At 37.1% G+C, this 57,671-nt stretch carries 60 protein-coding genes, 2 pseudogenes and 1 other annotated feature (1 of these 63 running past the window's edge); of the genes and pseudogenes, 27 read left to right on the top strand and 35 right to left on the bottom strand.

The window, feature by feature from the left end; genetic code table 11:
* Positions 1 to 171 carry the start of an arsenic transporter gene (locus ACI3K6_RS20420; RefSeq protein WP_435556277.1) on the bottom strand. It extends 1,188 nt beyond the left edge of the window, so only the first 171 of its 1,359 coding nucleotides appear in the window; the start codon lies at positions 169 to 171; the stop codon falls past the left edge of the window.
* Between the two features lie 261 nt (positions 172 to 432).
* Positions 433 to 1,587, bottom strand: a complete 1,155-nt coding sequence (locus ACI3K6_RS20415) for a hypothetical protein (RefSeq protein WP_435556276.1) — start codon at positions 1,585 to 1,587, stop codon at positions 433 to 435.
* A 177-nt stretch (positions 1,588 to 1,764) separates the two neighbouring features.
* On the opposite strand from ACI3K6_RS20415, the gene ACI3K6_RS20410 reads away from it, so the two are divergent.
* The 4 genes from ACI3K6_RS20410 to ACI3K6_RS20395 all read left to right on the top strand — a co-directional run bounded on the left by ACI3K6_RS20410 (position 1,765) and on the right by ACI3K6_RS20395 (position 5,427).
* On the top strand, positions 1,765 to 2,844 hold the full coding sequence (locus ACI3K6_RS20410; protein ID WP_435556275.1) for a CotH kinase family protein: 1,080 nt from the start codon (positions 1,765 to 1,767) through the stop codon (positions 2,842 to 2,844).
* A gap of 145 nt (positions 2,845 to 2,989) precedes the next feature.
* Positions 2,990 to 3,523 carry a hypothetical protein gene (locus ACI3K6_RS20405; RefSeq protein WP_335482543.1) on the top strand — a complete coding sequence of 178 codons (534 nt, stop codon included), beginning with the start codon at positions 2,990 to 2,992 and terminating at the stop codon, positions 3,521 to 3,523.
* Between the two features lie 70 nt (positions 3,524 to 3,593).
* Positions 3,594 to 4,613 carry a hypothetical protein gene (locus tag ACI3K6_RS20400; protein ID WP_435556274.1) on the top strand — a complete coding sequence of 340 codons (1,020 nt, stop codon included), beginning with the start codon at positions 3,594 to 3,596 and terminating at the stop codon, positions 4,611 to 4,613.
* A 145-nt stretch (positions 4,614 to 4,758) separates the two neighbouring features.
* Complete coding sequence (locus ACI3K6_RS20395) at positions 4,759 to 5,427, top strand: DUF2642 domain-containing protein (protein WP_435556273.1); 669 nt, start codon at positions 4,759 to 4,761, stop codon at positions 5,425 to 5,427.
* Positions 5,428 to 5,506: 79 nt separating this feature from the next.
* Here ACI3K6_RS20395 and ACI3K6_RS20390 read toward each other — a convergent pair whose 3' ends face one another.
* The gene (locus ACI3K6_RS20390) at positions 5,507 to 6,151 is read right to left on the bottom strand and encodes a phosphatase PAP2 family protein (RefSeq protein ID WP_435556272.1); all 645 of its coding nucleotides are present in this window, start codon (positions 6,149 to 6,151) and stop codon (positions 5,507 to 5,509) included.
* Positions 6,152 to 6,256: 105 nt separating this feature from the next.
* Complete coding sequence (locus ACI3K6_RS20385; RefSeq protein ID WP_435556271.1) at positions 6,257 to 7,330, bottom strand: NAD(P)H-dependent flavin oxidoreductase; 1,074 nt, start codon at positions 7,328 to 7,330, stop codon at positions 6,257 to 6,259.
* Positions 7,331 to 7,436: 106 nt separating this feature from the next.
* Here ACI3K6_RS20385 and ACI3K6_RS20380 point away from each other — a divergent pair, with 106 nt between their 5' ends.
* The gene (locus ACI3K6_RS20380) at positions 7,437 to 7,829 is read left to right on the top strand and encodes a thiol-disulfide oxidoreductase DCC family protein (RefSeq protein ID WP_435556270.1); all 393 of its coding nucleotides are present in this window, start codon (positions 7,437 to 7,439) and stop codon (positions 7,827 to 7,829) included.
* A 46-nt stretch (positions 7,830 to 7,875) separates the two neighbouring features.
* On the opposite strand, the gene ACI3K6_RS20375 is transcribed toward ACI3K6_RS20380, so the two are convergent.
* A complete protein-coding gene (locus ACI3K6_RS20375) occupies positions 7,876 to 8,286 on the bottom strand; it encodes a VOC family protein (protein WP_435556269.1) in 411 nt (136 codons plus the stop codon).
* Between the two features lie 80 nt (positions 8,287 to 8,366).
* Positions 8,367 to 8,915 carry a GNAT family N-acetyltransferase gene (locus tag ACI3K6_RS20370; protein WP_435556268.1) on the bottom strand — a complete coding sequence of 183 codons (549 nt, stop codon included), beginning with the start codon at positions 8,913 to 8,915 and terminating at the stop codon, positions 8,367 to 8,369.
* A gap of 653 nt (positions 8,916 to 9,568) precedes the next feature.
* Between ACI3K6_RS20370 and treP the strand changes: the two genes are divergently transcribed.
* The 3 genes from treP (at position 9,569) to treR (ending at position 13,463) form a co-directional block, all read left to right on the top strand.
* A complete protein-coding gene (gene treP, locus ACI3K6_RS20365; protein WP_435556267.1) occupies positions 9,569 to 10,993 on the top strand; it encodes a PTS system trehalose-specific EIIBC component in 1,425 nt (474 codons plus the stop codon).
* Positions 10,994 to 11,066: 73 nt separating this feature from the next.
* A complete protein-coding gene (treC, locus tag ACI3K6_RS20360; RefSeq protein WP_435556266.1) occupies positions 11,067 to 12,731 on the top strand; it encodes an alpha,alpha-phosphotrehalase in 1,665 nt (554 codons plus the stop codon).
* Between the two features lie 18 nt (positions 12,732 to 12,749).
* The gene (gene treR / locus ACI3K6_RS20355) at positions 12,750 to 13,463 is read left to right on the top strand and encodes a trehalose operon repressor (RefSeq protein WP_335478252.1); all 714 of its coding nucleotides are present in this window, start codon (positions 12,750 to 12,752) and stop codon (positions 13,461 to 13,463) included.
* 30 nt (positions 13,464 to 13,493) lie between these two features.
* On the opposite strand, the gene ACI3K6_RS20350 is transcribed toward treR, so the two are convergent.
* Positions 13,494 to 14,273 (bottom strand): arylamine N-acetyltransferase family protein, encoded by a 780-nt coding sequence (locus ACI3K6_RS20350; protein ID WP_435556265.1) that lies wholly within the window; start codon positions 14,271 to 14,273, stop codon positions 13,494 to 13,496.
* 67 nt (positions 14,274 to 14,340) lie between these two features.
* On the opposite strand from ACI3K6_RS20350, the gene ACI3K6_RS20345 reads away from it, so the two are divergent.
* From ACI3K6_RS20345 to ACI3K6_RS20330, 4 genes are all read left to right on the top strand, one after another.
* Positions 14,341 to 15,018 carry an SOS response-associated peptidase gene (locus ACI3K6_RS20345; RefSeq protein ID WP_435556264.1) on the top strand — a complete coding sequence of 226 codons (678 nt, stop codon included), beginning with the start codon at positions 14,341 to 14,343 and terminating at the stop codon, positions 15,016 to 15,018.
* A gap of 194 nt (positions 15,019 to 15,212) precedes the next feature.
* A complete protein-coding gene (locus ACI3K6_RS20340; RefSeq protein ID WP_435556263.1) occupies positions 15,213 to 15,449 on the top strand; it encodes a hypothetical protein in 237 nt (78 codons plus the stop codon).
* Positions 15,450 to 15,482: 33 nt separating this feature from the next.
* Positions 15,483 to 15,701, top strand: coding sequence for a hypothetical protein (locus tag ACI3K6_RS20335; RefSeq protein WP_435556352.1), 219 nt, complete (start codon positions 15,483 to 15,485; stop codon positions 15,699 to 15,701).
* Positions 15,702 to 15,715: 14 nt separating this feature from the next.
* A complete protein-coding gene (locus ACI3K6_RS20330) occupies positions 15,716 to 15,949 on the top strand; it encodes a hypothetical protein (protein WP_335478244.1) in 234 nt (77 codons plus the stop codon).
* Between the two features lie 31 nt (positions 15,950 to 15,980).
* Here the strand turns inward: ACI3K6_RS20330 and ACI3K6_RS20325 are convergent, their stop codons facing one another.
* On the bottom strand, positions 15,981 to 16,517 hold the full coding sequence (locus tag ACI3K6_RS20325) for a histidine phosphatase family protein (protein ID WP_435556262.1): 537 nt from the start codon (positions 16,515 to 16,517) through the stop codon (positions 15,981 to 15,983).
* Positions 16,518 to 16,604: 87 nt separating this feature from the next.
* Between ACI3K6_RS20325 and ACI3K6_RS20320 the strand changes: the two genes are divergently transcribed.
* Positions 16,605 to 17,222, top strand: coding sequence for an RraA family protein (locus ACI3K6_RS20320; RefSeq protein ID WP_335478240.1), 618 nt, complete (start codon positions 16,605 to 16,607; stop codon positions 17,220 to 17,222).
* 42 nt (positions 17,223 to 17,264) lie between these two features.
* Here the strand turns inward: ACI3K6_RS20320 and ACI3K6_RS20315 are convergent, their stop codons facing one another.
* The 3 genes from ACI3K6_RS20315 to ACI3K6_RS20305 form a co-directional block, all read right to left on the bottom strand.
* Positions 17,265 to 17,759, bottom strand: a complete 495-nt coding sequence (locus tag ACI3K6_RS20315; protein ID WP_435556261.1) for a GNAT family N-acetyltransferase — start codon at positions 17,757 to 17,759, stop codon at positions 17,265 to 17,267.
* Between the two features lie 63 nt (positions 17,760 to 17,822).
* Entirely contained in the window at positions 17,823 to 18,047 is a 225-nt protein-coding gene (locus ACI3K6_RS20310) for a hypothetical protein (protein ID WP_435556260.1), read from the bottom strand.
* A 224-nt stretch (positions 18,048 to 18,271) separates the two neighbouring features.
* Positions 18,272 to 19,519 carry an MFS transporter gene (locus tag ACI3K6_RS20305; RefSeq protein ID WP_435556259.1) on the bottom strand — a complete coding sequence of 416 codons (1,248 nt, stop codon included), beginning with the start codon at positions 19,517 to 19,519 and terminating at the stop codon, positions 18,272 to 18,274.
* Positions 19,520 to 19,712: 193 nt separating this feature from the next.
* Here ACI3K6_RS20305 and ACI3K6_RS20300 point away from each other — a divergent pair, with 193 nt between their 5' ends.
* The gene (locus ACI3K6_RS20300; RefSeq protein ID WP_335478232.1) at positions 19,713 to 20,135 is read left to right on the top strand and encodes a MarR family winged helix-turn-helix transcriptional regulator; all 423 of its coding nucleotides are present in this window, start codon (positions 19,713 to 19,715) and stop codon (positions 20,133 to 20,135) included.
* Between the two features lie 201 nt (positions 20,136 to 20,336).
* Here the strand turns inward: ACI3K6_RS20300 and ACI3K6_RS20295 are convergent, their stop codons facing one another.
* Positions 20,337 to 20,624, bottom strand: coding sequence for a hypothetical protein (locus ACI3K6_RS20295; RefSeq protein ID WP_435556258.1), 288 nt, complete (start codon positions 20,622 to 20,624; stop codon positions 20,337 to 20,339).
* A 159-nt stretch (positions 20,625 to 20,783) separates the two neighbouring features.
* On the opposite strand from ACI3K6_RS20295, the gene ACI3K6_RS20290 reads away from it, so the two are divergent.
* Positions 20,784 to 21,278 (top strand): hypothetical protein, encoded by a 495-nt coding sequence (locus ACI3K6_RS20290; RefSeq protein WP_435556257.1) that lies wholly within the window; start codon positions 20,784 to 20,786, stop codon positions 21,276 to 21,278.
* A 22-nt stretch (positions 21,279 to 21,300) separates the two neighbouring features.
* Here ACI3K6_RS20290 and ACI3K6_RS20285 read toward each other — a convergent pair whose 3' ends face one another.
* A complete protein-coding gene (locus ACI3K6_RS20285) occupies positions 21,301 to 22,893 on the bottom strand; it encodes a long-chain-fatty-acid--CoA ligase (RefSeq protein ID WP_435556256.1) in 1,593 nt (530 codons plus the stop codon).
* 170 nt (positions 22,894 to 23,063) lie between these two features.
* Here ACI3K6_RS20285 and ACI3K6_RS20280 point away from each other — a divergent pair, with 170 nt between their 5' ends.
* The 3 genes from ACI3K6_RS20280 (at position 23,064) to ACI3K6_RS20270 (ending at position 24,991) form a co-directional block, all read left to right on the top strand.
* Positions 23,064 to 23,447 (top strand): hypothetical protein, encoded by a 384-nt coding sequence (locus tag ACI3K6_RS20280; protein WP_435556255.1) that lies wholly within the window; start codon positions 23,064 to 23,066, stop codon positions 23,445 to 23,447.
* 112 nt (positions 23,448 to 23,559) lie between these two features.
* On the top strand, positions 23,560 to 24,462 hold the full coding sequence (locus ACI3K6_RS20275; protein ID WP_435556254.1) for an alpha/beta hydrolase: 903 nt from the start codon (positions 23,560 to 23,562) through the stop codon (positions 24,460 to 24,462).
* Positions 24,463 to 24,553: 91 nt separating this feature from the next.
* Positions 24,554 to 24,991, top strand: a complete 438-nt coding sequence (locus tag ACI3K6_RS20270; RefSeq protein WP_435556253.1) for a GNAT family N-acetyltransferase — start codon at positions 24,554 to 24,556, stop codon at positions 24,989 to 24,991.
* A gap of 704 nt (positions 24,992 to 25,695) precedes the next feature.
* On the opposite strand, the gene ACI3K6_RS20265 is transcribed toward ACI3K6_RS20270, so the two are convergent.
* Positions 25,696 to 26,208, bottom strand: a complete 513-nt coding sequence (locus ACI3K6_RS20265) for a YbaK/EbsC family protein (protein ID WP_435556252.1) — start codon at positions 26,206 to 26,208, stop codon at positions 25,696 to 25,698.
* Between the two features lie 185 nt (positions 26,209 to 26,393).
* Between ACI3K6_RS20265 and ACI3K6_RS20260 the strand changes: the two genes are divergently transcribed.
* A complete protein-coding gene (locus tag ACI3K6_RS20260; RefSeq protein WP_435556251.1) occupies positions 26,394 to 28,079 on the top strand; it encodes a methyl-accepting chemotaxis protein in 1,686 nt (561 codons plus the stop codon).
* A gap of 135 nt (positions 28,080 to 28,214) precedes the next feature.
* Here the strand turns inward: ACI3K6_RS20260 and ACI3K6_RS20255 are convergent, their stop codons facing one another.
* Positions 28,215 to 28,571 (bottom strand): DUF2200 domain-containing protein, encoded by a 357-nt coding sequence (locus ACI3K6_RS20255; protein WP_435556250.1) that lies wholly within the window; start codon positions 28,569 to 28,571, stop codon positions 28,215 to 28,217.
* A gap of 286 nt (positions 28,572 to 28,857) precedes the next feature.
* Between ACI3K6_RS20255 and ACI3K6_RS20250 the strand changes: the two genes are divergently transcribed.
* A complete protein-coding gene (locus ACI3K6_RS20250; RefSeq protein ID WP_435556249.1) occupies positions 28,858 to 29,481 on the top strand; it encodes a 50S ribosomal protein L25/general stress protein Ctc in 624 nt (207 codons plus the stop codon).
* A gap of 426 nt (positions 29,482 to 29,907) precedes the next feature.
* On the opposite strand, the gene ACI3K6_RS20245 is transcribed toward ACI3K6_RS20250, so the two are convergent.
* Complete coding sequence (locus ACI3K6_RS20245; protein WP_435556248.1) at positions 29,908 to 30,630, bottom strand: YebC/PmpR family DNA-binding transcriptional regulator; 723 nt, start codon at positions 30,628 to 30,630, stop codon at positions 29,908 to 29,910.
* 227 nt (positions 30,631 to 30,857) lie between these two features.
* Positions 30,858 to 32,123, bottom strand: coding sequence for a threonine ammonia-lyase IlvA (gene ilvA, locus ACI3K6_RS20240; RefSeq protein ID WP_435556247.1), 1,266 nt, complete (start codon positions 32,121 to 32,123; stop codon positions 30,858 to 30,860).
* A 94-nt stretch (positions 32,124 to 32,217) separates the two neighbouring features.
* Positions 32,218 to 32,470, bottom strand: a binding site (T-box leader).
* 176 nt (positions 32,471 to 32,646) lie between these two features.
* Between ilvA and ACI3K6_RS20235 the strand changes: the two are divergent.
* Positions 32,647 to 33,164, top strand: a pseudogene (locus ACI3K6_RS20235) (gamma carbonic anhydrase family protein).
* A 56-nt stretch (positions 33,165 to 33,220) separates the two neighbouring features.
* Here the strand turns inward: ACI3K6_RS20235 and ACI3K6_RS20230 are convergent.
* The 7 genes from ACI3K6_RS20230 to ACI3K6_RS20200 all read right to left on the bottom strand — a co-directional run bounded on the left by ACI3K6_RS20230 (position 33,221) and on the right by ACI3K6_RS20200 (position 40,722).
* Complete coding sequence (locus ACI3K6_RS20230; protein ID WP_435556246.1) at positions 33,221 to 34,546, bottom strand: MDR family MFS transporter; 1,326 nt, start codon at positions 34,544 to 34,546, stop codon at positions 33,221 to 33,223.
* A 154-nt stretch (positions 34,547 to 34,700) separates the two neighbouring features.
* Entirely contained in the window at positions 34,701 to 35,942 is a 1,242-nt protein-coding gene (locus tag ACI3K6_RS20225) for an ATP-binding protein (protein WP_435556245.1), read from the bottom strand.
* A gap of 136 nt (positions 35,943 to 36,078) precedes the next feature.
* Positions 36,079 to 37,038, bottom strand: coding sequence for a transglutaminase domain-containing protein (locus ACI3K6_RS20220; RefSeq protein ID WP_435556244.1), 960 nt, complete (start codon positions 37,036 to 37,038; stop codon positions 36,079 to 36,081).
* A 7-nt stretch (positions 37,039 to 37,045) separates the two neighbouring features.
* A complete protein-coding gene (locus ACI3K6_RS20215) occupies positions 37,046 to 37,639 on the bottom strand; it encodes a GNAT family N-acetyltransferase (protein ID WP_435556243.1) in 594 nt (197 codons plus the stop codon).
* Positions 37,640 to 38,641: 1,002 nt separating this feature from the next.
* Positions 38,642 to 39,307, bottom strand: a complete 666-nt coding sequence (locus tag ACI3K6_RS20210) for an NAD(P)H-dependent oxidoreductase (protein ID WP_435556242.1) — start codon at positions 39,305 to 39,307, stop codon at positions 38,642 to 38,644.
* Positions 39,308 to 39,407: 100 nt separating this feature from the next.
* Positions 39,408 to 40,301 carry a proline iminopeptidase-family hydrolase gene (locus ACI3K6_RS20205; RefSeq protein WP_435556241.1) on the bottom strand — a complete coding sequence of 298 codons (894 nt, stop codon included), beginning with the start codon at positions 40,299 to 40,301 and terminating at the stop codon, positions 39,408 to 39,410.
* Between the two features lie 124 nt (positions 40,302 to 40,425).
* A complete protein-coding gene (locus ACI3K6_RS20200) occupies positions 40,426 to 40,722 on the bottom strand; it encodes an antibiotic biosynthesis monooxygenase family protein (protein ID WP_435556240.1) in 297 nt (98 codons plus the stop codon).
* A gap of 137 nt (positions 40,723 to 40,859) precedes the next feature.
* On the opposite strand from ACI3K6_RS20200, the gene ACI3K6_RS20195 reads away from it, so the two are divergent.
* The gene (locus tag ACI3K6_RS20195; protein WP_435556239.1) at positions 40,860 to 41,402 is read left to right on the top strand and encodes a flavodoxin family protein; all 543 of its coding nucleotides are present in this window, start codon (positions 40,860 to 40,862) and stop codon (positions 41,400 to 41,402) included.
* A gap of 105 nt (positions 41,403 to 41,507) precedes the next feature.
* On the opposite strand, the gene ACI3K6_RS20190 is transcribed toward ACI3K6_RS20195, so the two are convergent.
* Positions 41,508 to 41,666 carry a hypothetical protein gene (locus ACI3K6_RS20190; RefSeq protein WP_435556238.1) on the bottom strand — a complete coding sequence of 53 codons (159 nt, stop codon included), beginning with the start codon at positions 41,664 to 41,666 and terminating at the stop codon, positions 41,508 to 41,510.
* A 489-nt stretch (positions 41,667 to 42,155) separates the two neighbouring features.
* Positions 42,156 to 42,713 carry a class I SAM-dependent methyltransferase gene (locus tag ACI3K6_RS20185; RefSeq protein ID WP_435556237.1) on the bottom strand — a complete coding sequence of 186 codons (558 nt, stop codon included), beginning with the start codon at positions 42,711 to 42,713 and terminating at the stop codon, positions 42,156 to 42,158.
* Positions 42,714 to 42,775: 62 nt separating this feature from the next.
* Here ACI3K6_RS20185 and uvsE point away from each other — a divergent pair, with 62 nt between their 5' ends.
* A complete protein-coding gene (uvsE, locus tag ACI3K6_RS20180) occupies positions 42,776 to 43,738 on the top strand; it encodes a UV DNA damage repair endonuclease UvsE (RefSeq protein ID WP_435556236.1) in 963 nt (320 codons plus the stop codon).
* 416 nt (positions 43,739 to 44,154) lie between these two features.
* Positions 44,155 to 44,982 (top strand): GNAT family N-acetyltransferase, encoded by an 828-nt coding sequence (locus tag ACI3K6_RS20175; protein WP_435556235.1) that lies wholly within the window; start codon positions 44,155 to 44,157, stop codon positions 44,980 to 44,982.
* A 39-nt stretch (positions 44,983 to 45,021) separates the two neighbouring features.
* On the opposite strand, the gene ACI3K6_RS20170 is transcribed toward ACI3K6_RS20175, so the two are convergent.
* From ACI3K6_RS20170 to ACI3K6_RS20150, 5 genes are all read right to left on the bottom strand, one after another.
* A complete protein-coding gene (locus ACI3K6_RS20170; protein ID WP_435556234.1) occupies positions 45,022 to 45,972 on the bottom strand; it encodes a ribose-phosphate diphosphokinase in 951 nt (316 codons plus the stop codon).
* A 287-nt stretch (positions 45,973 to 46,259) separates the two neighbouring features.
* Positions 46,260 to 47,117: a Cof-type HAD-IIB family hydrolase gene (locus ACI3K6_RS20165; RefSeq protein ID WP_435556233.1), complete on the bottom strand. Its 858-nt coding sequence runs from the start codon at positions 47,115 to 47,117 to the stop codon at positions 46,260 to 46,262.
* 212 nt (positions 47,118 to 47,329) lie between these two features.
* Positions 47,330 to 47,491 (bottom strand): hypothetical protein, encoded by a 162-nt coding sequence (locus ACI3K6_RS20160; protein ID WP_435556232.1) that lies wholly within the window; start codon positions 47,489 to 47,491, stop codon positions 47,330 to 47,332.
* 326 nt (positions 47,492 to 47,817) lie between these two features.
* On the bottom strand, positions 47,818 to 48,099 hold the full coding sequence (locus tag ACI3K6_RS20155) for a VanZ family protein (RefSeq protein ID WP_435556351.1): 282 nt from the start codon (positions 48,097 to 48,099) through the stop codon (positions 47,818 to 47,820).
* Positions 48,100 to 48,380: 281 nt separating this feature from the next.
* The gene (locus ACI3K6_RS20150; RefSeq protein ID WP_435556231.1) at positions 48,381 to 48,710 is read right to left on the bottom strand and encodes a tetratricopeptide repeat protein; all 330 of its coding nucleotides are present in this window, start codon (positions 48,708 to 48,710) and stop codon (positions 48,381 to 48,383) included.
* 918 nt (positions 48,711 to 49,628) lie between these two features.
* Here ACI3K6_RS20150 and ACI3K6_RS20145 point away from each other — a divergent pair.
* A complete protein-coding gene (locus tag ACI3K6_RS20145) occupies positions 49,629 to 50,075 on the top strand; it encodes a PaaI family thioesterase (protein WP_435556230.1) in 447 nt (148 codons plus the stop codon).
* 128 nt (positions 50,076 to 50,203) lie between these two features.
* Entirely contained in the window at positions 50,204 to 51,574 is a 1,371-nt protein-coding gene (locus ACI3K6_RS20140; protein WP_435556229.1) for an MFS transporter, read from the top strand.
* Between the two features lie 237 nt (positions 51,575 to 51,811).
* On the opposite strand, the gene ACI3K6_RS20135 is transcribed toward ACI3K6_RS20140, so the two are convergent.
* The 4 genes from ACI3K6_RS20135 to ACI3K6_RS20120 all read right to left on the bottom strand — a co-directional run bounded on the left by ACI3K6_RS20135 (position 51,812) and on the right by ACI3K6_RS20120 (position 55,945).
* The gene (locus tag ACI3K6_RS20135; protein WP_435556350.1) at positions 51,812 to 52,810 is read right to left on the bottom strand and encodes an NADP-dependent oxidoreductase; all 999 of its coding nucleotides are present in this window, start codon (positions 52,808 to 52,810) and stop codon (positions 51,812 to 51,814) included.
* A 306-nt stretch (positions 52,811 to 53,116) separates the two neighbouring features.
* On the bottom strand, positions 53,117 to 54,199 hold the full coding sequence (locus ACI3K6_RS20130) for an alkene reductase (RefSeq protein WP_435556228.1): 1,083 nt from the start codon (positions 54,197 to 54,199) through the stop codon (positions 53,117 to 53,119).
* A 100-nt stretch (positions 54,200 to 54,299) separates the two neighbouring features.
* Positions 54,300 to 54,998 carry an SDR family oxidoreductase gene (locus ACI3K6_RS20125; RefSeq protein WP_435556227.1) on the bottom strand — a complete coding sequence of 233 codons (699 nt, stop codon included), beginning with the start codon at positions 54,996 to 54,998 and terminating at the stop codon, positions 54,300 to 54,302.
* A 368-nt stretch (positions 54,999 to 55,366) separates the two neighbouring features.
* Positions 55,367 to 55,945, bottom strand: a complete 579-nt coding sequence (locus ACI3K6_RS20120; RefSeq protein WP_435556226.1) for a TetR/AcrR family transcriptional regulator — start codon at positions 55,943 to 55,945, stop codon at positions 55,367 to 55,369.
* A gap of 725 nt (positions 55,946 to 56,670) precedes the next feature.
* On the opposite strand from ACI3K6_RS20120, the pseudogene ACI3K6_RS20115 reads away from it, so the two are divergent.
* Positions 56,671 to 57,671: pseudogene (locus ACI3K6_RS20115) on the top strand (IS110 family RNA-guided transposase); the annotation flags it as partial.

The raw sequence follows: 57,671 nt of genomic DNA, 5'->3' as shown, positions 1-57,671 counted from the left end.
TGAACTTATATCAAATAAATCAATTAGAGAGACACTTCCACTTAAAAAAACGATGATCGCCCCAATTGTTGCTGGTATGGCCTCATTCATATTTTTAGGACGGATAAAGATCATGGCCATTGTTAAGAGAAAGGCAAATATAGTGATAATTACCGTCGAAAGATGATACATAAAATAAATTTACTCCTTTCACATAGGTCACATATAGTTTTTTCCCTAATGTCTTGTCCTTTACAATATAGTACGAGAAGCTAATAAGTTTTGAACTAAACGAGTATCTCGTTAAAAGATAAATCAACAAAAGACCAGAAAAGTTTTTTAATCATGAAATAGACAATCCCCTATTATTTTTTAACTAGGCATCCTCCTAGTATCAAAATACTAGGTATATGTATAAAAAAACCGATACAAATGTACCGGTTTTAAGAAACATCATTTGTGACGTTTTCCTTTTGAGTGATGATGTGGTTTTGGATGCTTGTGGTGCGGAGGATGTGGATGTTTATGATGCTTTTTGCCTTTTGATCCATGACTTCCTTTTGAACCTTTAGTTCCCTTTGAACCCGAACTTCCTTTTGAACCTTTAGTTCCCTTTGAACCCGAACTTCCTTTTGAGCCTTTACTTCCCTTTGAACCTGAACTTCCTTGTGAACCTCTACTTCCTTTTGAACCTGAACTGCCTTGTGAACCCTGCGTATTTCCTACGCTGCCTGAACTTCCTTGCGAACCTTGCGTTCTTCCTACACTGCCTGAACTTCCTTGCGAACCTTGCGTTCTTCCTACACTACCTGAACTTCCTTGCGAACCTTGCGTTCCGCCTACACTGCCTGAACTTCCTTGTGAACCTTGCGTTCCGCCTACACTGCCTGAACTTCCTTGTGAACCTTGCGTTCCGCCTACACTGCCTGAACTTCCTTGCGAACCGGAACTTCCTGCTGATCCACAGCTTCCCATTGATCCTTGCGTTCCGCCTACGCTGCCTGAGCTTCCTTGGGTTCCAGCACTTCCAGAAGTACCATTACTACCTTGACCTGAGCTGCCCATACTTCCTTGAGTACCACCTACACTTCCAGCACTACCAGGGGAACCGTTTCTTAATCCAGCTCTGGGATTATTGCCTTGAGATCCACGATCTCCTTTTGACTTTTTCTTCCCATTGCCTTTCGAGCCTTGGGATGACCCTACACTTCCTTTATTACCTTGGGAGCCTTTCCTTTTCCCCCCTTTTGATCCCTTATTTCCTTTAGAACCCTCTTTCTTTTTACCACCTTGGGAGCCTCTATTCCCTTTGGAATTGCCCTTTTTCTTACCGCCTTGGGAACCTTGCGATGACCCTACACTTCCTTTATTTCCTTTAGAACCGCTTTTCTTTTTGTCTCCCTTGGATCCTCTTTTTCCTTTCGATCCACTATTCCCTTTACTTCCATTAGAACCATGTTTCTTATTGGAAGAACCATTTCCGCTTTGATCCCTATCGGTTTTTTGCCGGCTTTTCCTTATTTTTCGTTCCACTGGATTGTTGTCTAAAAAGGCATCTACTCCGTTTACCTGTGCTTCTAATAATAAAACATCCATCGCTAATCTCATTTTTATTCATTCACCACTTTCCATATAATTAACTCTCATTGCTAATTTATGGGAGGTTGGTAATGTTTGATATAGACTAACATTGATTTTTTCATGGAACCACAAAACAGTTACCGCACATTACCCAAATCATTCGCATACAATTCTAGAAAAAATGTCAGTTTAGGAGTTTTTCCATTGCAAAAATATGAAATTATAATCAATCCCAAATTGCTTAAACAACTTGAAAAAGATATTTGGATGAATGAACATGTCCCAGCCGTATTAAAACTGGAAGGCAAGCAATATACTATTGGTCTTGCTTACCGGGGGAATGTCCTTAGAAAAAAAATCAAAAAATCCTACAATATTGTTTTCCAAAAACCATTCACCATGAATGGCGCACATGAAATTCATCTAAATGCCGAGTTTAGTGATATTTCCCTATCGCGTAATAAACTCTCACTAGACTTCTTTGATCAAATAGGGGTCATTACCCCCCATTCCAAACATGTCTTACTCTATATAAATGGAATCTGCCAAGGGATCTACCTGAATCTTGAGTCGTTTGACCGTTTTCTTTTACGAAAAAGAAAATTGCCACTTGGGCCCATTATTTATGCCACAAATTATCATGCGAACTTCTCATTATTAACTCCTGAGAACAAATTGAAAACGAGCCTTATCGAGGGATACACGATAAAATATGGTCAAAAAAAAGATATCCGTGTTCTAGAAAATATGATTGCCATGACAAATACCCTCAGTAACGAACGGTTTGAAGAGGAAATCCCTCTTGTGATGGATATTGAGAAATACTTTAAATGGTTATCCGGAGTAGTCTGCACGCAAAATTACGATGGCTTTATTCACAACTATGCTTTGTATCAAAATGGAGATACAGGGAAATTTGAAATGACACCCTGGGATTACGATGGTACTTGGGGACGAGATCTTCATGGAAAGAAAATTGCTTATGATTATGTTCCAATTACTGGTTACAATACCCTGACCGGCAGACTATTACATTTGCCTAAGTTTAGTTCACTATATCGAGAAATATTGTCCTCCATTCTGGAAAAGGAATTTACTACAGAGTGTCAAATGGAAAGAGTAGAACAAGTTCTAAACGATCTTAAGCCTTATATTAGCCTAGATCTTTATTTGACAACCAGTTTAGAAGAATTTGAAAAGGAAAAGGATGTTTTCCACCGCTTTATTACAAATAGAAATAGTTATTTGAGACAGGAACTAAAACAATTACAGTCCAAAATTTAGGTATATGGTTATAACCATATCTTTTTTTTGCCTATTTTTCCCTAAAATCTATGAAAAAAGGCGCCTTTATTAGTACAACATCACCCCATGATACATATTAATGCAGTGTAAAAGCTTATTTAATTCAAAGGAGGAAAAAGATTTTATGAATAGAGATATGATGGAGACTTTAGTGGGGAAAATCATTAAAGTGGACCGAGGTGGTCCGGAATCAAGAATAGGAAAATTATTAGATGTTTATGACGATCATTTTGTGCTGTTAACGGAAAAGGATGGAGTGGTTTATTACAACACCCGCCACATCAAAAGTTTGACAGAAAATGCAAAGGAACAACTTGAATTTAAAATTGAAGTTCCAGAAGGCTTTGAATACAAAAAAGCAGAATCCTTCGAAGATTTATTAGATTGTCTAAAACTACAATGGGTAAAAATTAATCGTGGAGGCCCAGAAAAATTAGAAGGGGTTTTAAGCGATATAAATAAAGACTTTTTAACATTAATCAGCACGGAAGAAGTTGTTAGACTTTCCATGTACCATATTCGGAATATTAGCTATGGCTTAAAAATTGAACAAGAAAAAGAAGAAAAATCGGATAGCAATGAGAACCACATGTCTGATTCTGAAGTACAAGAGTTACGTCAGCGTGTAGTGAATACGGAATCCCAATATTCAAAATAAAGAAAAATAAAAATTCGTATCGCTTCTCACTTTGAGAAGCGATACCTTATCTAAAGGGAGGAAAACGAAAATGGTGATGATTGACAAGTTTTCTTCAACCTTGGATTCCTTAATGGGTTATAAAGTGAATCTGTATATAGGTGAAGAAGTCGTAAAAGGAAAGCTTGTTGGCGTTGAAGAAGATCATGTTATTATTGAAAACGAAAATAATTACATCTTTTATTATAACTTGAGTCATATTCAGGCAATTACAAAAAATACGAAGCAATTCCAAGCTCAAGAATTTACTGGTGAACTAATTGCCACGCCAAGTTTGCAGCAAGTATTGGACTCCTTAAAGCTTCAATGGGTTACGATCCTATGTATGAATAAACAAAAATTCACTGGTATTCTAAGTGAAATTAATAGTGAATTTACAACCTTAATTAATGGGGAAGAGCGGATTGTTATTAAGTTAAGTCACATTTCACATATTCTCAAAGGCTACATTAAAGAAGAGAATAGTTCAAATACCGAGAATAATCAATCAAACAATTCAAATCAAAATCAAAATCATTCCCAATCACAATCAAAAGAAAATAACAATCAAGCAGTTACTTCCAATTCCAAGGACAAAGTGGAGTATAAACAAAGGAAAGAAGAGGAAGAAAAAAATAATAAACAAGAAAAAAACAATAAAGAGGAAAAAAGTCATAAAGCAAAATCTTCCTCAAAAAATGAAAAGAATGACAAGAAAAAAGAAAAGAAGTATAGCGGAAACAATATGGTTATTAAAAGAGAAGAATCCGCCAAGGTAGTCAAGTTAAAACTCTCTAAACCTGTTCCATCAACACCTCCCGGAGCTCCTCATCACACACACGGACTTAAAAATGAATCAGTTGCAACAACAGTGAACGGCCAAGATGAAAAAGAAATAAAAAATAATAAAGAAACAAATGAAAAAAATACAGCAAAGAAAAACAATATGGAGTCCCAAACATCGAAAAAAACTAAGAATTTCGCAGGTGATCTCTATTCAGAAGAGAATATTGTTGGAACTTCATCATACACCGGTTGGCCGATGACAAATTCAAAGAAATTTGTTAATTAATTTTAATCATGGTTCTCAGAAAATTTAAAACCAACATTTACTGGTGAGTTAGGGTATTCAATGAAAAAATAAGCTATTAAACAATTAGTTTGGTAAAGGCCCTTCCCACTTTGTACTTGACATCCGCAGGAAAGGATGTGAATAAATGCAGATGAAGGAAAATATCGGAAAGTATGTAAAACTTGAGTTATCTGGAAAGAAAATTCTTAGCGGTATGTTAGTGGATGTAGGAAGTGATTTATGGGTTCTTTTTAACGGTCAGGATTATTTGTATATTCCCTCCATCCATTGTCAGAATTGGCAATATTTAAAGCAAGATGAAATTGAAGAAATTACTTTTTCTAATGAACCAAATCCCCTTGATCACCATAACGAGGAAATTTCCTTAAGGAAAACACTTACTGCCGCAAAAGGAATTTTCACAGAAATTTATATAACCAGTAAACAAACATTGCACGGCTATATTTTAAGTATCATGAATAATTACTTTGTATTTTACTCTCCCATTTATAAGACGATGTTCATTTCTTTGAACCACTTAAAATGGTTAATCCCATACACTAATAATATAAGACCCTATGGATTAAATAATTCAAGTTTACCGGTGAACCCCAACAATATTACTTTTGCTCGATCTTTTGAAGTCCAAATTGATAAATTAACTGGAGAATTGGTTATTTTTAATATTGGAGAAAATGATAATGTCATTGGCAAAATTCAAACGATAAAAAATAATTTTGTGGAGTTAATTACAGCTAAAGAGGAACCCGTTTTTCTCAATCTTCAACATATCAAAACAGTTCATATGGCTTAAAAAAGCGGATTTTTGAAGGGTGAGTGAACAAACTTTTTGTGAATCTAAACAAAAACAGAGTGTCCATGTAGACACTCTTTTATTTGTCCTTTGCGTAGACAGTTTCTGATTTTTGATGAATCCACAATTGATCAAATGTGACACCGTAAAGAAATGTTACAAGGAACAATGATCCAATCATATCGAATATAACATGCTGTTTTACAAATAGAGTGGAAATGATGATGAATGACCCTATGACATGGATCATTATTGTATTTAGAAAATGTTTGTTTTTTATATGTAGTGATGCCAAAATGATCACAAAAGTCGTTAATACATGGATGCTTGGAAAACAATTGAATGGCTGATCATTCTCATAGATATACCTAACAAGGTTCTCAAGAGCATGGTGACCTACCACCTCAGGCCTTGGCACGGTGGTTTGGAAAAAGTAATAAACTATGAAACAAATACATTCTGCTGTCACGATCAATATGATGGTTTTAATATAAACCTTGGTATCTTTGAAACAAAAATAAACCAAATATATGAAAATATACCCATACCATAAGATATACGGAATAATAAATACTGGCATAAAGGGGATATATTGATCCATTGTGGTGGAAATATCAACCGCCCGATGTGGTCGATTGTTTAGCCATTCATACATCTTGCCCAACACAGGCAACACCAACAAAAGCAGTAAGAAGGGAGCCTTTTTAATAATATGAAATTTCACTTTTGTCCTCCTCCCTTTCTTTCCCAATCTAATCGCAGAAAATGTCGAACTGATACCAGTTTACCATATTTATTTCAAATTACATAAATTTTCCTTTATTTTAGATTAAAATTTAAATTGTTGCACTTCTTTACAGAGTGTATCGAATAACTCTTGAACAGTTCGTACTTGCGCTAATCTTGGGCTCTGTCCTGACCACAAGGACATAAATTCTGTATTGCCACATTGTACCGCTGCCTTTCTTATAGCTTTGGTGAGTTCATTTTGTAGTGGATAATCAGGGAGGTTCGCCTCATAGTGCTGAATTTTTTCAATAAATTGATTTTTTACCCCTCTAGCTAGCTTACCTGAGAAAGCCTTCGTCAACACAACTTGATCTTCGTTGGCATGGAGGATTGCTTCTTTATGCTGTAGGTTTGCACCACTTTCTTCACAGACCAAAAACGCTGTTCCCATTTGAACCGCTGAAGCACCAAGGCACCTTGCCGCCACAAACCCTCTTCCGTCCATGATTCCTCCAGCAGCGATAATGGGAATGGCAATATGATCTGCAGCTTGTGGTATAAGTGACATCAGACCAATTAGACTGTTTTGATCCTCAATAAGGAATGTTCCACGATGGCCTCCAGCCTCCATTCCCTGCATTACCACAGCATCCATCCCTGCTTCTTCATTCAGTATGGCCTCGTTAACAGTTGTGGCTGTTCCTATCAATATTGACGAATGATCTTTTAATTTGGTTCCCAAATCTTTAGGAGGTATTCCAAACGTAAACGAACAAATTGGAATATTTTCTTCTATTAAAATATCAACTTGCTCAATAAAAATTTGTAGTTCCTCTTCGTATGTTGGTAAATGGAATGGGGGTTGTTCAACATCCAATTCAGCTATGAGCTGAGATAACAGCTGCTTCGTTTCATTTAATTTTTCTGGATTCTGTTTATACGACGATGGCACAAACAAATTTACACCGAAATTCTTATCGGTTCGTGCTTTTATTTCCTTAATCTGCATCCGCAATTGAGGAGAACTCAAATATCCGGCCCCAAGCATCCCAAGTCCCCCGGCATTCGAAACAGCCGCCACTAACTCAGGCGTTGTAACCCCTCCTGCCATTGGTGCCTGAATCAGTGGAAATTCTATTCCCAGCAACTTTGTAAAATTATTCTTCCACATCATGTTCCTATCACCTTTCATTAAGACGTATTTGGTTTATAATGAGTATTTATAAAATATGTTAAAATTAAGTAGATAAATACAGTGAAAAAGTAAAGCTGGTGAGATTTTGAAACAAATTATCTTGTTCGATGGTGTCTGTAATCTTTGTAACAGCAGTGTTCAATTCATCATAAAACGAGACCCAAAAGGACACTTTCAATTTGCTTCCATCCAAGGCAAAATGGGTCAAAACCTCTTAAAAAAATATCATGTAAATACAGATATAAATAGTTTCATATTAATTGACCATGACAAGGTTTTCTTTAAATCAAATGCTGCTCTACGAGTTTGCCGGAATTTGGCTGGCTACTGGAAATGGCTTGCTATCTTTTTTATTATCCCAAGCACCATTCGTAATGGTATATATGATTTTATCGCAAACAACCGTTACAAATGGTTTGGTAAAAAAGAAAGCTGTATGATTCCTTCTCAAAAATGGAAGAATAGGTTTTTAGATTAGGATCGTAAATGCAAAAAAGCACCGCGAAGTGCTTTTTGTTTATTTATTAAGATTTTTGATAATTTAAATCCCATGCTATTCCATATTGATCTACTACTTTTGCGTAACAGGCTCCCCAAAATGTATCTTGCAGTTCCATATGAACCTTCCCATTTTCCTTAAGAGCATCATAGATCTTTTGAATTTCATCGTCACTCTCCAAATTAATGACTAAAGAAATGTTGTTTCCCGCAATAATAGTTGAACCTGGGGAAGAATCAGAAACCATAAAAAATAAATCTCCACTATTAAAACGTCCATGGATCAAACGGTCAGCTGCTTCAGGAGAATGTTGATATCCGGCCTGCGCATATGTTTGAAGTTCAGAAATCTCTCCACCAAACACACTTTTATAGAAATCCAACGCTTCCTTTGCATTACCATTAAACATAAAATACGGTGTAGTTTGTCCCTTCATCCCATACACTCCTTTTCAAAATGAACCTCCGTATTATATACAACATTCCTTAAAATAAAACCTGCAATTTTTGAAGATTTTTAAGCTCCTTGAAACGAAAATTTGTGAAATTGACCAATATACTGGAACAGTTCTTTTCCGGATTGCAGAAAGGTGCCTGGCACCAAGTCAAGATACATAGCCTTATATGGTTCCGGCACCCATATGTAGTGGTGAACGTAATCGGATAAAGAAAAGCCGCAGTTTTCCCAAAAGTGAATTCTGGAGAGGTTTTCTGCAGTTGATTCCGCTTCGACCTCTATCATCATTCTTTCAATTTCATTCTTTGAAATGGCCCAATCCTTAATACGATCGACCATTTCACGGCCAATACCCAGATGCTGCCAATCCTCACGAACAGCCATATAATCGATTACCAAACCATGATTACCAGGTAATTTCCCTGTTAAAGCCATCGCTACGGCCTTTTCATCAATAAAACCAATTTGTAAAAAACAAATCTGCTTTTTGAACATGTTACGGATCACTTTTTCCGGCTTAGCCCCTTTACCGGCAAATGCCTTTTCATAGATGGGGCCTGCTTCAGCCCATATTTTATCATCCCAATAATCATACGTCCTAAATTCCATAAAGTTGCCTCCAAGAGGTATTGTTTTATGTAAAAATTACACTTATTTATTCAAAAAATTTTTTCAAAAATCAAATGGAATTGCATTTAACATCGTAGCGAATGCCACCCCATCATCAATCCTCCAATTTTTTATTCTAACTTTGAATACCAAAAAGTATTCACATAAAAAGAACCCTTGTCATTTCAACAAAGGTTAAAAGGAACCCGGTAAGCCCAAGATCCAAATTTAGGAGGTCTAAATTCAGAAGAATTTAAACAATTTTATTTTAGCATTCTTCTATATATATTTCAATGATTTAAAGTAGTAAAGCATGTTAGTGAGTTCATGACTTTCACTTATAATTTTCATGGCACAGTATAAAGATTTCTTTAAAGATCGTTCACTTTTTCCCCTCGTGTAGTGATAAGCCTTTCCAAAACACCATTTCCCTTCTTACTAATAAAAACGTCGTTTTTAGAAAAACACACCCATTAAAAAAATGAAATTCTTCGTTGACAAACCTGTATATACAAGTTAAAATGAAAACGTAATCAAAACTTGTATATACAGGTTGTTAAAAGTACATCAAATGAATCCTGTATAAAAGTTGGGATTTGAAACATTAATAAATAAAGTGGAATAAAAATCCATTTCCACAGGGGGAGAAACATATGTCAAAGTTTACAGAACCAGCAAAAGAACTGCTGGAACACATTGGTGGTAAGACTAACATTGCAGCCGTTACCCATTGTGCAACACGCATGCGATTCGTTCTTAATGATCCAAGCATTGCGGATATTCAAAAAATCGAATCCATTAAACTCGTAAAAGGTACATTTACTCAGGCAGGTCAATTCCAGGTAATCATTGGGAATGAAGTTGCTTCATTCTATAATGATTTTACGAAACTTGCCGGTGTTGATGGCACTTCCAAGGAAGATGCTAAAATTGCAGCTAAGCAAAATATGAACTGGTTGCAAAGAATGATTGCCCACCTTGCAGATATCTTCACCCCTTTAATTCCTGCTTTGGTTGTTGGTGGTTTAATTCTTGGTTTTCGGAATGTTATAGGTGACATTAAATTATTAGACAATGGTACAAAAACAATAATTGAAGTTTCCCAATTTTGGGCCGGGGTCCACTCATTCTTATGGCTGATCGGTGAAGCTGTCTTCCACTTCCTTCCGGTCGGAATTACCTGGTCGATTGCTAAAAAAATGGGTGCGTCCCAAATTCTTGGTATTGTTCTTGGTATTACACTAGTTTCACCTCAACTATTAAATGCTTATGGCGTAGCTGGCGCAAAAGAAATTCCATATTGGGATTTTGGTTTTGCCAAAGTTAAAATGATTGGTTATCAGGCACAAGTTATTCCGGCTATCCTAGCAGGTTTCACATTAGCATTCTTAGAAACTAGACTTCGAAAAATTGTTCCAAACTCTATCTCGATGATTGTAGTTCCGTTTTTCGCATTAATTCCCACTGTTTTGATCGCTCATACAATCTTAGGACCATTAGGCTGGAGTATCGGTTCAGGAATTTCCAAAGTCGTGTACTCAAGCTTAACCTCATCATTTGGTTGGTTATTTGCTGCAATCTTTGGATTTGCTTATGCCCCACTTGTTATCACAGGCCTGCATCATATGACCAATGCTATTGACCTACAATTAATGAGTGAGCTTGGTGGAACTAACCTATGGCCAATGATCGCCCTATCTAACATTGCTCAAGGTTCTGCCGTACTGGCCATGATTTACATTAACCGTAAAGACGAAGAAGAAAAACAAGTTTCCATTCCAGCAGCGATTTCCTGTTACTTAGGTGTAACGGAGCCGGCCATGTTCGGTATTAACTTGAAATATGGCTTCCCATTTTTAGCTGCGATGCTTGGCTCCATGTGCGCCGCTGTCGTATCCGTAGGAAGTAATGTCATGGCTAACTCTATTGGTGTTGGCGGTTTACCTGGTATTTTATCTATTCAACCTAAGCATATGGTGATGTTTGCGATTGCTATGGCTGTTGCGATTGTAATCCCATTTACGCTAACGCTTATTTTTTCAAAAACACGCATGAAAAAATTTGCCTTTAAAAAATAACTCCATCTAGGAGGGGGATCTACTCCCTCCTTTTCTACATTGAAGAACTAAAAGAATTAGGCAGGTGTTTATAATGTCAACAGCATGGTGGAAAAAAGCGGTCGTCTATCAAATCTACCCAAAAAGCTTTAATGACACGACCGGAAATGGAACCGGAGATTTACAGGGAATTATTGAAAAACTTGATTATTTAAAACAATTAGGTGTGGACGTTTTGTGGCTCACTCCTATCTATAAATCGCCACAACGCGATAATGGCTATGATATCAGTGATTATTACAGTATTCATGAAGATTACGGAACAATGAAAGACTTTGAACAGCTTTTAGCTGAAGCACATAATCGTGATATAAAAATAATCATGGATATCGTGATCAACCATACTTCTACGGAACATGAATGGTTTCAACAGGCAAAGTCCTCCAAAGAAAATCCATATCGCGACTATTACATTTGGAAAGATAGCGTAAATGGCCAGGCACCAAATAACTGGCAGTCAAAATTTGGTGGTTCTGCATGGGAATATGATGAGAAGACTGATCAATACTACCTGCATTTATTCGATGTGACTCAAGCAGATTTGAACTGGGAAAATAAAAATGTGAGAGAAGCACTATATGAGATGATGCATTTCTGGTTGAAAAAAGGCGTCGATGGGTTCCGTTTAGATGTCATTAATTTAATATCAAAAAACCAGCAATTTCCTCAGGATGATACCGATGGACGTAAATTTTACACCGATGGGCCGCGAATTCATGAGTTTTTACATGAAATGAATCAGAAGGTTTTCTCGAAATATAACATAATGACAGTTGGTGAAATGTCCTCTACTTCGATTGATCAATGCATCAACTATACAAATCCTGATCGTGAAGAATTAAATATGGTGTTTAGTTTCCACCACCTGAAGGTTGATTATCCAAACGGCGACAAATGGACTAGAGCTCCCTTTGACTTTTATGCCTTAAAAGATATCCTATCTAAATGGCAAGTGGAAATGAATAAAGGTGGTGGCTGGAACGCCCTATTTTGGTGCAATCATGATCAACCACGGGCTGTTTCTAGATTTGGAAGTGATGGAACTTATCATAAGGAATCAGCAAAAATGCTTGCAACCGCCCTTCATTTGATGCAAGGCACCCCCTATATTTATCAGGGCGAGGAGTTCGGCATGACCAATCCAAACTTCCATTCCATTGACCAATATCGCGACGTAGAATCTTTAAATATGTTTAACATCAAAAAACAAGAAGGGTTGTCCGATAGTGAAATTCTTGAGATTCTCAAACAAAAATCACGTGATAATTCCCGTACTCCTGTGCAATGGAATGTGAGTAACCATGCTGGATTCACCTCAGGAACACCTTGGATAGAGGTTGCTAACAATTATCCTGAAATTAATGCAGAAAAAGCGGTTCAACAACAGGATTCAATCTTTTATCATTACCAAAAACTAATTCAATTGCGGAAACAATATGATGTCATTACCGAGGGAGATTTCCAACTACTTTTCGAGCATGATGATGACGTTTTTGCCTATACAAGAACATATGAAAATGAAACATTATTGGTCATCAATCATTTTTATAATAAAGAAAAAACAATCACCCTTCCCACCCAATTAAATCTTGATGATTGTCATGATGAAATGTTACTCTCTAATTATGAAGATTCCGCTCGGATTGGCAGCAGGATGGTGTTGCGTCCATATGAGTCGGTCGTTTATTTGCTAAAATAATAACTGGAGATGCCATTTATGACAAACAAATATCTAACAATTTATAATCACATTGTTGAGCAAATCAAGAATGGAGAAATACCGCCACAGACGCTTCTCCCTTCAGAGAATGAATTATCCGAACAATTCAGTACATCAAGGGAAACGATACGAAAAGCACTGAATTTGCTCTCCCAAAATGGTTATATTCAAAAAGTTAGAGGCAAAGGCTCCATTGTCATTGATGTGTCTAAATTTGATTTTCCGGTATCCGGCCTCGTCAGCTTTAAAGAACTGGCCAATAAAATGGGCAGAAAACCGGTAACAATCGTGAATCAACTTGAGTTAATAAAGCCTGACTCCTATATTCGAAATGAACTACAGCTTTCCGGGAAAGATCAAGTCTGGAAAGTAATTCGTACTAGGGAAATGGGGGGCGAAAAAATCATTTTAGATAAAGATTATATTAACAAAAGATATGTCCCTTTCCTTTCAGAAGAAATCTGTGCCAATTCAATCTATGAATATCTCGAAAATGAATTGAATCTGACCATTAGTTTTGCAAAAAAGGAAATCGTTGTTGTAGAGCCTACCTCAGAGGACCGGGCCCTGCTAGATTTGGAAGGGTTTCATAATATTGTAGTGATTAAAAACCATGTTTACTTAGACGATGCCAGTTTATTTCAATATACTGAATCAAGGCACCGCCCAGATAAATTTCGCTTTGTTGATTTTGCAAGACGGTCCAAATAGAGGAATCCAATTATGGATTCCTCCTTCTTTTTATTTCACTATATTAAAATAGCTTTTTAAGAATAATTCAAATTGGTCTGCTTGAATATTTTCTTTAAGTTCTTTGCCATCAATCCTATTTGTAAAAGAAGAATCAGTTAAAATCATGTTCCCTTTTTCAGTTATTCTTGTCACAAGGTAGTTTTTATTAAATGGAGATTGATCACTTTCCACGATAATTTGCTGGACCCTTGATAATTCATTAAGATCCTTGACTGGACGAGTTGTATCAAAGGTATAGCCCGTAACCCAATCCTGATGTTTGTGTCTAAGTTTCATCTCAAGTACATAATTCCCATATTCAGTCCTTTCCTCTTTTATTCTGAATTCTCCGTTACGAGAGGAAACGCACTCTCCCGTTAACGGCACAGGAACTAGAGGTAGATTCCCGCCAAAGCCTGTGTCAACCGCATACTTATTTCCTTTATATGTCAATATGTTAATGACATGTGTCCGGCCGGTTGGGCTCCACGTCAGCCGTTCAGCATTATAGGTAGACCCTAGAACAAGGGTAACTTCAAAACCATTTTCCATTAAAAACTGGTACAGAATCGTATTTAATTCATAGCAAAGCCCCCCTTGGTTTCTTATTAATATTTTTTCAGCCACATTGTTTAAAGTCAGTGGGTGTATTTCATTTCGAATAATTGATAAATTCTCAAAGGGTATAGCAAGCGCTGTTTTCTCTAATATCACCGGCAAAGTTTCAAAGGTAATGGTTTCATCTATTGGGAAGCCAATTCGGGAGCGGAACTGTTTATTAATTTGCACTAATCTATTTCCTCCGTCCTATTTAAGTTTGTTACAATATATTTAATCAAATCATGAGGTGATGTCAATGTGCGGCCGTTTTACTCTGACAGCAAGCATCGAACAAATAATCGACCGTTTTGAGATTCAGGCATTTCTTGATGAAGAAAATTTTGAACCAAGCTATAATATCGCCCCTTCCCAATCCGTGTTGGCCGTCATAAATGATGGCAGGAAAAACCGTATGGGATACCTAAGATGGGGACTAATTCCGCCATGGGCAAAGGATCTATCTATTGGCAGTAAAATGATTAATGCCCGGGCAGAAACGTTAATGGAGAAACCAAGCTTCCGCAACGCATTTCAAAGAAAACGCTGCTTAATCATAGCTGACAGTTTTTATGAATGGAAACGGAATGATGACAAATCGAAAACGCCAATGCGCATTCAACTGAAATCCAATGAATTATTTGGTATGGCTGGGATTTGGGAGCAGTGGAAGTCTCACGATGGACAAGCTATTTTTTCCTGTTCGGTGATCACCACAGTTCCGAACGAATTAATGAATTCGATCCATGACCGGATGCCCGTCATTTTTAAACCTGAAGATGAGAAAAAATGGTTGAACCCCGCCATTAAAGACCCAAATACGTTACATCCCATGCTGGTTCCTCTCGATCAGACGTTAATGGAGGCATATGAAGTATCCTCCTTGGTGAACTCACCGAAAAATAACGCAATAGAGCTCATTCAAAAAATATGCTAACACACATTTTTTTAAAACTGGACAAGAATACTACATGCCAGTCCATCTTGTTACATATACTTTACTAACCCATTAAGTTTTTCCTTCTTTTTGTGGAGTGGCGAATGCCGCTCCTTTTTTTTTGGGTATGATTCCCTCAAATGGCGAATATATTTTAAAAATTAGTTTCGCGATTGATTGAAAGGAGTCACAAAATGTTTTTTTTACCTACGAGACTCACTATTGGCGAAATGAAAGTTGGCAGCCCCGATCATAAGAGCGGAATTTTTTTTGGAGAAAATTTCTTTAAAGGAACTAATGTTGGAGGTAAAAAGAATCAAGGTTTTGGCCAGCAGTTTGGGGATTGCTCGATCACAGGCTTTCCAATTAACATTGTTTATGATGATGAATTCATAGATGCCCCCGTAATCAAAATCAACAAAAATCTTTAATTTTCGGGAGTGATTAATGTGAATATTGCACCGATGCAAATAAATTTTCTAGGCTTTAAAATAAATACGATAGATAACACGGCATTTGTCAATTTTGGACCGAATCAATTTATCGATCAATTAACATCTTATAAAAGAAATCAAGGATTTGGCGAACAAAACGGTGACATTTCCCCTGTCAATATTCCGATTTCGTATGTCGTTGACCCTGATGTGACAGACAGTAATACGGCTAAAAACAGTGTAATATAAAGGAGGTAAAGTCATTGATATTTGCTCCAATGGTTGTCAATCTTGGTAATATCAAGGTGAATGTTTTTGACCATGCCTCAGTCATGAACATGGGCCCAAACCAATATATTGATCAATTCGTTTCTTACAAACGGAACCAAGGCTATGGTGAACAGAATGGCGACATTGCACCGTTTATTATTCCAATTAACTTCGTATTTGACGCAGATATAAGTGACAGCTGGACCGGCAAAAGCAGCATCATTTAAGGAGCTTGAAAAAATTTTCAAGTTCCTTTTTTTAATTCCTCAATCGCTCAAAACTAGCCTTACTTCCCTCGATTTTTAATAGAAAAACATCAGGATTCGAAAGTTTTTTCCATTCTTCAAAACTAAAGCTCCTATCAAAATAGTTGATTAGTAAGGACATGATATTACCATGGGTAACTATAATGGCTGTTTTATTATCTTGCACTTCCTCTACCACCTTTAAGATTCGTTTCTGTGCTTCCCTGCTTGATTCCCCACCTTCTAATTTCTTCTCAAAATCTACAAAGGTTTCCTTTAGTTGTTCCAACCAATCCACCAAATTTTGGGTACTTAATACGCGTTCAGCTAATCGAGGATCTTTCTCGATATTTAGCTGTAATTTCTCCGCAAGTGGTCGGATGGACTGAATAGCACGTATATATGGGCTGGAAATAATTTGGTCAACCTTCTTGTTTGATAAATAGTTAGCCAAATCGTTTGCTTGACTGAGGCCCTTTTCGGTTAGAGATGATTCAGCCGGCTGCCCCTCCGCCTCACAATGTCTAATGACGTATATGTTTTTCAACATTTTCACCCCAGAGATTTATATTTTCCTAATTTTCCAATTTATTATAAACTATGATTAGTAGAAAAAATAGGAAAAGAGGAAAATTTTATGGACAATCTAGTTTCGCAATTCGAAGTCTTGCCCACCACCTGTATTTCTGATGCCATGGAGGGGTTAAATAACCTTCATCCTTCTATTAAACCTTTAAAGGAGGAGTACAAATTAGCAGGCAGGGCCTTTACTGTTAAAATTCCTGTTGGTGATAATCTCGCTGTCTTACGAGCGATCCGTGAAGCAAAACCGGGTGATATTTTGGTTATCGATGCGAAGGGTGACCAATATCGGGCAATAGCTGGAGATTTTGTTGTAGGAATGGCTCAAACTTTAGGGATTGGCGGCATTGTAGTTGACGGTGTGATAAGGGATATCGTAGGGATTAAAGCTCTTGATTTCCCTGTATTCTGTAAAGGTACAGCGGTGGCAGCGAGTGGCAAAGCTGGCATTGGAGAAATCAATGTGCCCATTTCATGTGGCGGTATGCCGATTCAGCCAGGAGATCTCATCGTTGGAGACGCTGATGGGGTTGTGGTGATTCCACAGGCGATTGAACAAACAGTATTAGAAAAAGCATTAAATAAATGGCATAAGGACCAAGTGAGGGAAGAAAAAATTTCGGGAAACCGAGAAGCTATCCGTAAGCATTTGGATGAACTGCTTGCTAAATAATTAGTAAAGGGTTGTATAGAACAAGACTATACAACCCTTTTTTCACAAATCTAAATGTAGTATGAACATTTCCCCGTTTCGTCCCCAGGCACGGACACCCTTATCAATGAACCCCGTTTTTTTGTAAACGTGCTGTGCTGCAACATTTTTACAATTAACCGCTAATATGACCTCATTCACACCCGAAAAATGCTCTTTCACAAACTCAGGCAATTGCATCATCGACTTTTGGGCAATCCCTTTTCCTTGATATTTTGGATTAACAGAAAATGCCCGAAGAAGAAGCGCCTGATCATTTTCCCAGTATTCCTTCACCCCCTCCTGTCCATGCAGTACAAAAAAGCCCGCGGGTTCGTCATTAAACAAAATCACAACAGGATAACGTCCCGGGTCCTCGTCACAAATTTTCAGTGCATCCAGTGGTTCACTAGTAAACTTTAGTTGATCCCCCTCTAATACATAATCTTCAAAAAAGGTTTTATAATCAGGGGTGTAAAACGCTAGACGCGTTAGTCCCCCAAGTGATGTTCTCTCCATTTTCCCTATCCCCTTTAACCAAAAATAGGGCCATTCCGCCCTCATATGAGTTATAACTATGTATTATTTTTCCTGAGCTGCTAGCCATTCCTTAACATCATAAATACCATAAATGTCACTCTTAGATTTTTCAAAAACATCATTAGAACCTTCTGTTGAATACGAAAATATGAAATGCGTTGGTGTTTCAGTTAAAACACGGAAGGAATGAAGATCACCATCTGCCAATTCCACCATATACACTTGCCCAGATACGACAGCATTGGTATTCAATAAATTATTTGCCATTACGTACACCACTCCTTATTCATGATTCAAAAATCTCGTATGGGAAACCTTTTATAAGTAAAGGTTGAAAAGAACCAACATCCTGACGATCATTTGGATCCCATTCGTTATATTACAAAAACCCTTATTCATAAACTATAATATATTATTCTAATATTCGACCTGATTTTCCTTTTTTTTATCATGAAAAAAAGGCCCTGCATCGCAGAACCTTTTCCCAAAAGTTAATGACCAATTGTCGCTTCGTCAACATGCTTAACATACTTATGATTAAAGACTATAAAGATTACAGAAATAAGGACAAATGCACCACCTACATAAAATGGAACACTTGAGTTGTACCATTCAGCTAATTTACCGGCAAAATATGGTGCAATGGCCCCCCCTATAAATCGTAAAAAGCTGTATGCGGCAGATGCTGTTGATCTTTCAACTGGCGCTGAATTCATCACGGCTGTGGTGATAAGCGTGTTGTTGTTTCCTAGTAATGCACCTGCTACAACGACTGATGAAATGATTAACCATTGAGTGGAAGTCCAGATCCCCATCGCAATTAAAACAAGAGCAAACAATGTTAACATTGCAGCCATTGACTTAACCGTTCCAAATCGTTTTTGAAGAATCGGTGCTGTAAATACTGAAGTGATAGCAAGCAAAATTCCCCATCCTAAAAAGACAAAACCAATTCCATGTTCATCAAGTCCCATTACAAATGGTGCATAGGCTAATAAAGTGAAGAATCCAAAATTGTAAAGAGCGGCACCAATTCCAAAAATTAATAAGGAACGGTGTTTCAATGCACGGAAAGGATCTTTAATGGAAGTTTTCACTTGTGAAACCTGGGCAGAGCCAGCTTTATTTGGCATTAGAATGATTAAACCGAAAAATGCCACTACCATTAAAACTGCCACACCTAAAAATGGGCCTCTCCAAGACATTCCACCAAGCCAGCCTCCAAGCAGAGGTCCTACTGAAATCCCTAAACCAATTGCGGCTTCATATAAGATAATTGCTTTGGCTGTACCACTTGTGGACAGCGAAACAATTGCCGCTAAGGCTGTTGCTACGAATAAAGCATTACCAAGTCCCCATCCCCCACGAAAACCAACTAGTGCCCAAATGTTGTTTGAAAAACCTCCTAGCGCGGAAAATACAGCAATTAAAATGATTCCAACAATTAGTGTCCATTTTATACCAAGTCGTGATGAAATCATTCCAGTTATAAGCATAGCTACTGCCATAACAGCATTATAACTCGTGAAAAGCAACGTAACTTGACTAGGAGTCGCTTGAAGTTGTTTTGCAATCGCAACCAATATCGGATCAACAAGCCCCAGACCCATAAAGGCAATAATACACGCAAAAAAAACTGCCCATACTGCCCTTGGCTGATTTAAAAAATGACTTTTTGTATCAGTTTCCGACGCAACCTTTGCCGATGACGCAGTTACTGATTGTGATGTTGATGACATTCTAAATTTCCCCTTTGTTTGTTGATAGTTGTATAATGAAAGTATATATTTGTATTATACAACTAGTTTTGAATATGTCAATACTCTTATTTATTGAATTTTTTGAAATATTAAACACGCAAACGCTTTTATTAAAGCATGGATTTTATGATAGGATAAACATAGAAATGTGTGCAAAAGTGAGGACAAAAAAATGAGAGAAAAATCCTTGGAAATGATTGATCTGGAGCTGGCCATCCTTCTCAGGCGTATTACATCATCAAATCGAAAATTGGGTCATTTGGACCGCTCAGCCTATTTATTACTTCACCGTTTCATCACCAGAGGACCAGCAGGAGTTAAAGTATTGTCGGATGAATTCCATTTAGATATCTCAACAATAAGCAGACAAACCGCTGCATTGGAGCAAAAGGGATATGTATATAGAATTCCTGATCCAACAGATGGTCGAGCCTATACTCTTCATATTACCGAATTAGGAAAAAATGAGTTTTATGAACATCAGCAAACGAGATTATCAGCAATTGGGGAAAATGTTAAAGACTGGCCGGAATATGACTTACAGCATTTTGGTGAACTTTTAAGGAAATATAATCATTCTTCAACGAATAAATAAGTTATGGTGAGTTTTATATTCCGAAGGGTTGCATAAGCGACCCTTTTTTGATGCATTCAGCTTCTTTGGGCTGCAAGTGGCTTTATTGGCGACCTCTTCTTACGCATTTTAAATTTTCCGGGCTTCAAGAGACTCTATTGGCGACCTTCTTTTAAGGAAATAATTTATTCAGGAATCAACCACTTAAAACTAATAGCAAGTTTAAGCTCTAAATACATACTCACTCATCCATGATCCTCCCCTTTCCTTTTTATCATAAATCAACTGCCTCGTATCTCCCGAAGTTTCCTCCGACAAAGCAAATATTTCAGAAATTAAAGGAGGATAAGGGCTATTCCGAATATGTTGGACCAAACCTATCCAAACATGATCAAAATCCATTGCCGCACAAAATTGAAACCAAAACTGCACTGTTTCACTCTTAGTAATAATATAGGGATAAATCGATTCAATTACATGAATAATTTTTAAAGCCTCTTCCTTCGTCATCATATCCCACCTCATATTTATTTTTTACAAGTTTCGATCATCTAAAAACTGTTTAAAGGAATTTATTACATGAACTTATGTTAGGTTCCATAAAAAGAGTTAATTAAGAAACTCTTACAAGGGGAATGTTATAAAAAAACGAGAAAGGGTTTGTTTATAATGAAGAAGAAGAAAGTATTTTCCCTTGCAATGATCATCCTTCCTTGGCTTACTATTCTGTTTATGGATAAAAAGTCATTCTTGCGGTATTTACCTGTGGCAAGTTTTGTTAATTTATTTATTAGTGTCTTTAGTGTCATCAGCAATAAGAGAAGTTGGTGGGTAAATAAAAATCCATTTTCACCAGGTAATGTAGATTTTTCATACATTTTAGGACCATATTTTGTTGCAACGCTATGGATTTTTAAACTAACTTTTGGTAATTTCCCAAAATATTTGATTACCAATGTTGTCCTTAATACCCTTAACGCTTTCCCAATGGCTTATGCTTGGGAAAAGGTTGGTGCATTTAAATTTAAAAAAATTAATCATATTGGTTGGTACTTTATTTGTATCATACTTTCGATAATAATTTACGGTTATCAATATTTAGTGGAAAAGACCATTGTGAATCAAAATAAGATGAATTCAGAAAAAAACCACTTAGACCAGTAGTCTAAGTGGTTTATCAAACCATTTAATTCACAAACCGTTCAATCTTCCCTTTTGCACTCCAATATTCATTACGCAGATGGACTTTTTGAATTTTTCCTGAAGCAGTTTTTGGAAGTTCATCGACAAATGTAACTCCAGTTACTGCTTTAAAATGGGCTAATTTTTCTCTGGAAAAGGCAATAATTTCTGCTTCGGTTACATGATGATTGTCCCGTAAAACAACATAAGCATGCGGAGTTTCACCCCATTTTTCATGTGGGACAGCAATTACGGCTGCCTCAAGAACGGCTGGATGTTCATACAAGGCCCCTTCCACTTCGATCGATGATATATTTTCTCCGCCGCTAATAATTATATCCTTTTTGCGGTCAACAATATCAATATGACCAAATTCATCTACTGTACCCATGTCACCGGTGTGCAGCCACCCTTCTCGTATGGCTTCCATGGTTGCTTCTTCATTTTTCCAGTACCCAAGCATTACTCCATGGCTCCTTGTTATAACTTCTCCTATCTCCACCCCATCGTGGGCCACTTCTTCACCAAAATCATTGACAACTCGAACATCACACCCAATCATCGGGTAGCCTGCTTTAGCTTTTATTTTTGCTTTGTCTGCTGGAGAAAAATCGTTTAATTGCACTCGTATGGTCGAAATTAGACTAAGCGGTGACGATTCAGTCATCCCATAGACCTGAATAAACTCCCAGCCTAATTCTTTTTCTACTCGAGTTACAAATGCAGGCGGCGGAGCGGAACCTGCTATGACAACACGAACATCCTGTTCAATCTCCGGAAGGTTTTTTTCATAATACTGCAACAACGCATTCAAGACAGTAGGAGCCATGTGCAAAACTGAGACTTTATACTTCTGAACCGCCTGAAAAATGGATTCAGGCGTTGCTTTTTTCAAACAAACATGGGTTGCACCATTGGCAGTGTAGTAAAACGGTGATCCCCAGCCGTTAACATGAAACATAGGAAGAACATGTAAATATACATCACGGTCTGTAACTCTTAGGTGATGCATGGAACTTAGCGCATGCAAGTAATTATTGCGGTGAGTCAACATCACTCCCTTTGGATTACCTGTTGTTCCACTTGTGTAAAGCAAACTGCACACATCATTTTCATCAAGTTCGGCACGGTCAAAAGTTTCCGTTGAAAAACTTGACAGCCATTGATTGTAATCGATTTCATTTGTCGACGAATCGTGATACTGGACAATAATATGCTCCACTGTTTCTAATTTTCCTTTGATTGGTTTAATTAAATCATACAAATCCTGATCGACAAAAAGCACCTTTGACTCGCTATGATTCAAAATAAACAGGTAGTCTTCTGGCTTCAAACGGATATTCAGCGGAACCATGATCGCCCCCAACTGAAATATCCCATAAAATCCTTCGAGCATTTCTACAGTGTTGGGTGCTAAATAAGCAATTCGATCTCCTTTTTTGACCCCCAATTCCTTCAGACCATGAGAAAGCTGGTTAACCCGACCATTTAATTGTTCGTATGTAAATATCCTTTCATCACAATAGACTGCCGGTTTATCCCCATATAAAGCAACAGCTCTGTCCAAAAATTGTGGTAACACTAATGGTACATTCATTCTCCCACCCCATTATAAAAAATTCGAATATTCAAATTAATAGTATCATAGATGTGTGTCTAAATACAATTTTTGTCAAAAAATATATTGTTATTGCTAAGAGCATTTATGTACTATTTATCAAAAAACGGCCATAAAATAGAATATATGTTCGCGAGGAGGCGAGAAGCTTGATCACCAGAGATATGCTAGTACAATATTATGAGCTCAACAAACAGAAAAAGGAAATTGAAATGAAAATGAATGAATTGAAGAATCAGTTTCAAGATTACTTTGATAACTTGATCGGTTCTAATCATAAAGGAGAAGTTACCATTAGCGGCTATAAACTTCAGCGGCAAGTACGTAAAACTGAGCGATTTAACGAGGAAACTACTGTTAAGAGATTAGAAGAATTACAGCTTCACGATCTGATCCTAACCGTTAAAAAGCCTGATGATGCAAAAATTAAAGCAGCACTAAGCCTTGGTTTACTAAAGGAAGAACAATTAGAAGGGTGTATGATTACCTCGTTAACGCCAGCCATTTCGGTAAAACCATTGGTTCCCCGATAATTTTTAAAAGGACCTTTCAGGTTCTTTTTTTCTTGAGAATGAAGGATTTATTCAAACTTCTATCGAAGTACTAACTCGTACACATTTTGTCGTTTGGAAAGGGGACAACTACATGGCAAGTCCAGAAAGTTTGATGGTTAAACAATTATTAAAGGCCCAATCAGCCGGCCAAGGCCAGCCTGCGGCTGCTGAATTTAGTATTGAAGCAGCTCGTCAAGGCCTTGAAATGTTATCAGCTTTAACCCCCGATGTATCAGATGTTCAAGTTGAAAAAACAGCTATTGAAGGAATACCGGCAGAGTGGGTTTCCGCCCCAAATGCGAAGGCAGACCGGGTGTTCCTTTACCTACATGGAGGAGCCTATATCATGGGAAGCTGCAATACCCATCGCTACTTAGCCTCCAAACTATCCTTCTCCACTGAAGCACGTGTTCTCGTTCCTGAATACCGTTTAGCACCTGAACATCCTTTCCCAGCAGCGTTAGAAGATGCGTTACATGCTTACCATTGGCTGTGTTCTTCCGGCTACCAACCAGAAAACATTATTATTGGCGGTGACTCTGCTGGCGGCGGATTAACCATGTCTACTCTATTAACCTTAAAAGAAAATGGGGAACCATTACCGGCAGTAGCTGTATTAATATCACCGTGGACCGATTTGGCAGGTACTGGAGAATCCATGGAAACACGTAAAGAAGCTGACCCGTGGTTAAGTCCGAATTTGACTTTAGAAGTTCCCGTTATGTACCTTCGTGAAATAGATCCAAAAAATCCAATCGTATCACCGATTTACGCAGATTTATCCGGTTTACCTCCAATGATTGTACATGTCGGAAATGATGAAATCCTGTTGGACGACTCCACCCGCCTTGTTGATCGTGCCCTTTCAGCTGGTGCTGACGTAACCTTCAAAATCTGGGAAGATATGTGGCACGTGTTTCAAACCTTCACCATTCCGGAAGGCCAACAATCAATTGACGAAATCGGCGAGTTTGTTAAGAGCAAATTAAGGTAAGCTTCTGAAAGCAGCGGGTGTGCTCGTTGCTTTTTAATTTTGATAGTTTATGATTAAATTATTTTTATAATCTGAATAAAGGGGAATAGATATGAATCATTCAATCATTATTAAAGAATTAACGAATAAACGAGAATGGCTTGAGGCATTTCCGGTTATGCAGCAATTACGTACACATTTAGATGAAGACAGCTTTCTTGAGATTGTAGAGGAAGCCGTGGCAAAAGAAGATTACAGATTGGCGGCCGTTTTTGAAAATGATCAAATTGTTGCTGTCACTGGATTTATGCCGATGATTACTCTTTACAACGGAAGAGCCATTTGGGTATGCGATCTCGTTACAGATGCAAACGTTCGCTCCAAAGGTCATGGAAGAGCCCTGCTCTCCTATGTTGAAAACTGGTCAAGAGAACATGGCTATGAAGCTGTATCCCTCTCCTCCGGACTTCAGCGAGTAAATGCGCACCGGTTTTATGAAGAAAAAATGGAATATGATAAGACTAGTTATGTCTTTTTAAAGAGACTATAAGGCGAATTACATTTGATAATAGATGAGGGCCATTTTCACTTGGGGGTACCGGGAGTGATCTTTCAACTTATGAAAAACAGTTTTGATGGAGGCCAATGGGGATTTTTGAGGTCGTAGGCTTTGAAAGACACTTTCGATGAAACCAATAGAGATTTTGACGTTCATTGTGCTTATGAACGACATTTTCAGTGGACCCCATGCAAATTATGGCGTTCATCGTGCTTATGAAAGACACTTTCGCTGGACCCCATGTAAATTATGGCGTTCATCGTACTTTATGAAAGACACTTTCGCTGGACCCCATGCATATTATGGCGTTCATCTGGTTTATGAAAGACACTTTTCGTGGACCCCATGCAAATTATGGTATTCATCGTACTTATGAAAGACACTTTCGCTGGGCTCCATGCAAATTATGACGTTCATCTGGTTTATGAAAGACACTTTTCGTGGACCCCATGCAAATTATGGTATTCATCGTACTTATGAAAGACACTTTCGCTGGACTCCATGCAAATTATGGCATTCATCAAGCCTTTGAAAGACAATTTGAATGAATCCAATAGAGGTTTTGGCCTTCATTGACCTTTTGAAAAACATATTTCATTTAATTTATCAAGAATTGTCCTTCACTGAGCAAATGAAGGACAATTCCTAATTTTTTTAGATTGTTTTTGTACTTCCTACTCCTTCAAGGACCTCGTCTATGTATTTTGCAGTGCTTCCTCTGCCAATTTCTCTTCATCTTTCCAGCCCTTACAGATATCTACCCAACCTTTTGCAAAAGAATATTGCTCCAACTCATCCAACGTTAATTCCATTGCTGAATTACTGCTGCCACAAGCAGGAAAAAGAGTCTCAAACCGTTGCATAGATACGTCAAGATATACTTCAAGGTCATTTTTTAAACCAAATGGGCATACTCCACCGATAGCATGTCCTGTTTGTTCTAGCACTTCATCAGGAGAAAGCATCCTCGCCTTGAAACTATACGTTTCACGGAATTTTTTGTTGTCGATTTTGGCATCACCTGCGGCCACAACCAAAATGGCAGCTTCTCCTGCTCCTCTAAACGATAACGTTTTGGCAATTCGAGCCGGTATACAGCCAATCGCTTCAGCCGCCAGATCCACCGTTGCACTCGAAGCTTCGAATTCCATGATATCCCTTTCACGATTCCATTGCTTAAAATGAGCTTTTACACTTTCAAGTGACACCTTTCTCATCCTTTCCCTATAAGTTTTATCATGTATGAGAACAATTTTTCCCTGGATATACAACAAAACAGATTGGAATTAGATCATATAAGATTTGGTTTATTTTTCCACATTAACTTTTCCTTACTCCATCCGATATTATTATCATATTGATATTAGAAATTTTTAAGAGGATGGCGATTACTTTGAGTATACGCAAAAAGCTTTATCTATTGTTGAGTATTTTAATAATGTCTTTAATTCTGATTGGCGGGTATTCTATAATTAATATTAATTCTGTAAATGAGAAAACTTTAAAGCTTAATGACCAATTATCTATACAAAATCAATTAAAAAATATCCAATTTCGATTAACTGGAATATCAAATGACGAAAGAGCCTTCCTAATTAACGGCGACTCTATTTATCCAATAGAAATGGAGAATAAAGCCGAGGAAATTAAAAAGAACTTAACTTCTATAAAAGGTTTAGTGGATGATCAACAGGAAAAAGATAATATCGAAAAGATAGAGTCGGCATATAATGAATATTGGAATTCAAGTCAAAAAGTTGTGGATTACTACCATACCAATAAAGAACAAGCTCTTTTAGTCCATTTTGGGGAAGAAAGAACCGTACGTAAAGATATGCTGGACCCACAAGTAAATAAATATACGGACGAACTGACTAAAAAGAACAACAGCCAAAAGGTTTCTATTAAAAATGAAATGACAAGGTTCATATATATTCTTATTGCTTTAACGGCTTTAGTAACATTTATCGGTATTTTCTTTGGTTTAACCATTATTCGGTCTATCATTAAACCTTTGAATCTTTTAAACCGACAAATGGATAAAATTGCAACTGGCGAGGCTGATCTCACCCAGTATATTGAGGTAAAAAATAAAGATGAATTTGGGCAGTTAGCCAATTCATTTAATGAATTTGTTAAATCCATCAGGGATATTATTAGAAGTATCAATTCTACATCCAGTCAAGTAACCTCCTCAGCAGAAGAATTTTCTACTAGTTCAGAGCAAGCCAAAATCGCTACTGAACATGTGGCTGAGTCCATGCAAGAAATTGCTACAAGCACTCATAAACAAAAAAATATGGTGGAAGAAACGACGTTCTCATTAAAAGAGTCTGTTCTGGCACTAGCCAATATTACATCTTACTCTTCTAACGTGGCACATAAGTCATCAGCTGTTAAAGAAAAAGCTGAAATCGGTGCAGAATCTGTATCAAAGATTGTGGGCCAAATGGATTCTATAAATGCTTCAGTGGATGGTACTGTGGATGGAATTACATCTTTGAATGAATCTGCAGGAAAAATCAGTAATATTACCAGTTTAATTAACGATATAGCTTCCCAAACAAATTTATTAGCACTAAATGCTGCGATTGAAGCTGCCCGTGCTGGTGAGCATGGAAAAGGTTTTGCTGTTGTTGCCGATGAAGTAAGAAAATTAGCGGAACAGTCTAGCCAATCCGTTAATCAGATCAATGAGTTAGTCGTAAACATCCAACGTGAAACTGAATCATCAAAAGCATCCATAGAAAACGTAAAAGAAAATGTATCCCTTGGGATGGTTATTACAAAAGAAACTGCGAATAAGTTTAATGAAATCCTAACAGAAATTGAATTGGTATCTTCGAATATCCAAGAGATTGCGGCTACTTCCGAGGAGCTCAATTCCAGTTTTGCTTTTGTTGCGAACTCGGTTGAGGAAGTTTCTTATATGACAAAAGAAACGACGTCAAGCATTGAAATGATTGCTGCTTCAACAGAAGAACAAATGGCATCTTCCAGTCAAATATCAAATTCTGCCAAAAGCCTCGCTGCTTTAGCAAATGAATTACGAAATATGATGAAACGTTTTACTGTCTAATAAAAAGAAGTCAACGACGAGTTGACTTCTTTTTATTAACTTTAAAATTTATAAAGAAGAAATGATATAAATTTTTTATATTCAGAAATAAAGGAAGACTCTCGATTTAAAAGTTATATTCGGGTAATCGAAATTTTAATTATTATTCCGAAAAATTTTCTCCATCGCTTTTCCCTTCGCTAATTCATCTATAAGCTTATCTAAATAGCGAATTTCCTGCATAGTTGGTTCTACAATATCTTCCACTCGGACACCGCAAACCACCCCTTTGATTAAAGCCCTTGAAGGATTCAGTTGTGGAGCTTCCGCAAAGAAAGTCTTAAAGTCTGTCTGTTTTTTCAGTTGCGCTTCTAACTCTTCATGGCTATACCCTGTTAACCAAAGGATGATTTCATCGACTTCTGTTTTCGTACGTCCTTTTTTCTCCGCCTTCATAACATAATGGGGATAGACACTTGCGAAACTCATTGTATAGATCTTATGTTTGGTCATGCTACATCCTCCTTTTTTCTTAAGTCTATCACATTTGGCTGTTAAGAATTTCTTCTCATTTACCCTTTTCTTATTTAATTAAATACCTTAAACAGGTTCACCTTAACGCATCTATATAAGTTTCTTTCCATAAGTAATACATAAAAAACTTAGTGCAAAATATTTGATATATTGAAAATTGTGTTTCTATAATAGAATAGTAAAGTTTATGCTTAGACATTCCTATAAGAGAAAGTAATTTTATACCTATGTCTAAAATTCTTATTTATCAGGAAGGTGAAAAGCAATGAGCACTATGCTAGTTGCGAAAGAACGGGTCGATTTTCGAAAATCAGCTTTACATCAATTAAGAGGCGAAGGAAAGATCCCATCAGTGGTCTACGGAAAACATGAAGAAAGTAAAGCAATCACTGTCAATAACGCGGATCTACTAAAAGTCATTAGAAAAGTAGGGAGAAATGGAATTATTTCATTGAACGTGAATGGACATTCTGAGGATGTCATACTTGCGGATTATCAATATAATCCGATTAGTCATGATATTCTTCATGCAGATTTTCATCATATCAATATGTCAACTAAGATTCATGTCCTGGTACATGTGGTCTTGACTGGATCTTCGGAAAGTACTGAAATTGGAGGAATTCTCCAACAGTCTCTGCATGAGTTAAATATTTCAGCCAAACCAAAAGATATCCCTGAAACCATTGAGGTCGATATCTCCAAAATTAAAATAGGCCATACCATTAAAATTGGCGATATCAGACAAAACTACAGCAATATAGTGATTAATCACGAAGATGATGAGGTAATCGTTACCGCACTAGCTTCAAAAATAGAAGAAGAAAGCACCGAGGAACAACAGGATGCAAAAAAAGAAATAGAAACTGCTACAGGATCCCAAGCCTAAAATAAATAGTCTTCAAAATGGCACTCATTCTTTTGAGTGCTATTTCTTTAATCTTATTGATACCAAGATCTTAATATCGCTTCTCTACAATCCCCTTTTTAAACGCCAAACCTAAAAAATAATCTTATATTTTAAATCGAAAAAATTTTAGATTCCAAATCGTATAAAAACTTCATATAAAAATCTCAAAGCAATAAAAAAACTCACTCCTTATATGATTTTTTCATATAAACAAGTGAGTTTTTTAAAGTGTAGGTTATCTTAGTAAGTAACAAATGTTTATCACACTTTTCGAGGGAACATTTAAAGACGAATGCCATCACCCATCGGTCTTGTGTTAAACTTTAGTCACAATCATTGAAATATACCTTTACTTTATAAGTATTAAACGTTGGTTGATCAAGTTTTTGAGCTAGCTTTTTTCAATTATTCCCCTAAATCAACATTATGGTAAACTTGTTGAACATCCTCTAAGTCTTCCAGAGCATCGATTAATTTTTCAAATTTAGGTACAACATCTTCTGGAACTGTGATTTCATTTTGCGCTAACATCGTTAATTCTGCAACAGTGAACTCAGTAATACCTGCTGTTTTGAAAGCTTCCTGTACAGCGTGGAATTGATCTGGAGCAGCATACACTACAACTTGGTTATCATCTTCCTCTATGACGTCACGTACATCGACATCTGCTTCCATTAATAGCTCAAGAACTTCCTCTTCCGATTTACCCTCGACACCAATAACGGCTGTTGCATCAAACATATAAGCTACAGAACCGCTGACACCCATATTTCCGCCATTTTTACCAAACGCAGCACGAACTTCTGATGCTGTACGGTTTACGTTATTAGTTAAGGCATCAACGATGATCATCGACCCGTTTGGTCCGAAACCCTCGTAACGTAGTTCGTCAAAGCTTTCATCAGAACCACCTTTTGCTTTATCAATCGCACGGTCAATAATATGTCTAGGCACACTATATGTTTTTGCCCGTTCAAGTACAAATCTTAAAGCGGTATTTGATTCTGGATCAGGTTCACCTTGTCTCGCTGCTACATAGATTTCACGTCCAAATTTTGCATAAATACGACTCGTATTAGCATCTTTTGCCGCTTTTTTGTCCTTGATATTATTCCATTTACGTCCCATATGAACACTCTCCAATTAATTTGAATCTGCACAAAACTATTATAATGAAACAAGCACTTCTTCAACACTTTTTCAAAATAACAATCTTGAAAAAATAAATATATTTTCACAGCAAATATTATAACCTAATTAAACTGCCAGATAAAACCCCTAAGCTTTAAAAATTTTTAAGAATGGGTAATAATTCAAAAAAAGGGCCCTCTAATTGGGAAGGCCCTTTGTAGATATTATACCAACATTTGGAACAAGGTGCTGTCTTTGTTCACTTCACGGTAGACAAATCCTTTTGTTTTAATCCGTTCAACCAATGGGAAGTAGTCATCTTTATCCTTTAGTTCAATCCCAACTAAAGCTGGACCTGTTTCTCGGTTGTTCTTTTTCGTATATTCAAAGTGGCTGATGTCATCATTTGGCCCAAGAACATCGAATAAGAATTCTCTTAATGCACCGGGACGCTGAGGAAATTGAACAATGAAATAGTGCTGCAGACCCTCATATAGCTTAGAACGCTCTTTAATTTCCTGCATGCGGCCAATATCATTATTGCCTCCACTAACTACGCAGACAACCGTTTTGCCCTTGATTTGGTCAGTATATGTATCCAAGGCGGCGACTGAGAGAGCACCTGTTGGCTCGACAACAATGGCATTTTCGTTATATAGGGACAAAAGGGTCGTACACACTTTACCTTCTGGTATAACAACAATATCATCAACAATATCTTTTACAATATTGAATGTTTTGGACCCAACCGTTTTAACGGCTGCCCCATCTACAAATGGATCGATTTTTTCTAATGAAACAACCTCTCCTTTTAAAATGGATTCCTTCATCCCAGGAGCTCCTGCAGGCTCTACCCCAATTAACTTAGTGTGAGGGGAAAAATGTTTAAGATAGGTTCCAACACCAGCCAGAAGTCCACCTCCGCCAATTGCAGCGAAAAGGTAATCAATTTTTTCATGGCAATCGTTGAGAAGTTCCACACCAACTGTTCCCTGTCCTGCAATCACGTCGAAGTCATCAAACGGATGGATAAAGGTCCGCTTTTCCTCCTTACTACATTCCATCGCTTTATAATAGGCATCATCAAACGTGTCTCCCACCAACACAATTTCTACACTCTCTTTTCCCCAAAACTTCACCTGATTTACTTTTTGTTTTGGCGTTGTGCTTGGCATAAAGATTTTCCCATTGATTTTTAAAAGGTGACAAGAATAAGCTACACCTTGGGCATGGTTTCCCGCACTTGCACAAATAATTCCGTTTCTCATTTCTTCTTCACTTAGTTGTTTAATACGATTATAAGCGCCGCGGATTTTGAATGATCGTACACTTTGCATATCCTCGCGCTTTAAGTAGACATGACAGCCATATCGTTCTGATAACAAATGGTTGTATTGTAATGGAGTCGGTGAAATCACGTCTTTAATGGTATGACTGGCAATAATGATATCCTCTACATTCAAAGCTTCCTTTTCTACCTGTTGACTCATGATTACATTTCCTCCCTGGGTTTTACTTACCGTTTGGTTCAATCTAAACAACTCCCAATCTATTTATAAACAATAAAAAACCCGCCCCTATAGGTATAGGGACGAGTTGGCTCGCGTTACCACCCTACTTCCGCAGCATGATCTTTTAAATACATGTAGCGGCTCTCGATAATCGTACGTTTGAAGTACGTTTCCATTGTAACGGCGGAATTCCCGGCGCAGCTTACTTACATGTTCAGCTACACATCTCCGAGGTGATCTTCAGAAATGGCCTGTCATCGGCTTTCACCACCCGCCGACTCTCTTGAGACAAGCTCAAATCCTACTCTTCTCATCATTGATTCAACTTTAATTTTTAATAAGGTTACCATCGAAAAAAAATCTTGTCAATATATTTTGACTATTTTTTATATTTAGACAATTGATAAAGCGCTTACATTTCTAATTGGTGCCTGTCACCATTAGATGCTATAATCTAATAGGAGTTAGATAATTCTGAAATTACAGAAAGGAGTGATGCCGCTTGTTAATTCCGTATAACGGGAAGTCGCCTACGCTTGATGAGTCAGTATTTGTTGCCCCGGGGGCTTATATAATTGGTGATGTTCAAATTGGGAAAGGTTCAACGGTTTGGTTTAACGCTGTTATTCGAGCAGACGATGGTCCGATTGTCATTGGGGAGCGATGCAGCATACAGGATAATTCGACGATTCATTTGTATGAAGGGTTCCCTGTTACCATTGAGGACGATGTCACCATCGGACATAATGTTATATTGCACGGTTGTAAAGTCGGCAAGAAATCAATCATTGGCATGGGGTCCACCCTATTAGATCAAGTAGAAGTCGGAGAGGAATGCATCATCGGTGCCAATACACTTCTTGCGGGTGGTATCAAAATCCCCCCCGCTCCCTCGTCCTCGGCTCACCGGGTAAAGTAGTTCGCCAACTTAGCGAAAAGGACCTGCAAATGCTCAAAATGTCCAGCGAACACTATGTCCATAAAGGGAAAGAATTCAAAGAAATTCTCGATAATATGTAAATAAATGAAAAAGGTGACAGGCACCTAGTATACCAGGTACCTGTCACCTTTTCTTCTTAAGTTTGCGATGTTTCCCTCGTTTTCGATGGGATTAGAAAACTTAGGAAGACGGTGAAGATGCTTAGGATAAGTGCGTATAGAAATACGTTTTGGATGCCATTTGTAATGTTGGGGGTATGGTTGATAATGACTCCCATGACAGTGACACCAACTGAAGTTCCGATATTCCGTAGAAACATTTGCAGTGATGTAGATATTCCTTTAATGTTTGATTCAGCAAATTCTTGAGAAGCAATGGTTCCTACCGCAAATAATAGGCCAAATGCAACTCCCTGAATCGTCAAAATGATAAATAAATTCATATACGATATATCTTTTATAAACAAGTATAGTCCAAATCCTGAAATCGCCGTTATAAAACTCCCGATGATAAATAATTTTTTATAACCGTAACGAATAATCCATTTCCCTGCAGGGGTACTTCCAAACATCCAGCCAACAGCCGTACTTAAAAGAATTAATCCGCTTTGATAAATACTCATGTGTTTACCCTGCTGTAAATATAACGGAATAAAATTCGATGTACCGAAAAATGACAAGCAGTATACTAGCATAAACAAATTGGTCATCAGAATTCCTTTATTTTTAAACAATGAAACGGGTAAAAACGGCTGGGTTTCCTTTTTTTCAACAATTGCAAATAGGATGAATCCCACACAGCCTGCAATCACATACCATAACGGATCGCTAACATTAGTTGCCAGCAATAAAAGCGAAATGGAGAACCCAAACAGAAAGAAGCCTTTAAAATCAATATATGTCTTTTTAAACTCCATTTGTTCTTTATAAGGCAGTAAACATAGCAATGTGGCGATACCGATTGGAATATTAATAAAAAAGATCCATCTCCACGTTAAAGTCTCCACAAAAAACGACCCCATTACTGGTCCGATAATAGAAGAAAGAGCCCAAATCGAACTAAAAACAGCTTGGATCTTTCCGCGTTTCTCGATGGTAAATAAATCCCCTACAATAATCATGGAAAGCGGAATCATACCTCCAGCCCCAAGACCTTGGACCCCGCGGTATATAATCAACATGACCATTGAATTAGCCAAACCACAAAGAATTGAACCAAAAGTAAACAGCCCAACAGCAATCATTAACAGCTTTTTTCTGCCATACATATCAGCAAGTTTTCCGTATAGCGGTACCGTTACCGTACTGGCTAGCATATAGACTGCAAAGATCCATGCGAAAAGTTCCATTTTCCCAAGCTGTTTCACGATTGTCGGACTCGCGGTTTGCATGATATTAGCATCTAGCGCCGAAATGAGGGTCGTTATGACCAGACCCCAAAATACATATCTATTTTTCCCCATAAGTTCCTCCTAGATGTAACTTCTAAATTGCCTTTTATTTACATCAAAGACAAAACACTATATTATTATAACAAATAACCTAAATATAGTAATCTATTTATTTCGATTACAGAATTATATTAGAATAAAAAACACCAACAAAGTTGGCGCTCATTTAGCAATAATGTACCTCTTTTTTCAAATATGGTTGCGTGACGGTTGGTAGAATGACCTCAATGGTAGTACCGACATTTTCTACGCTATTAATGTTCAATACACCATGATGACTTTCAACGATTTTAAAGCACGTCATCAGTCCAAGCCCCGTCCCTTTTTCCTTTGTTGTATAGAATGGTTCTCCGAGGGTAGAAATCCGATCCTGAGGAATCCCAACACCTTGGTCAATAATTTGAATAAAAATACTGCCTTCCTCTTTCTCCTGTACCTTTATATGGATATCTCCACCCTTAGGCATAGCTTCAATGGCATTTTTTAATAGATTTAAAAAAACCTGCTTCAATTGGTTTTCTTCACAGCAAACGTTTGGTAATTTTTGATCAAATTCTGCAAAGATCTGGACATTATTTAGTATTGATTGAGTGTTGATTAATGTAACAACATCTAAAATTATATCCTTAATATTCCGTTCAACAAATACTACAGCTGACGGTTTAGCTAAAACCAGGAATTCACCCACAATAGTATTGATTCGATCCAATTCGGTTAACACGATATCGTAATATTCTTTCTTTAATTGATTATGCTTAAATAATTGAATAAAACCTTTAATTGATGTAAGTGGATTCCTGATTTCATGGGCAATCCCAGCAGCCATCTGACCAAGAAGAGCCAATTTCTCTGATTTTTGCAGCAGTCTCTCGGTTTCTTCCTTTTTTTCGGTAATATCTTTACCAACTGTCAGAACCGCTTCTTCTCCCCCAAACAGAATCCTGATGGAGGATGTTTCAAAAACAAATTTAGAACCATCCCGTCGTTTTACTTTATATTCAATTGCGCATAATGGGAGCTGTTCTTTTTTTACTTGCTTCATTCTCTCTAAATAACGCTCCTGGTATGCCGCATCCAAATGATCCAAAATGGATTCTCCTATTAATTCCTCAATGGAACTCCTGCTAAGCTGCTTTACCGTTGCCATATTGGCATAAATAATTTTATTCTCTCGATGTATAAACACAGCTTCTGGTAAGGTGTCCAATAGTCGTTTATAGCTTTCTTCACTAAGACGTGCTTTTTTTTCAAAAAATCTGGCCCGATCATATTGCCATCCAACAAACCAGGCAATTACTGTAAACATAAAAAAATCTATCGTAAAAAAAGAATCTTCACCCGTAAGTGTTTGATATGCGGTAAATGAAACGGATAGTAATACAAGCGTTAACTGTCCCCATTTTTTCATATTTGTTACCCTCTTATTTTATCTCAGTTACCTTTTAATTCGACAATTTCTCTTCAATTCCTCCAAAATTACAGAGAAATTCCAATACGATTGAAAAATAGGAAAAATAAAAACCCGCAAATAACAATGCGGGATTTTACCAAGGATATTCTCCTTCTTTATGTTTATCGGTTTTTGAAAAATATTCAGGCTGGTAGTGGTGAACAAATTTCATCGTATTGGCGTTAATATAGCCAGCTCCATAGGTTGGATCCTCAGTATGCCACCCTCCATTGAGTTTTACTTCATTCCACGCGTGATTCTCACCATATACCACTTTCGCTTCAATACCAACAGCACGATGGAGTGCAGCGCTTAGATCAGCGTAACCAGAGCATAAAACAATACGTGATTGAAAGGTCTCCAAAGCTGAATATAATGGAGGTTTGTCAGAATTAGCGAGTGGTGCATTATAGGTGATATGTTTGGTAACCCACTCAAAAATAGCTTTTGATTTATCAATGTCCGTTTGCTTACCGCTAGTTACATTTTTCGCAAGCGTAATCAAACTGGGGTCATCACTTTGAACCATAAAACTCGGCTGTAAATTGGGTTCTCCATCATTTAAATGATAAACTGCATAGCCCAGGACCTTATTGGGATCATCCGGTTTGTCTTGATAATATTCGTCCAGATTGATTATCACATCCCCTACATTATAAACTAGGGCGTATTCGTACTGTATTTTACCTTTGGAAAAAGGGATTTTTAACGAAGTTTTCTTATTCGCCCGTGATTCATCTATATCCAAAATGATCCCTTTTGCTTCATGAAATTTACCATAAGGGGTTGGAGTTCCTGTAACAATGAGCTTTCCTCCCTCAACTGCTACCTGATAGGTTTGTATAGTCGTTGGGGAATACTTTTCATTTGGAGCCGCAGTCTCGACCGCTTGAGTTGTGTCTGTTTCCTGTGGTTGTTGCTGTGTAGGCAATTCTGTTTGGGAATGATTTAGATTTAGTAAAATTCTAATTTGTTCCGTTGTGGGTAATTGATCTTTATATGACAAATACATAAAAGCTAATATACATATAAAAAAAACAAATAATTTTTTCATGTTACAGTCAACTCTGCTTTCGTTTTTGGGACTCATGGTTTTGACAATATTCTTCTTTTAAAATAGAATACATGTTCAAATCCCAATGTTTTTCTTTACAGTATAATGCTTTTCTCATGATTCCTTCAAATTTCATACCACACTTTTCCATGACCCGTTGTGACCCTATGTTTTCAACAAAGCAGCGGGCTTGGATTCGGACCAGACCCATTTTATTAAAACCAAATTGGATCAGTTTCTCTGCTGCTTCCGAAGTAATTCCTTTTCCCCAAAAATTAGGATGAATCACATAACCGATTTCAGCAGTTTTATGGTGTTGGTTCCAAGTTACAAAGTCGATAGTGCCTATTAATCTCCTAGTTCCCTTGTGTTCTATTCCCCATGGAGCTACTTTCTTATTTTCATATTGATGGAAAACATTATCAATGAATGTTTGAGTGTCTGCAAGGGACTGGTGGGTATCCCATGTAACAAATCGTGTCACTTGGGGATTGGAGGCATAGGAGTACATGGCCACTAGATCATTTTGAGTAATCTTTCTTAAAATGAGTCGCTCTGTTTCCAATGCAGGCAAATCACCATAAATTTCTTCCATCTCCATTAGCTCCACCCCTTAAAAATCGTTATCCACATTATATAGGAATTTTAGAAAATATAAAATCATTGAGTAATTGGATATTTTGGAAGTACGGTGTATTTTTAAAGTGATGAGGGACGGATTTCTGGGGTAGCTGATAGATTTGTCTTTCATGAAGGTGATGAAAGACATTTTGACTTGGTTCTATTAAGATTTTGGCTTTCATTGCTGCGATGAAGAACATTTTGACTTGGTTCTATTAAGTTTTTGGCTTTCATTGCTGGGATGAAGGACATTTGGACTTGGTTCCATTATGATTCTGGCTTTCATTGCGGGGATGAAGAACATTTTGACTTGGGTCTATTAAGATTTTGGCTTTCATTGCTGCGATGAAGAACATTTTGACTTGGGTCTATTAAGATTCTGGCTTTCATTGCGGGGATGAAGGACATTTGGACTTGGTTCCATTAAGATTCTGGCTTTCATTGCGGGGATGAAGGACATTTGGACTTGGTTCCATTATGATTCTGGCTTTCATTGTTAGGATGAAGGACACTTTGACTTGGTTCTATTAAGATTCTGGCTTTCATTGCGGGGATGAAGGACATTTGGACTTGGTTCCATTAAGATTCTGGCTTTCATTGCGGGGATGAAGGACATTTTCACTTGGTTCCATTAAGATTCTGGCTTTCATTGTTAGGATGAAGGACACTTTGACTTGGTTCTATTAAGATTCTGGCTTTCATTGCGGGGATGAAGGACATTTGGACTTGGTTCCATTAAGATTTTGGCTTTCATTGCGGCGATGAAGAACATTTTGACTTGGTTCCATTAAGATTTTGGCTTTCATTGCGGCGATGAAGAACATTTTGACTTGGGTCTATTAAGATTCTGGCTTTCATTGCGGGGATGAAGAATATTTACACTTGGATCTATTAGAACTCTGTTTTTCATGACAAGGATGAAGGACAATTCGAAACTAAATAATATGTAGAACTGCCCTTCATCTGTATCTGATTTAAACGCTTATTTTACCCATTTAACAGTTTGCTCAATATCTTTACGAACCTTTGCCCGCTGTGGGTCTGTCTCCCGATAACCAAAGGCGACCATGACAGAAGCACGCCATTCACCATGATCAAGCAGTCCATCTTTTTCAAGAATTTCATTTACTAATTTGTAGTTAAACCCTTCAATTGGGCATGAATCGATCCCGATCATTGCAGCAGCTGTCATCATATTCCCTAATGCAATATAGGTCTGGCGGCAAGCCCAATCATACATTGCCCGTTCATTGTTTAACATTGGCAAATCAGATTCCTGATAACTTTTCATTCTAGCTGTAGAATTTTTAATGATGTCTTCCGGCATTTTCTGGACATTTTTCTTGTGATTTAATACATAATCCGAGTCATAACTCAAGTTGGTTTTTGCTAGAATTATCACAAAATGACTGGCTGTCGTTAACTGCCCCTGAGCTCCCCATGATACTTCACGTAGTTTTTCTCTTAATTCTTGGTTTTGGATAATTAAAAATTTCCATGGTTCATATCCAAATGAACTTGGTGATAATCTTCCTGTTTCTAAGATGAATTCAAAATCATCTTTTGAAATTTTTCTTATTGAATCAAACCGTTTAGTCGCATGTCTATAACGGAATGCATCTAAAATGTCTTTTTTGACAATCATCATCATAATCACCCTTTATGTTAGTAGATACAGGAATATCCTTCCATATTTCACCTCTTGACATTCATTTTCTTTAATTAGGTTCCTTAAACTAAAAGAGCTTTCACCTATGCTTTCCGATGTAACTACAATCAACCTCCCACAAAAATCCCCCCATAACATGCAAGTATTCAGCTTCTTCTTCCACATACGCCATATGTGCACTATTCTCGAAAACATGGAATTTCGAACCTGGTGTCACACTGCTATAGTATTGGGTGGTTTCTGGTGTGGCCTCATCATAACGACCACATGTATAAAGGATCGGACAAGTAATATCTTTTAATTGGCTAGTGCAATCGTAAGTTTTTAGATTCCCAAGCACAGTAAATTCGGATGGTCCCCACATAATGTTGTAAACTTCAGCGTTAAAATATTCCTTTGGTTTTTGATCAAGCCATTCTGGATTTTTTTTCAGGCGATTAACGAAATGTTTGCCGAATACTTCAATCGCTGCCTCAAACTCTTCTGAATCAGTTGTACCATTTTCTTCACAACGCTTGATGGTTTCCTGAACCTCATACGGCAATTTCTTAAGATTTCGCTTTTGGTCCTGTTCCCATAAAGGAGCACTTAGGCAAGGGCTTGAAAAAATGATACTTTTCACGCCTGATGATTTCGTTAAGGCGTAGGATGCTGCCAAAGTAGTGCCCCATGAATGGCCAAGAATATGTACCTCATCAAGATGAAGTGCTTCACGAATTTGTCCCAGTTCTTCTACAAATCGATCCAATGTCCATAATGATGGATCTGTTGGGCGTTCCGAACGGCCGCAGCCTAATTGATCATACAAAATAACAGGTCTATCTTTCGCAAGAGCTCCCAGCACTTGAAGAGAATAGCAGGATGACCCTGGTCCTCCATGTAATATGATAACTGGTGTCCCTTTTGCTCCTTCATCAAACCGTTTATACCAAACCTTCCCACCGGTTACTGAAACAAATCCTTCTTTTTCCATAGCTATTTCCCCTTTTTATAAATAACATCCTCTTTGATCATACCAAGAATGGAACCTATATTTACATGAATAGTACTATCTGAATCTATAAGGTAAACACCATTGGCGTAAAACGAACCACTAATTATTTTAGATTAACCATTTCAAAATGCTCCACCACCGGAAATGGATCATAGAAATGGTGCAGTCTTTTTTTCCACTCCAGATATTCCTTTGATTGTCTAAATCCAATAGTGTGATCCTCCAACGTTTCCCAGTTGACGATGAGTAGATATTTCCCATTGACTTCCAAACACCTTTGTAATTCATGGGATATGTACCCTTTCATAGAAGAAATGATAGTGGACGCCTCTTTAAAGGCACTTTCATATTCCTTTTCCATTCCCGGTTTTACTTGAAGCATAACTGCTTCCAAAATCATATATTTTCCTCCCATGCAAATTTTTAGAATATCATTATTTTAAACTATATTATGAGAAATAGAGACAGAGAATTTGTTTTTTTCAATGGATTCCATTAATATGAGTAAGCAAACCAAAAGGAAAGGAGCAAAATGGTATGTCAATTGCAATCATTTATGGGGGAACCCGACCAAATGGTAATACTGAATTACTAACGGATCACGTAGTCAAGGGGTTAACAACTGAAAAAATATACTTACATGAGCATACGATCCAACCTATCATCGATAAGCGCCATTCTTCGGAGGGCTTTCAAGACCGAAACGATGATTACAATTCAATAATCGATCGTATTTTGCCACATGACATTTTACTATTTGCCACACCCGTTTATTGGTATACCATGTCTGGATCCATGAAAAACTTTATTGATCGTTGGTCTCAGACATTAAGAGATTCAAATTATCCTGATTTCAAAAAAATAATGGCAACAAAGAAAGCTTATGTGATTGCCGTTGGGGGCGATCAACCTCGCATAAAGGGATTGCCGATGATTCAGCAATTTAAACATATTTTTGATTTTATGGGGATTGAGTTTGCTGGTTATGTTCTGGGGGAAGGCAACAAACCTGAAGACATTTTGGCTGATGAAACAGCCCTTAGTATTGCTGCGCAATTTAATAAGCAATTAAAGGGTTAAGAAAAGGACTGCATTTGAAACGATGCAGTCCTTTTTTTTCCAACAGCTTTAACCTGCTCCAAGAACAGTTCTTTTTCTTCTTTCACATTCTTTATTGCTTTCGTACTAGTGCTCTTTTTTATTTATGGAATTTAATTTTTCCTCGATTCGATTCAATTGTTCCTTCTTCATTTTGAATGACCGCCAACTTAGAAAAAAAATGGCAATAAAAATAACAGGAACAGCGAAAACAAATAATTGAAAAATAATATCAGCGATATTCATATTTTTTTCCTCAATTCTAAAAAAAATAGTTACATAGACGTAATAAACAACACTAGCAACATTATAGCTGCTAACAAGAAACTTAACAAAATACTAAGAAAAGAAACAATCACATTATTTTTGAACTCCCATATCCCACATATTAATCCATAAATAACGGTTCCCCACCATAAACTATTGATTAATACTCTGGGGAAATTTGATAATGTGTCAGTAAAAAAAAGGCCCATGACATAATTTGTAAAAACATAGCCAGGATGACTTTCAAACTTGGCTTTTTCAAACGTGGTTTAGTTTTTGAAATGAAGATTATTCCTAGAAATATACAAATAATGACACATAAAAACACAATGATTAAAAAACTCATACGTAGATCCTCTACTAAGAAAATATTTCCATATATTCATTTTATCATAAATATACATAGAATTACTATGTAATATTCATAAATGACCTATATTTCCTTTAACCTAGCGCTTTTAACATGCACTACATGGAGCGTTTCTGACAAAAAATCGTTTGTCTTCCCTCCAGTTCATTTTCTTCAAACAAAATAACGTTCCAATCCTTAAATACTTCTAATAATTCTTTAGACTTCAATTTATATTGATCGGATATACCATTATTTAAATGATTGGGCACCTGATAATAGGTCTCCATAAAAAAATAACCATTTTCTTTTATTATGGTTTTTACCCTTGGAAAAAGTAACCGATCAAGATAATACATGATAACGACCAAATCATATTTTTGGTTGATATCTTTCCATTCCGTCAAATCTTTTACCACTGGTACAATTGAAAGATTTTCATTTTCTGCCTTTTGCTGTAAAAACTGAATGGCCTCTTCTGAAATATCAATGGCTTGGACTTGATAGTTCAATCGCGCCAAAAACACGCTGTTTCCCCCAAGTCCACAAGCTAAATCAAGCGCTGTTCCGCCTCTTAAGTAATTAGTAACCCTTTTTATTTGGAGATTGGGCTCCAATTTTTCCAGCTGTTCTAGTTTCTGTTTATATTTCGAATTCCACTTCAATTTTGAGTCCATTTTATTCTCCTTTAAAATAATTCATCCCCATATCACCCATACTGTAAACGAGGTGATCAAACATGACAATTGTTCGGTTAGGTTATGTGGCCATGAGCATGGAGGTAAAAAATGCATCTCCGTCTAAAACGATGACATTTACCCAATTTGAAAAAATTGAGGACCGTGATGCTGCCCTTCGTAAATTGGAAAGAATTGCTCATACAAATTTAGAAAATACGTTACGTTTATTGAAACATAATGCTGCATCGCAAATCCATTTTTACCGACTATCCTCTCGCTTGATTCCATTAGCCAACCATGAGGAAATTCTGGATTGGGATTACATGAAACCCTTAAAGGACATTCTCAAATCAATTGGGGAATTTACGAAAAAGCATGACATGAGAATTGACTTTCACCCTGATCATTTTGTCCTCATTAATTCTCCGAATAAGGACATTTTAAAAAATTCTATTAAAACATTAAAGCTTCATTATCTTTTATTAAAAGGCATGGGAATCGACTCTACTCATCGATGTGTGATGCATGTAGGTGGAAACTACAAAGAAACGGAACAATCACTAGAACGGTTTGTTGAAAATTGGATGGATGTTCCGCGAGCCATTCAAAAGATGATCATGCTAGAAAATGATGACACTTCCTTTACCCTTGATAATACCCTATATTTGTGCGAAAAATTGGGTATTCCACTCGTGTTTGATTATCACCATCACCTTGCCTATCACAAAAATGAAAATTGGGTAGTTAATTGGCAAAGGGTTGTGCAAACTTGGAAGGATTCCCCATTGCCAATCAAAATGCACATATCCAGTCCAAAAAGCGAAAAGGAATTCCGACATCATTCCGACTTTGTGGATATCTCTATGTTTTTCCATTTTTTAAAAGAAATAAAGGACTCTGTGCCGCAAATTGATTGCATGATTGAAGCCAAAATGAAGGACCTCGCCCTATTTAAGTTAATGGATGAAATCAAAGAAAGAGATGATGTTGAAATCATAGATGCATCTACTTTTAAAATATAGGCTGTGTTAAAGAACAGTGTTGATTTTTTACACTCTGTTGATTGGAGCGGAAGGTGCGAAGACTCCTCGAAAATGCTAACGCATTTCCTTCGTGCGTGGGCAAATTCTAGGAAGAAAATCAATGTCCTGTGGGAGTACGGTTCTGGAGAGACCCCGCAGGCGCAAGCGCCGATGAGGCTCGCCGAAACGCCCACGGAAAGCGAAGCATCTGGAGCGCAAATCAACAGCCAAGTTTAACAGAGCCAAAATATAAAGGCGTCGATTAATTCGGCGCTCTTTTAGTTATTCCCCTGCAGGTTCACACTTCACCCATTTGGTTCAAAAATATCGTCCTTCTGATAAAAAATTTAAAAATAGCAGGAATGATAGACATAAATAAAGAATAGTAATTATGGATTATGAACAGGGGGGAAAACATGCTAACAAAGGAACAGTTAAGGGAAATTAAAACTCTTCAAGAAATATGTGAGCAAGATGGTGGATTTCAGCTAAAATTAAATTTTGATATGCTGGAAAACCGGACTGAAGATTATAAAGAAGACTTTTTTCATTATGAGGACGGGCAATTGGTCGGTTTTCTTGGAAGTTATGGATTCGGAAATAAAATTGAACTATGCGGAATGGTCCATCCTGATTACCGAAGAAAAGGAATTTTCACAAGCCTATTAAATGAAGTTCTCGAAGAGACCAAAAAACGTGAAGTGAAAACTATTCTACTAAATGCACCTACTCATTCACTAACTGCCAAAGCATTTTTAAAAACTATACCATGTACTTTTTCCATTGCAGAATATCAAATGCAATGGCATCAAACAGAATTACAGGGGAATCAAGATATCAACATTAGGCCTTCACAGTCAAAGGATGATTGGGAAGCAGAAGTACGTTTGGAAGTTGAATGTTTTGGATTTAGTGAAAAAGAAGCTCGTGAATTTAATCAAAGTATTAGAGAAAACAATAGTGAAGAAATGTTAATCATTGAAGCAGAAGGTCGGACTGCTGGGAAAATGAGGGTTGCTGAGACAAATGGGGAAGCATGGATTTATGGGTTTGCCGTATTCCCCGAACTACAAGGAAAAGGGATAGGCAGAAAGGCACTTTCCAATGTGGTATTGATGGAGCATCAAAAAGGGCTTCCGATTTTCTTAGAAGTTGAAGCCAAGAACGCCCATGCCCTAAGGCTTTATGAATCATGTGGTTTTAAAAGCTACCATTCACAGGATTATTATTTGTATTTAGGATAAAAAGGGAAGCCGTTTTCAGTAAGAAAACGGCCTTTTTCGTTATTCAAATAACGGACTTACCGCTTTTTCATTATGAACACGGTCAATTGCTTCCACAAGTAAAGGAGCTACTGATAAAATGGTGATTTTTTTGCTCCGTTTTTCTTCTGGAATAACGATTGTATTCGTTACAACTAATTCTTTAATGGCGGATGAATCTATCTTACTAGCCGCTTCTCCGGAGAAGACAGGATGTGTACAGCAGGCATAAACAGCCTTTGCTCCTCTTTCTAATAAAGCATTAGCACCTGTAGAAATGGTATTGGCTGTATCCATTAAATCGTCTACGATGATGGCATTTTTTCCATCAATATTTCCAATTATGTTCATGATATCTGATTGGTCGTGCTCCGGCCGGCGGCGGTCAATTAAAGCTATTGGAGCATTTAACAAACTGGCCAATTTTCTCGCTCTTCCGACGCCTCCATTATGAGGGGCGACTACAACAAGATCCTCTAAGCTTTTTTTCTCAAAATAATCATAGAGAACGGGAATACCAGTTAGATGTTCTACTGGAATGTCAAAAAATCCTTGAGTTTGAGCAGCATGAAAATCCATGGTGATGACCCTATTTGCTCCTGCTGTCTCTAATAGATTCGCAATCAATTTTGCCGTGATGGGCTCCCGTGCACGTGCCTTACGGTCTTGGCGTGCATAGCTGTAGTAAGGAATGACTACATTAATTACTTGTGCGGATGCACGCTTTAATGCATCAATCATGATTAAGAGCTCCATCAATCGCTCATTGCTAGGGTGTGAAGTGGACTGCACGATAAAGACTTCACATCCACGCACACTTTCCTCAATGTTAATTTGAATTTCTCCATCGCTAAAATGATTAACCGAACATTTTCCTAACTCGCAGCCCAATAGTTCTGCCATCTCTGCAGCCAATTCACGATTTGAATTTAATGTAAACAGTCTAAAATTATTTTTTAAACGATAAGACACCCTTTTTCCTCCATGTTCAGTATATTTCCTTGATTATTATTATACATAAATCTTATTTTACATGAATTGAGGAATCAAGACACTAATTTGACAAAAATTTATCGATTTCTTTGACAAATTCCGATAAATGTTTCATTGTGGACTTCTCTACCAAACGTTTCCCATTATTTACTATATCTACTTTGGTTACGTTATCCCTTCTTTACGGAAAAAAGAGCTCTTTAATAGTAGCCAGATTTTTTACATGGAATTCCTGGTTTGACCCGCTAACAACTAAACACAGGTATTTAATCTTCTAAAATATATTTTTCAAATGCATATGCGACACCATGTTCATCATTCGTTAACGTTACAATGTCACTGTGTTCCTTCACTTCATCTTCTGCATTCCCCATCGCAATGGATAATCCAGCCGCATGAAACATTGGAATATCGTTTCTTTCGTCTCCAATGGCGATCGTGTTAGCAAGAGGAATCCCAAAATGACGTGCCATAATTTTTAGACCATTGCCTTTATTTCCATTAATATGGGTTACTTCTAGATTAAAAGGTGAAGAGGAAGCAACATGGATGCCTTCGATGGTTTCTAAAGATTGATGCAACCTTTGTTTCTGCTCTGGATCCAAAGCTACATTAAGGAATTTTAAGATTGAGAGTTCTTCTTTCGTAATGATTTCCTCTACTTGGTCAAACATCGTGTGACCGTACACAGTTGGGTGGGTAGTAAACATTTTGTAATGAGCATTTTCAAAGTATTCACTTGGAACTCGTCCTGATGATAGAACTTTTTCTAGTCGATCACCCCAATTTCTAGGTGCAAAGGATTCTTTGTCAGTGGTGAAATTATATGGTACCCACTCTTTTTCAAGTTCAAAAGCTATTTTTTTAATTTGTGATGTTGTTAAGGAAATCGATTCTAACAATTTTCCGTCCGCAAAAAGAATCGTTCCGTTACTTGCTCCGATAGGGCATTTTATATTGTATTTTTCTAAATGGCCATGTATAGATTTCACAGATCGACCGGACAAAGCCATTACAATATGCCCTTTCTCTTGCGCTTTTTTTATCGCTTGCAGAGTTTCTTCACTGATTTCCTTGTTTGAATTTAAGGTGGTTCCATCTAAATCAAGTGCAATTAGTTTCATAGACTAGTGATCTCTCCCTTTTAGTCTGATCTTGATAGCAGATTCAACAAAATTATATATTTTTCTAGGAACACCAAACTATTAATTTAAATACTTTATAATGGATGATGCTAACAGTACCACAAATATAGAAACTACAAAGTATACACCACTTAAGTCTTTATTTCGACTTCCGAGAATTCTTCTGAATAACTCATCTAATATTCTCATTACTAAAATGCTATAAATAAAAATGGAATTAAAAGATATAAGTGCTGACCAATGAACGGATAATTAAAAACGGTTCCGAAAAACATAGTGATGTTAACCGCTAAAAATGTACTAGTATCCTTTGATTTATAATTTTTCATTAACCATTTACAAAATCTTTTCATGCAATAACTCCTTCACATCATTTCAATATTTTGAAAATATTCCATATATCTATTTTATAAATATCATTATTTAGTTTTTTTTTGAAATTATCAAGAACAAAAGAATTAAGTTTACTTGTGAGGTGCAAAACGTTACATCACAAACCTAATCACACAGCAAACAACATAAATATCACAACACAAATCTCAGTAACTTCACAGTCAAAAAGGCTTAGAGTTATTTCAACTCTAAGCCTTTTTTGGTAATATCTTATTCAAGTAAAGCTACCCTTTAATTAGAACGGATGATACAGGTAAGTTTAGCAATCTACAATAGGAACTATTTATTATGACTTATCAGATGAAATGAAAAGGTCAGTAGATAATTCCTTTTTTATTATAGAAAATGATTTATAACCAATAATGAATCCTAATGTGTTAAGGATTAAGTCATCTACGTCGAAACTTCTGTATGAATAACCTATCCATAAAGTAATGAATAATTGTATAAGTTTAATAAAAGCAGAGAAGGCGAATCCCATAAGCAATATCTTTATAAATGCTAAATTTCTTTTAATAAAATGGACATATATCCCTAAAGGTGCTAAAAGAACAAGGTTTCCCCCGATATTTTTAAAATCTAAACCGTAATTTTGAAATGCAATGACATTTTTAAAGTATCAACAATGGACATTAGAGGAATAAAATTATAATGCCACCATGGCTCCACTACCTAAAGAACTTAAGTAATCACTAAAAAATTCTTTTTGAAAAGGGATTGGAAAAATGGTAACTTGAAACAAGCGAACCTTCTTTTTGAAGATTAGCGCCCGATTGTGGAACAAGGAAGAACCAAACAGTCAACCCATATTCTATCAAGCTACAGTTTAAGCAAAGAATGAATTAGGAATTAGTCCTCGATTTTGAGGAAATTTTCATGGTTGTATCGAATAAAATCACTTATTCCCATAATAGTATGACCAGCTGTTTCATTAAATTTGATATGCAATTCATTTGCCATTCCTTTTTTAGCAAAAGAATTTGCCTTATTATAAATGACATGCGGAACATCCGGCTTTATGCTTAAAGCCTTATCGAAAAATTTGATTGCTTCATCGTGGTAGTCCATTTCGGCATATGTATTGGCAATATTGTAATAGATGGTGTCATTAGCCGGCATCACTTGGTCTGCCTGAAAGAACAGTTGAATAGCCTCTTCATACTTACCTTGCTTGGACAAGTTCAATTCCAATGATTCAGTCGATATGCAATCGCTTTTGGGGAATCTATTTTATTCTCCTCCCGTTCCTAAAAAGCTGCCGAAACAGCCTTTCTTTCTTGAACTCAAGCACCCCGTTACTTTAAGTATATTTCTTCACAATCTCTTTGAAATGAACAAGAAAATATCGATGTTATAGTAGCTCAATACCCCTGTACCGTTTGAATAGTTTGAATATTCTTTACTGACCATTCTCAAAATGATAAAATTTTTTGAAAGGGGGTGAAAAAACGGCTAGACACAAAGAATTTGATGAAGCCGAGGTTTTACGAAAAAGCAATGGTGCTTTTTTGGCGAAATGGATATGAAAAAACGTCTATGCAAGATTTACTAGACATTATGAACATACCGTCGAAGTATTTATGACACATTTGGTGATAAACAGACGTTATTTCTACGAGCTCTACAACTCTTTGAAGAAATAATCGAAAAAAGAATGGAACAACAAATTATACCTATTAATTCAGTCCAGTTAGCGATAAGAAGATTATTTGAAATGGTGGTTTTTTCGGATGAAGAAAAACCCCCAAGATGTTTAATTGTAAATATAGCTGTAGAATGAACCTTACATGACCAAGAAGTTGCTGACAGGATTAGTAAAGGCTTTAGTAAGACAGAATATTTATAAACGAACTACTATTGCAGGGGCAAATAAGTGAAGAATTATCTGATCAACTTGATATAGAAAATTATCTCAATTTATTCATAATTCACTTATTGGGGTAATAGTATTAGCCAAAACAACGAAAGATAAAGAGAAACTTCAAAACATCATTAATTCAACTATAGGGTATTAGATTAACAATTTTAGAATGAACGTTCTAAAATTGTAATGATTTTGTACAATCTTTTTTATTTTTAATATGGAGGGTGAAAAGAATGAATCATTTAGAGTTTTTGAAGAAAATGGCAAAGGGCGAAATACCAGGTTCGCCGGCTGCAGAGGTAATCGGTTTTCACATAACAGATGTTGAGGAAGGGAAGGTTGTGCTCGAAATGGATGCCACAGAAAGATTACACAATCCGATGGGTACACTACATGGAGGGATTTTATGTGACATATCCGATGCCGCTATGGGCTATGCATTTGTAACTACATTAGCTGAGGACGAACTTTTTACGACAATCGAAATTAAATTAAATTTCCTAAAACCTATTTTTAAAACTAGACTTCGAGCTGAGGGAAAATTAATAAAAAAAGGTTCATCAGTCGGATTGCTAGAGTGTCATGTATATGATGAAAAACAAAGTCTTGTGGCACATTCTACAAGTACATGTATGATTTTGAAGGGTAATTCTGCCGGAAAAAGATTGAAAATAGAATAATATAACTAAATCTATTGTTAAAAGAAAGTCCATTCAAAGTAAGGTCCATAAAGCTTTAGCTATCATTTTGCTTGTAGTACGATGTAAAGTTCATTTGTATCAATTTTAAATAGGTAAGGTGGGATCAAATGCCTTCTATTCAAACGGCTCCTTCCAAAATGGAAAGCAAGGTGCACTTACAAGAGAATAAACTCATTTTAATATGGAGTGTTACCACTTTGATTGTGGTAATGAATACAACCATGTTTAATGTTGCATTACCCTTTATACTTAAAGACTTATCCTTAAAATCATCCTTGGGCTCATGGCTGGTATCAGGGTATTCCATCATGTTTGCCATTTCAACGTTAACATTTGGACGCCTATCTGATTTTGTTCCCCTCTCAAAACTTCTACTCCATGGAATTTGCCTTTTAGGAATATCATCAGCCATCGGATTCTTTTCAACAAATTTTTTTATCTTATTAGGAGTTAGAATTCTTCAAGCAGCTGGAGCAGGAGCCGTTATGGGATTAAGTATGATCATGGCTGGGCGGTATATCCCTTTATCTAGGCGGGGAAAAGCGATGGCGATTATTGCTTCAGCTGCCTCTCTGGCATTTGGGTTAGGTCCTGTTCTAGGGGGAGTGATTACTCAATACTTAGGATGGAATTATCTTTTCGTTGTTACTATTTTTTCTGTCCTATCTATACCTTTTTTCCTAAAGTTATTGCCTAATGAGGTGATTAAAAAAGGACATTTCGATTTATTCGGTGCTATTCTTACTGGGCTTAGTGTAACAGGTCTGTTACTTTTTCTATCTACATTTTCGTATGGGATACTATTAGGAACAGTCGCTCTTTTTGCGGTATGGAGGAAATATCTTAATAAGACGGAAGAACCGTTTATTCCGCCAATCCTACTTAGAAATAAGCAATATACAAAACTCCTTCTTATTAATTTTTCCGCTTTTTTCATTAACTTTTCAAATCTGTTTATAATGCCTATTATTCTCACAACTGTATACGGAAAAGAACCAGCAGAGCTAGGACTGATGATTTTTCCAGGTGCCATTATCGCCGTGGTTGCTGGCATCTATATAGGAAGGTTCATTGACCGTTTTGGGAATGCACCCTTAATTATTTTTGGACAGTTATTGTTATTAACTTCCTCAATCTTATTTGCATGGTTCTCTTCTGTAAATCCCTATTTTATCCTTTTCATCTATATGTTTGCTAGCGTTGGCTTTACGGCAATTTCTTCAAGTATTTCGAACGAGATAACAAGGATCTTGCCCATCAATCAAATTGGTTCGGGGATAGGAATCGGACAATTATTGCAATTTTTCGGTGCGGGTCTCGGAGTGACTATTTCTGGATTACTCCTAACCATTCAAGAAGGTTTATCTTTGGAAATGGTTTATCGAAATATTTTTATTTGCTTCTCTATTATTAACATTATGACTGGTTTCTTATACGGCTTCTATCTTCGTAGATCTAGGTTAAAGGAGCAATGTTAAATTCTTCATCGATTGAATAGAAATAGGACTTCCATAATAGGTTTCCAGCACTCTTTCAAGGGTGCTGTTTTATTTCCAAAGAAGGTCAATAAAATAATTTTTTCAGTTGTGAGTCATCTCATAATTGAACTTCCCCGTTTGCGAAATAAATAAAAAGCTACCCTATTGGTAGCTGGAACTATAAAAGGAAAGCACCTTATAGTTTACAAGAGTTCTTCCACGTACTTAAATTTTAGATTAGAAGGTTACAATAACTTTGCCTTGTGAGTGTCCAGTTGAAACTTTTATTAATGCTTTGTTAATGTCATTAAAATTATAAATTGAATCAATAGAGGGCGTGATATTTTCTTTTTCAACAAGGTTAGTGATTTTTTGTAATTGACTGCCATTGGCTTGCACGAATAAAAAGTGATATTCATTTTTATGTTTACGTGCTAAAGAATCTACACGAGCACCCACTAAACCAAACAATAGTTTTTTCCACACTGGAAAATTATTTTCAACCGCAAAGCGATAATTAGGTACGGCTTTTAATGATACTAATTTCCCTTGAGGCTTTAAAATACCAAGCTCTGCTTTTATCTCTTTTGCTCCCAAGGTGTCAATAACATAATCTATATCAGATAAAATGTTGGCATAGTTTTCCTCATGATAATTTATGAATTTATCAGCGCCAATCGACAGTGTACGGGATCTACCTCTTTCACTGCCGCTTGTTATAACATATAACCCCATTGATTTGGCGATGGGAATTGCCATAGCACCAAAGCCGCCGGTTCCACCAGGGATAAATAGCTTTTTGTTAGGCTGAGCATTGAGTACGTCATTTAATGCTTGATAAGCAGTCAAAGCAGTGAGAGGAACAGCGGCTGCTTCAATAAAGGATAGATTTTTAGGTATTATGGATATAGCATCTTCATTGACGACAGCATATTCAGCAAAAGCTCCAATTTGATTAACTGGCAACCTCGTATAAATGTGGTCACCAATGTGGAAGTTCCTAACATCTTTTCCAACAGCCTCAATAACTCCAGATAGTTCATTTCCTAAAGTTAATGGTAAATCATAATCAGAAATCATTCGAATACTTCCATTTAAAATAAGGAGATCTAATGGATTAACACCTGCTGCTTTTACTTTAACGAGTACCTCCCGGCTATTAAATTCTGGTATTTTAACATCATTCAATTCCACTTGAACTTCTTTTGAATATTTCTGCATTTGAGCAGCTCTCATTTTTTCATCCTCTTCCTTTACAATTTTTTGGTGCTTTTTCATTGAAATGGAATCTCTAGCGTTGAATGTAAGTGACTCAAAACAAAAACCAGTGCTTGAAGGGGTATATGCCCAAGAATGCATCTAACGCTGCAAATACACCTAATTCACGCGTCAAGCACTGATTTTCAGGTTGAGCCAAAAAAGCGGCACAAACTTTTATTATATTAATTATCGAGACAGCTGTTTCCCATAATTTCTACTTTTGATGAAAGAATGGCGTACATTTTTTCAGTTGTACGCCATTCTTCACCTTATTAGCTATACTTACCCCTCTTGAGATTTTAATTCTTTCATCGTAGGATAATCCGTATAACCCATGCTTCCGTTACCACCAAAGAATGTTGTACGGTCTGCTTCATTCAAAGGAAACCCTTTTTTGAGACGTTCTACTAAATCCGGATTAGCTAATGACCATACACCAACTGGTACCATATCTGCAACGCCATTATCAATATCTACACTAATATTTTCTAGAGCTCGACCAGCTCGATTGACTAATAATGGATTGGACCAAACTGAACGAATTTCATGGAGCAGTGTTTCGTTTCCTACATGCATAACATGAAGGTAAGCCAAATTGAATTGAGCTAATTCTTTTACAAGATGGAGATAAACTTCAGGACCTTGTTCACCTTCTTCAATTCCACCAAGAGGTACCCCTGGTGAGATACGAAAGCCCGTTCTTTCTGCTCCAATTTCTTTAACGATTGCTTTCGTTATTTCGATAGCAAAGCGAGCACGATTCTCTATTGATCCGCCGTATTTATCCGTTCGTTTATTAGAATTTTCACCGATAAATTGATGAATTAGATAACCATTTGCTCCATGAATTTCAACACCATCAGCTCCTGTTTCAATAGCTGCAGATGCTGCTTTTCGGAAGTCTGCAATTATCGTTTGGATATCTTCTTCACTTAACTCGCGGGGAACGGGTATTTCCTGCATCCCTTTAGCAGTAAACATTTCTACTCCAGGTGCGATCGCAGATGGTGCAACTGCTTGACGATGATGTGGTGTATTGTCAGGGTGCGACATACGACCGACATGCATTAATTGGATATACATAAATCCACCTGCTTCATGCACAGCATCCGTAACCTTTTTCCACCCTTCAATTTGCCTTTCAGTATAGATGCCAGGTGACCATAAGTAACCTTGTCCATCATCAGAAGGTTGTGTACCTTCACTAATAATTAATCCCATTGATGCTCTTTGAGCATAATAAAGGGAACTTAGTTCTCCTGGTGTACCATCTTCTTGCGCCCTACTACGTGTCATTGGTGCCATCGCTAAACGATGAGGTAATTCCAAATTTCCAATTTTCATTTTGCTCCACAATTTATCCATTTTTGTACACTCCTCTTCAAATTATGTTACCCGTTGTATACGGGTGTCCTTTTACCTTTTGTTTGAAATCTTGGACAAATCACTGTATTAGTAATTTGTATTAGGAGAGATGTGGGTATATCGCAGATACACCACCGGCAAAAACTCTTTGGATCTTTCGGCTCACGTCATCAGCAACAATTTCAAAGCTGTCGGATTCTAATCCATCAACAGCAATTTTTGCGATATCCTCAGGGTTGGATTTGGGAACTTCTAAGCTCGATGTCATGTCTGTCTCCATGAAGCCTACATGTAATCCAGCTACTCTCACATTTTGAGGATAGAGATTTAAACGTAGGTCGTTTGTCAATGCCCACTCTGCCGCCTTTGCAGCAGTATAAGCGCCAACAGTTCCCGAACTGACCCAAGATAATGCGGAAAGAATATTCAGAATCGTTCCTCCCCCATTATTTGCTAGAATCGGCGCGAAAGTTCGAACCATGGAAAGTGTGCCAAAGAAATGCGTATTAAACTCCAAATGTATTTTATCGAGATCACCGTCAATCAAAGAAGCACCTGTAGACGATCCTGCATTGTTGATCAAAAGCGTAACATCCTTAGCGACCATAGCGGCTGCAGCTACCTCTTGAGGGTTGGTAATATCAAGCTTCACAGGAATTACACCGGGAATGTCAATGGACTCCGGATTTCTTGCACCAGCATAAACTTTAGCCCCTCTGGATAGAAGTTCAAGTGCTAAATGGCGTCCAAAACCTCGGTTCGCGCCGGTTACAAATACGATTTGTTCAGAAATTTTCATTTTTATGTACTCCTTTTATTATTTATTTTTGTACAACAAAATGTCTTCCCCCTCAAAACAGATTTCCTTGAGGAGAAGTTTTGGGCATAGGCAAGTCTCGCTATATGGGAATGGTCATTCTAAAAAGCACAAAGGAATGTTCCCTTCATTGAGAAAACTATAAGTAAGACAAGACTCACATACGAGAACGATCATTCTAAAAAGCACAAAAGGATACTCCCTTCATGGAGAGAGCTTAAGCAAAGAAAGACTCACATACGAGAACGATCATTCTAAAAAATCCATAAGCAATGATATCTTCTTATGAGTCAGCTTTACTACAGCTCAGACTTACTCATATAGGAACTATTATTTTAAGAATAAAATAATTATTTATCTAAAAGTGATAGGGATAAATTCGCTATACCGTGTAGTTTTTCTTTTGGAATGGAGGTTCTTGTCATTACCCTTAACCCAACACATACAGTATGCAGATGCTCCGCCAAATCGCCGGCATCGTAATTTGAGGTAAATTCTCCCTCCCCCTGCCCCCACAGAATAATATCCTTGAGAAGCTGCTCTGATAGTGTAAACGATTCAGTGGACTTTGAATCCACATCGGCATCGCGCATTGCCAATTCCACCGCCGAATTCACCATTAAACAGCCTGAAGGCGAGTTTTCTTCACCATATATTATGAAACTAAAAATAAAGTGAAGTGCCTCTGATGCAGTCTTGGAGCGTTTAACTTCTCCGGCAAGCTCAGCACTGACTTTATCGCGAAATCGATCCATAGCTTTCAAAAACAGCGTATGTTTGTCGCCAAATGTGTCATACAAACTTCTGCGATGGATTCCCATATGCTCGACCAGATCGGTCAAGGATGTCTTCTCATAACCTTGTTCCCAAAAGAGCTTCATCGCCTTGTCTAATACTACGCTCTCTTCGAATTCTTTACTTCTTGCCATTCTATTTTCCTCCTCCCATAGTTACTATAACATTTTGAGAATGAACGGTAAAGAAAGTAACCTCATAATAATTATTCTAAATATTGTCAAATGTGGTGAAACTACCTATAGCTCAAATAAGGAAACTCCACAATCTCTTCTATATATTATCTGTCAGCATAACCTAAATCCCTTGATTAGATGGTCCCAAGAATCTTACCAAAGACTGATTTTTAAGGAGTACATACTTTTTTGAAATAAAAAAACTATTTTTTTTCTGTGTAATTTAAGAAATTTTATTTTTGTGATTTAGAAGGGATGGCATTTTTTTATTGGTATCAAAATCAAAACCCGACTTGTCGTTTGAATTTACACATAAACAGCACCACAAATTGGCACACTGGATATAAGTAAGAAAGTAGTCATATTTCTATCACCTTAACATTTTTAGGAGTATTATTCCCATTCCTTATTCAACAAACCTGCCCGTTCGTATTATAAGGTTAACCAGAATGCTAAATATTTCTGGTTGACCTTATTTATTTTGGTCTTATTATATCAGTAGCCAGGGTAGAACGTAACTGCCCGTGGGGCTTTGACCCCGTCAGCTAAACGGTTCGCCCCCTACTTATAGAAACATGATTGAGGCTGGTTGGGACTTAGATCTCGTATAACAAGCGAAGCTGTGATACTGCATGGAGGATTAGGGGTTACTGGCAAATTACTAGTTTAGGAGGAGATTTAGAATGAATCCAGTCGTTGGTCTGGATGTTTCAAAAGGTGAAAGTCAAGTTCAGGCATTTTTAGATAAAGGCAAACCATATCGAAAGAGTTTTAAAGTTTCACACACTATTGAAGGTCTTGATTTACTTGTAGAGTTTCTAGAGGTCGTAAAAAGAGAAACAGGTAAGAAACCTCCTATCGTTCTAGAAGCAACAGGCCATTATCATTCCTCTGTTGTTCAATACTTGGAGGACCGTGGGTATTTATTGATAATTGTTAATCCATTAATTTCTTATAAGGCTAAAAGTTCAAGTCTTCGAAAAGTAAAGACAGATGCGATTGATGCTTACCATCTCTGCGAGCTGTTTTTATAAGGAGGATTTAGAGCCGTATAAGAAGCGTGGTGTACAGCTATTAAACCTTCGGAATCTTACCAGACAGCATGAAAATATCACTGGTGTATTGATTCAAACAAAGCTACAATTTCAAGCGATTCTGGACCAGGTCTTTCCTGTATATAGAGGAGTTTTTGGGGACTTGTATTCAGTAGTATCACTCTTAACTCTTTCAGAGTTTCCCTCATCTGAAGATATATTAGAGGCAAGTGTAGAAACCATGGCTGACAAAATCGCTCAATTATGTAAAAGTCGTTCATACAGATGGGCCAATGAAAAAGCTATTCAACTCAAAGCTGCCGAAATCCGTTTGAAAAGACTTTGCATCAGAGTCATATTATGAGTCTTGGTATGTATATTAATATCATTCTTCAATATAAAGAGCACCTATCCAAGTTAGAGTCAGAGATAGATGCCCTCGCAAAAGAAGTTGAAGAATATAATATTATCAAATCTATCCCTGGTATCGGAGAAAAGATCGCTGCAACGATCATTTCAGAAATTGGGGAAATAGATCGATTTACTGATCCTAAAAAGCTAGTAGCTTTCGCTGGAGTTGACCCTAGTGTATTTGAATCTGGTAAGTTTTCAGCCACCAAGAATCGAATCACAAAAAGAGGGTCCAGCAG

Source organism: Neobacillus solisequens, assembly GCF_051233465.1.
Lineage (GTDB): Bacteria > Bacillota > Bacilli > Bacillales > Cytobacillaceae > Neobacillus.
This window is presented reverse-complemented; position numbering and strand designations above follow the sequence as displayed.

Bases quoted from the DNA above. Each gene is read 5' to 3' on its own strand.
- ACI3K6_RS20405 (WP_335482543.1), top strand. From the start codon at position 2,990: ATGAATAGAGATATGATGGAGACTTTAGTGGGGAAAATCATTAAAGTG.
- treR (WP_335478252.1), top strand. From the start codon at position 12,750: ATGACAAACAAATATCTAACAATTTATAATCACATTGTTGAGCAAATC.
- ACI3K6_RS20220 (WP_435556244.1), bottom strand. From the start codon at position 37,038: ATGAAAAAATTATTTGTTTTTTTTATATGTATATTAGCTTTTATGTAT.
- ACI3K6_RS20140 (WP_435556229.1), top strand. From the start codon at position 50,204: ATGCCTTCTATTCAAACGGCTCCTTCCAAAATGGAAAGCAAGGTGCAC.
- ACI3K6_RS20370 (WP_435556268.1), bottom strand. From the start codon at position 8,915: ATGGAATTTAGGACGTATGATTATTGGGATGATAAAATATGGGCTGAA.
- ACI3K6_RS20345 (WP_435556264.1), top strand. From the start codon at position 14,341: ATGTGCGGCCGTTTTACTCTGACAGCAAGCATCGAACAAATAATCGAC.
- ACI3K6_RS20400 (WP_435556274.1), top strand. From the start codon at position 3,594: ATGGTGATGATTGACAAGTTTTCTTCAACCTTGGATTCCTTAATGGGT.
- ACI3K6_RS20125 (WP_435556227.1), bottom strand. From the start codon at position 54,998: ATGAAAATTTCTGAACAAATCGTATTTGTAACCGGCGCGAACCGAGGT.
- ACI3K6_RS20250 (WP_435556249.1), top strand. From the start codon at position 28,858: ATGAGCACTATGCTAGTTGCGAAAGAACGGGTCGATTTTCGAAAATCA.
- ACI3K6_RS20385 (WP_435556271.1), bottom strand. From the start codon at position 7,330: ATGATGTGGAAGAATAATTTTACAAAGTTGCTGGGAATAGAATTTCCA.
- ACI3K6_RS20340 (WP_435556263.1), top strand. From the start codon at position 15,213: ATGTTTTTTTTACCTACGAGACTCACTATTGGCGAAATGAAAGTTGGC.
- ACI3K6_RS20225 (WP_435556245.1), bottom strand. From the start codon at position 35,942: ATGAAAAAATGGGGACAGTTAACGCTTGTATTACTATCCGTTTCATTT.
- ACI3K6_RS20120 (WP_435556226.1), bottom strand. From the start codon at position 55,945: ATGGCAAGAAGTAAAGAATTCGAAGAGAGCGTAGTATTAGACAAGGCG.
- ACI3K6_RS20305 (WP_435556259.1), bottom strand. From the start codon at position 19,519: ATGTCATCAACATCACAATCAGTAACTGCGTCATCGGCAAAGGTTGCG.
- ACI3K6_RS20415 (WP_435556276.1), bottom strand. From the start codon at position 1,587: ATGAGATTAGCGATGGATGTTTTATTATTAGAAGCACAGGTAAACGGA.
- ACI3K6_RS20395 (WP_435556273.1), top strand. From the start codon at position 4,759: ATGCAGATGAAGGAAAATATCGGAAAGTATGTAAAACTTGAGTTATCT.
- uvsE (WP_435556236.1), top strand. From the start codon at position 42,776: ATGACAATTGTTCGGTTAGGTTATGTGGCCATGAGCATGGAGGTAAAA.
- ACI3K6_RS20375 (WP_435556269.1), bottom strand. From the start codon at position 8,286: ATGAAGGGACAAACTACACCGTATTTTATGTTTAATGGTAATGCAAAG.
- ACI3K6_RS20185 (WP_435556237.1), bottom strand. From the start codon at position 42,713: ATGGACTCAAAATTGAAGTGGAATTCGAAATATAAACAGAAACTAGAA.
- ACI3K6_RS20160 (WP_435556232.1), bottom strand. From the start codon at position 47,491: ATGAAAAGATTTTGTAAATGGTTAATGAAAAATTATAAATCAAAGGAT.
- ACI3K6_RS20275 (WP_435556254.1), top strand. From the start codon at position 23,560: ATGGCAAGTCCAGAAAGTTTGATGGTTAAACAATTATTAAAGGCCCAA.
- ACI3K6_RS20290 (WP_435556257.1), top strand. From the start codon at position 20,784: ATGAAGAAGAAGAAAGTATTTTCCCTTGCAATGATCATCCTTCCTTGG.
- ACI3K6_RS20255 (WP_435556250.1), bottom strand. From the start codon at position 28,571: ATGACCAAACATAAGATCTATACAATGAGTTTCGCAAGTGTCTATCCC.
- ACI3K6_RS20210 (WP_435556242.1), bottom strand. From the start codon at position 39,307: ATGATGATTGTCAAAAAAGACATTTTAGATGCATTCCGTTATAGACAT.
- ACI3K6_RS20135 (WP_435556350.1), bottom strand. From the start codon at position 52,810: ATGAGAGCTGCTCAAATGCAGAAATATTCAAAAGAAGTTCAAGTGGAA.
- ACI3K6_RS20195 (WP_435556239.1), top strand. From the start codon at position 40,860: ATGTCAATTGCAATCATTTATGGGGGAACCCGACCAAATGGTAATACT.
- treP (WP_435556267.1), top strand. From the start codon at position 9,569: ATGTCAAAGTTTACAGAACCAGCAAAAGAACTGCTGGAACACATTGGT.
- ACI3K6_RS20285 (WP_435556256.1), bottom strand. From the start codon at position 22,893: ATGAATGTACCATTAGTGTTACCACAATTTTTGGACAGAGCTGTTGCT.
- ACI3K6_RS20310 (WP_435556260.1), bottom strand. From the start codon at position 18,047: ATGGCAAATAATTTATTGAATACCAATGCTGTCGTATCTGGGCAAGTG.
- ACI3K6_RS20175 (WP_435556235.1), top strand. From the start codon at position 44,155: ATGCTAACAAAGGAACAGTTAAGGGAAATTAAAACTCTTCAAGAAATA.
- ACI3K6_RS20300 (WP_335478232.1), top strand. From the start codon at position 19,713: ATGAGAGAAAAATCCTTGGAAATGATTGATCTGGAGCTGGCCATCCTT.
- ACI3K6_RS20270 (WP_435556253.1), top strand. From the start codon at position 24,554: ATGAATCATTCAATCATTATTAAAGAATTAACGAATAAACGAGAATGG.
- ACI3K6_RS20200 (WP_435556240.1), bottom strand. From the start codon at position 40,722: ATGATTTTGGAAGCAGTTATGCTTCAAGTAAAACCGGGAATGGAAAAG.
- ACI3K6_RS20215 (WP_435556243.1), bottom strand. From the start codon at position 37,639: ATGGAGATGGAAGAAATTTATGGTGATTTGCCTGCATTGGAAACAGAG.
- treC (WP_435556266.1), top strand. From the start codon at position 11,067: ATGTCAACAGCATGGTGGAAAAAAGCGGTCGTCTATCAAATCTACCCA.
- ACI3K6_RS20130 (WP_435556228.1), bottom strand. From the start codon at position 54,199: ATGGATAAATTGTGGAGCAAAATGAAAATTGGAAATTTGGAATTACCT.
- ilvA (WP_435556247.1), bottom strand. From the start codon at position 32,123: ATGAGTCAACAGGTAGAAAAGGAAGCTTTGAATGTAGAGGATATCATT.
- ACI3K6_RS20335 (WP_435556352.1), top strand. From the start codon at position 15,483: ATGCAAATAAATTTTCTAGGCTTTAAAATAAATACGATAGATAACACG.
- ACI3K6_RS20315 (WP_435556261.1), bottom strand. From the start codon at position 17,759: ATGGAGAGAACATCACTTGGGGGACTAACGCGTCTAGCGTTTTACACC.
- ACI3K6_RS20320 (WP_335478240.1), top strand. From the start codon at position 16,605: ATGGACAATCTAGTTTCGCAATTCGAAGTCTTGCCCACCACCTGTATT.
- ACI3K6_RS20205 (WP_435556241.1), bottom strand. From the start codon at position 40,301: ATGGAAAAAGAAGGATTTGTTTCAGTAACCGGTGGGAAGGTTTGGTAT.
- ACI3K6_RS20295 (WP_435556258.1), bottom strand. From the start codon at position 20,624: ATGACGAAGGAAGAGGCTTTAAAAATTATTCATGTAATTGAATCGATT.
- ACI3K6_RS20190 (WP_435556238.1), bottom strand. From the start codon at position 41,666: ATGAATATCGCTGATATTATTTTTCAATTATTTGTTTTCGCTGTTCCT.
- ACI3K6_RS20245 (WP_435556248.1), bottom strand. From the start codon at position 30,630: ATGGGACGTAAATGGAATAATATCAAGGACAAAAAAGCGGCAAAAGAT.
- ACI3K6_RS20165 (WP_435556233.1), bottom strand. From the start codon at position 47,117: ATGAAACTAATTGCACTTGATTTAGATGGAACCACCTTAAATTCAAAC.
- ACI3K6_RS20230 (WP_435556246.1), bottom strand. From the start codon at position 34,546: ATGGGGAAAAATAGATATGTATTTTGGGGTCTGGTCATAACGACCCTC.
- ACI3K6_RS20145 (WP_435556230.1), top strand. From the start codon at position 49,629: ATGAATCATTTAGAGTTTTTGAAGAAAATGGCAAAGGGCGAAATACCA.
- ACI3K6_RS20325 (WP_435556262.1), bottom strand. From the start codon at position 16,517: ATGTTGAAAAACATATACGTCATTAGACATTGTGAGGCGGAGGGGCAG.